Annotated in this window: 48 protein-coding genes and 1 pseudogene (1 of these 49 only partly in view); 15 read left to right on the forward strand and 34 right to left on the reverse strand. The window is 66.3% G+C overall.

From position 1 onward, the window contains the following. The 8 genes and pseudogenes from OLX02_RS12405 to OLX02_RS12440 all read right to left on the reverse strand — a co-directional run. Positions 1-120 (reverse strand): annotated as a pseudogene (locus tag OLX02_RS12405) (electron transfer flavoprotein subunit beta/FixA family protein); the annotation flags it as partial. Between the two features lie 10 nt (positions 121-130). Further along, positions 131-1,381: an acetyl-CoA C-acetyltransferase gene (locus OLX02_RS12410; RefSeq protein WP_264423286.1), complete on the reverse strand. Its 1,251-nt coding sequence runs from the start codon at positions 1,379-1,381 to the stop codon at positions 131-133. Positions 1,382-1,530: 149 nt separating this feature from the next. Then, positions 1,531-3,579 carry a 3-hydroxyacyl-CoA dehydrogenase NAD-binding domain-containing protein gene (locus tag OLX02_RS12415; protein ID WP_264423288.1) on the reverse strand — a complete coding sequence of 683 codons (2,049 nt, stop codon included), beginning with the start codon at positions 3,577-3,579 and terminating at the stop codon, positions 1,531-1,533. Positions 3,580-3,625: 46 nt separating this feature from the next. Next, positions 3,626-4,879 carry an acetyl-CoA C-acetyltransferase gene (locus tag OLX02_RS12420; RefSeq protein ID WP_264423290.1) on the reverse strand — a complete coding sequence of 418 codons (1,254 nt, stop codon included), beginning with the start codon at positions 4,877-4,879 and terminating at the stop codon, positions 3,626-3,628. A gap of 19 nt (positions 4,880-4,898) precedes the next feature. After that, the gene (locus OLX02_RS12425) at positions 4,899-5,681 is read right to left on the reverse strand and encodes an SDR family oxidoreductase (RefSeq protein WP_264423293.1); all 783 of its coding nucleotides are present in this window, start codon (positions 5,679-5,681) and stop codon (positions 4,899-4,901) included. Between the two features lie 14 nt (positions 5,682-5,695). Next, complete coding sequence (locus OLX02_RS12430; protein WP_264423295.1) at positions 5,696-6,676, reverse strand: NAD(P)H-dependent flavin oxidoreductase; 981 nt, start codon at positions 6,674-6,676, stop codon at positions 5,696-5,698. Positions 6,677-6,719: 43 nt separating this feature from the next. Further along, positions 6,720-7,940 (reverse strand): acyl-CoA dehydrogenase family protein, encoded by a 1,221-nt coding sequence (locus OLX02_RS12435; protein ID WP_264423297.1) that lies wholly within the window; start codon positions 7,938-7,940, stop codon positions 6,720-6,722. Next, entirely contained in the window at positions 7,937-9,031 is a 1,095-nt protein-coding gene (locus OLX02_RS12440; protein WP_264423299.1) for an acyl-CoA dehydrogenase family protein, read from the reverse strand. Before OLX02_RS12440 ends, OLX02_RS12435 begins: the two co-directional genes overlap by 4 nt. 137 nt (positions 9,032-9,168) lie before the next feature. Here OLX02_RS12440 and OLX02_RS12445 point away from each other — a divergent pair, with 137 nt between their 5' ends. Genes OLX02_RS12445 through OLX02_RS12460 form a run of 4 tightly spaced genes read left to right on the forward strand, consistent with a single transcriptional unit; the run spans position 9,169 to position 12,875 of the window. Next, a complete protein-coding gene (locus OLX02_RS12445; RefSeq protein WP_264423301.1) occupies positions 9,169-10,320 on the forward strand; it encodes an acyl-CoA dehydrogenase family protein in 1,152 nt (383 codons plus the stop codon). 5 nt (positions 10,321-10,325) lie between these two features. Further along, complete coding sequence (locus OLX02_RS12450) at positions 10,326-11,219, forward strand: acyl-CoA/acyl-ACP dehydrogenase (protein ID WP_264423303.1); 894 nt, start codon at positions 10,326-10,328, stop codon at positions 11,217-11,219. Then, on the forward strand, positions 11,216-11,995 hold the full coding sequence (locus tag OLX02_RS12455; RefSeq protein ID WP_264423305.1) for an enoyl-CoA hydratase/isomerase family protein: 780 nt from the start codon (positions 11,216-11,218) through the stop codon (positions 11,993-11,995). The genes OLX02_RS12450 and OLX02_RS12455 overlap by 4 nt, the downstream gene beginning before the upstream one ends. A 1-nt stretch (position 11,996) precedes the next feature. Continuing rightward, entirely contained in the window at positions 11,997-12,875 is an 879-nt protein-coding gene (locus OLX02_RS12460; RefSeq protein ID WP_264423307.1) for an SDR family oxidoreductase, read from the forward strand. A gap of 11 nt (positions 12,876-12,886) precedes the next feature. Here the strand turns inward: OLX02_RS12460 and OLX02_RS12465 are convergent, their stop codons facing one another. The 5 genes from OLX02_RS12465 to OLX02_RS12485 all read right to left on the reverse strand — a co-directional run bounded on the left by OLX02_RS12465 (position 12,887) and on the right by OLX02_RS12485 (position 18,747). Then, positions 12,887-15,091, reverse strand: coding sequence for a CoA transferase (locus OLX02_RS12465; protein ID WP_264423309.1), 2,205 nt, complete (start codon positions 15,089-15,091; stop codon positions 12,887-12,889). A gap of 3 nt (positions 15,092-15,094) precedes the next feature. Beyond that, entirely contained in the window at positions 15,095-15,535 is a 441-nt protein-coding gene (locus OLX02_RS12470) for a Zn-ribbon domain-containing OB-fold protein (protein WP_264423311.1), read from the reverse strand. A gap of 1 nt (position 15,536) precedes the next feature. After that, positions 15,537-16,754, reverse strand: a complete 1,218-nt coding sequence (locus OLX02_RS12475; RefSeq protein ID WP_264423313.1) for a thiolase C-terminal domain-containing protein — start codon at positions 16,752-16,754, stop codon at positions 15,537-15,539. Between the two features lie 68 nt (positions 16,755-16,822). Beyond that, complete coding sequence (locus OLX02_RS12480; protein ID WP_264423315.1) at positions 16,823-18,055, reverse strand: alpha/beta fold hydrolase; 1,233 nt, start codon at positions 18,053-18,055, stop codon at positions 16,823-16,825. Then, entirely contained in the window at positions 18,052-18,747 is a 696-nt protein-coding gene (locus OLX02_RS12485) for a FadR/GntR family transcriptional regulator (RefSeq protein WP_264423317.1), read from the reverse strand. The genes OLX02_RS12480 and OLX02_RS12485 overlap by 4 nt, the downstream gene beginning before the upstream one ends. 120 nt (positions 18,748-18,867) lie before the next feature. On the opposite strand from OLX02_RS12485, the gene OLX02_RS12490 reads away from it, so the two are divergent. From OLX02_RS12490 to OLX02_RS12500, 3 genes are all read left to right on the forward strand, one after another. Next, a complete protein-coding gene (locus OLX02_RS12490) occupies positions 18,868-19,983 on the forward strand; it encodes an amidohydrolase family protein (RefSeq protein ID WP_264423319.1) in 1,116 nt (371 codons plus the stop codon). 65 nt (positions 19,984-20,048) lie between these two features. Beyond that, complete coding sequence (locus OLX02_RS12495; protein WP_264423321.1) at positions 20,049-21,821, forward strand: acyl-CoA dehydrogenase family protein; 1,773 nt, start codon at positions 20,049-20,051, stop codon at positions 21,819-21,821. A 139-nt stretch (positions 21,822-21,960) separates the two neighbouring features. Then, positions 21,961-23,196 carry an amidohydrolase family protein gene (locus tag OLX02_RS12500; RefSeq protein WP_264423323.1) on the forward strand — a complete coding sequence of 412 codons (1,236 nt, stop codon included), beginning with the start codon at positions 21,961-21,963 and terminating at the stop codon, positions 23,194-23,196. 395 nt (positions 23,197-23,591) lie between these two features. Here OLX02_RS12500 and OLX02_RS12505 read toward each other — a convergent pair whose 3' ends face one another. The 4 genes from OLX02_RS12505 to OLX02_RS12520 all read right to left on the reverse strand — a co-directional run bounded on the left by OLX02_RS12505 (position 23,592) and on the right by OLX02_RS12520 (position 29,582). Next, a complete protein-coding gene (locus OLX02_RS12505) occupies positions 23,592-26,129 on the reverse strand; it encodes a TonB-dependent receptor (protein ID WP_264423325.1) in 2,538 nt (845 codons plus the stop codon). Between the two features lie 98 nt (positions 26,130-26,227). Next, positions 26,228-27,250 (reverse strand): DUF2889 domain-containing protein, encoded by a 1,023-nt coding sequence (locus tag OLX02_RS12510; protein WP_264423327.1) that lies wholly within the window; start codon positions 27,248-27,250, stop codon positions 26,228-26,230. After that, positions 27,250-28,041 carry an SDR family oxidoreductase gene (locus OLX02_RS12515; RefSeq protein ID WP_264423329.1) on the reverse strand — a complete coding sequence of 264 codons (792 nt, stop codon included), beginning with the start codon at positions 28,039-28,041 and terminating at the stop codon, positions 27,250-27,252. The genes OLX02_RS12510 and OLX02_RS12515 overlap by 1 nt, the downstream gene beginning before the upstream one ends. A gap of 26 nt (positions 28,042-28,067) precedes the next feature. Continuing rightward, on the reverse strand, positions 28,068-29,582 hold the full coding sequence (locus tag OLX02_RS12520) for a class I adenylate-forming enzyme family protein (protein ID WP_264423330.1): 1,515 nt from the start codon (positions 29,580-29,582) through the stop codon (positions 28,068-28,070). A gap of 201 nt (positions 29,583-29,783) precedes the next feature. Here OLX02_RS12520 and OLX02_RS12525 point away from each other — a divergent pair, with 201 nt between their 5' ends. After that, positions 29,784-31,268 carry an aldehyde dehydrogenase family protein gene (locus tag OLX02_RS12525; RefSeq protein WP_264423331.1) on the forward strand — a complete coding sequence of 495 codons (1,485 nt, stop codon included), beginning with the start codon at positions 29,784-29,786 and terminating at the stop codon, positions 31,266-31,268. Between the two features lie 18 nt (positions 31,269-31,286). After that, complete coding sequence (locus tag OLX02_RS12530) at positions 31,287-32,072, forward strand: SDR family oxidoreductase (RefSeq protein ID WP_264423332.1); 786 nt, start codon at positions 31,287-31,289, stop codon at positions 32,070-32,072. A 207-nt stretch (positions 32,073-32,279) separates the two neighbouring features. Here OLX02_RS12530 and OLX02_RS12535 read toward each other — a convergent pair whose 3' ends face one another. The 8 genes from OLX02_RS12535 to OLX02_RS12570 all read right to left on the reverse strand — a co-directional run bounded on the left by OLX02_RS12535 (position 32,280) and on the right by OLX02_RS12570 (position 39,589). Further along, complete coding sequence (locus tag OLX02_RS12535; RefSeq protein WP_264423334.1) at positions 32,280-32,471, reverse strand: rubredoxin; 192 nt, start codon at positions 32,469-32,471, stop codon at positions 32,280-32,282. Next, positions 32,471-33,682, reverse strand: a complete 1,212-nt coding sequence (locus OLX02_RS12540) for a cytochrome P450 (protein WP_264423336.1) — start codon at positions 33,680-33,682, stop codon at positions 32,471-32,473. Before OLX02_RS12540 ends, OLX02_RS12535 begins: the two co-directional genes overlap by 1 nt. 46 nt (positions 33,683-33,728) lie before the next feature. Then, positions 33,729-34,337, reverse strand: a complete 609-nt coding sequence (locus OLX02_RS12545; RefSeq protein WP_264423337.1) for a TetR/AcrR family transcriptional regulator — start codon at positions 34,335-34,337, stop codon at positions 33,729-33,731. Between the two features lie 86 nt (positions 34,338-34,423). Then, on the reverse strand, positions 34,424-35,479 hold the full coding sequence (locus tag OLX02_RS12550; protein WP_264423339.1) for a hypothetical protein: 1,056 nt from the start codon (positions 35,477-35,479) through the stop codon (positions 34,424-34,426). Between the two features lie 82 nt (positions 35,480-35,561). Further along, positions 35,562-36,893, reverse strand: a complete 1,332-nt coding sequence (locus OLX02_RS12555) for an amidohydrolase family protein (RefSeq protein WP_264423341.1) — start codon at positions 36,891-36,893, stop codon at positions 35,562-35,564. Further along, positions 36,890-37,813, reverse strand: coding sequence for a CoA transferase (locus OLX02_RS12560; RefSeq protein ID WP_264423342.1), 924 nt, complete (start codon positions 37,811-37,813; stop codon positions 36,890-36,892). Before OLX02_RS12560 ends, OLX02_RS12555 begins: the two co-directional genes overlap by 4 nt. Next, entirely contained in the window at positions 37,810-38,793 is a 984-nt protein-coding gene (locus tag OLX02_RS12565; protein ID WP_264423344.1) for an enoyl-CoA hydratase/isomerase family protein, read from the reverse strand. Before OLX02_RS12565 ends, OLX02_RS12560 begins: the two co-directional genes overlap by 4 nt. Before the next feature lie 7 nt (positions 38,794-38,800). Further along, positions 38,801-39,589: a FadR/GntR family transcriptional regulator gene (locus tag OLX02_RS12570; protein WP_264423346.1), complete on the reverse strand. Its 789-nt coding sequence runs from the start codon at positions 39,587-39,589 to the stop codon at positions 38,801-38,803. Positions 39,590-39,776: 187 nt separating this feature from the next. Here OLX02_RS12570 and OLX02_RS12575 point away from each other — a divergent pair, with 187 nt between their 5' ends. Continuing rightward, positions 39,777-40,634 (forward strand): SMP-30/gluconolactonase/LRE family protein, encoded by an 858-nt coding sequence (locus OLX02_RS12575; protein WP_264423348.1) that lies wholly within the window; start codon positions 39,777-39,779, stop codon positions 40,632-40,634. 25 nt (positions 40,635-40,659) lie between these two features. Here the strand turns inward: OLX02_RS12575 and OLX02_RS12580 are convergent, their stop codons facing one another. From OLX02_RS12580 to OLX02_RS12595, 4 genes are all read right to left on the reverse strand, one after another. Further along, a complete protein-coding gene (locus OLX02_RS12580) occupies positions 40,660-42,156 on the reverse strand; it encodes a class I adenylate-forming enzyme family protein (RefSeq protein WP_264423350.1) in 1,497 nt (498 codons plus the stop codon). 17 nt (positions 42,157-42,173) lie between these two features. After that, positions 42,174-42,461: a hypothetical protein gene (locus OLX02_RS12585; protein ID WP_264423352.1), complete on the reverse strand. Its 288-nt coding sequence runs from the start codon at positions 42,459-42,461 to the stop codon at positions 42,174-42,176. A 65-nt stretch (positions 42,462-42,526) separates the two neighbouring features. Next, a complete protein-coding gene (locus OLX02_RS12590) occupies positions 42,527-43,534 on the reverse strand; it encodes an acyl-CoA dehydrogenase family protein (protein WP_264423354.1) in 1,008 nt (335 codons plus the stop codon). 4 nt (positions 43,535-43,538) lie between these two features. Continuing rightward, positions 43,539-44,738 (reverse strand): acyl-CoA dehydrogenase family protein, encoded by a 1,200-nt coding sequence (locus tag OLX02_RS12595; RefSeq protein ID WP_264423355.1) that lies wholly within the window; start codon positions 44,736-44,738, stop codon positions 43,539-43,541. Between the two features lie 100 nt (positions 44,739-44,838). Between OLX02_RS12595 and OLX02_RS12600 the strand changes: the two genes are divergently transcribed. Continuing rightward, positions 44,839-45,666 carry a thioesterase family protein gene (locus tag OLX02_RS12600; RefSeq protein WP_264423356.1) on the forward strand — a complete coding sequence of 276 codons (828 nt, stop codon included), beginning with the start codon at positions 44,839-44,841 and terminating at the stop codon, positions 45,664-45,666. Positions 45,667-45,739: 73 nt separating this feature from the next. On the opposite strand, the gene OLX02_RS12605 is transcribed toward OLX02_RS12600, so the two are convergent. Beyond that, entirely contained in the window at positions 45,740-47,038 is a 1,299-nt protein-coding gene (locus OLX02_RS12605; RefSeq protein ID WP_264423358.1) for a MaoC family dehydratase N-terminal domain-containing protein, read from the reverse strand. Positions 47,039-47,108: 70 nt separating this feature from the next. On the opposite strand from OLX02_RS12605, the gene OLX02_RS12610 reads away from it, so the two are divergent. Next, the gene (locus OLX02_RS12610; RefSeq protein ID WP_264423359.1) at positions 47,109-48,605 is read left to right on the forward strand and encodes a class I adenylate-forming enzyme family protein; all 1,497 of its coding nucleotides are present in this window, start codon (positions 47,109-47,111) and stop codon (positions 48,603-48,605) included. Between the two features lie 56 nt (positions 48,606-48,661). Here the strand turns inward: OLX02_RS12610 and OLX02_RS12615 are convergent, their stop codons facing one another. The 3 genes from OLX02_RS12615 to OLX02_RS12625 are packed head-to-tail and all read right to left on the reverse strand — an operon-like array spanning position 48,662 to position 52,336. Then, positions 48,662-49,882, reverse strand: a complete 1,221-nt coding sequence (locus OLX02_RS12615) for an acyl-CoA dehydrogenase family protein (RefSeq protein WP_264423361.1) — start codon at positions 49,880-49,882, stop codon at positions 48,662-48,664. A 1-nt stretch (position 49,883) separates the two neighbouring features. Then, positions 49,884-50,972, reverse strand: a complete 1,089-nt coding sequence (locus OLX02_RS12620; protein ID WP_264423363.1) for an acyl-CoA dehydrogenase family protein — start codon at positions 50,970-50,972, stop codon at positions 49,884-49,886. An 8-nt stretch (positions 50,973-50,980) separates the two neighbouring features. Beyond that, entirely contained in the window at positions 50,981-52,336 is a 1,356-nt protein-coding gene (locus OLX02_RS12625; protein ID WP_264423365.1) for a phosphotransferase family protein, read from the reverse strand. Positions 52,337-52,402: 66 nt separating this feature from the next. Here OLX02_RS12625 and OLX02_RS12630 point away from each other — a divergent pair, with 66 nt between their 5' ends. Both OLX02_RS12630 and OLX02_RS12635 read left to right on the forward strand, forming a co-directional pair. Beyond that, on the forward strand, positions 52,403-53,209 hold the full coding sequence (locus OLX02_RS12630; RefSeq protein WP_264423366.1) for an enoyl-CoA hydratase/isomerase family protein: 807 nt from the start codon (positions 52,403-52,405) through the stop codon (positions 53,207-53,209). A 14-nt stretch (positions 53,210-53,223) separates the two neighbouring features. Further along, a complete protein-coding gene (locus OLX02_RS12635; protein WP_264423368.1) occupies positions 53,224-54,729 on the forward strand; it encodes an acyl-CoA synthetase in 1,506 nt (501 codons plus the stop codon). Positions 54,730-54,753: 24 nt separating this feature from the next. Here the strand turns inward: OLX02_RS12635 and OLX02_RS12640 are convergent, their stop codons facing one another. Continuing rightward, entirely contained in the window at positions 54,754-55,929 is a 1,176-nt protein-coding gene (locus tag OLX02_RS12640) for an acetyl-CoA C-acetyltransferase (protein ID WP_264423370.1), read from the reverse strand. Between the two features lie 129 nt (positions 55,930-56,058). Between OLX02_RS12640 and OLX02_RS12645 the strand changes: the two genes are divergently transcribed. Beyond that, positions 56,059-56,919: the 5' portion of an acyl-CoA dehydrogenase family protein gene (locus tag OLX02_RS12645; protein WP_264423586.1), read on the forward strand. 291 nt of this gene lie beyond the right edge of the window; 861 of the gene's 1,152 nt are visible here — the first part of the coding sequence; the start codon lies at positions 56,059-56,061; its stop codon lies off the right edge, out of view.

Below are 56,919 nucleotides of genomic sequence, written 5' to 3' on the forward strand. Positions count from 1 at the left end.
CTCGTCGAAGGGGTTCATGCTCATCTTGACGTTGGCGAGGTCAACCCCCGTGCCATCCGCCTTCACGCGCGGCTTCACGTTATAGTCGATCACACGCTTCACGCAGACCAGGGCTTTCATGCGCATTCCCTCAGATTCGTTCGATGATGATCGCGGGCGCCATGCCGCTCGCGGCACACATGGTGATCAGCCCGTAGCGTCCACCAGTTCGCTCAAGCTCATCCAGCGCCGTGCCGATCAGCAAAGCCCCGGTGGCGCCGATGGGGTGGCCAAGCGCGATGGCGCCGCCGTTCACGTTGACCTTGGCCCGATCCATGCCGAGGTCCCGCTGAAACTTCTCGGACACGACCGCGAAAGCCTCGTTGATCTCCCAGACGTCGATATCGGAAACCGAAAGCCCAGCGCGTTCCAGCGCGCGCCGGGCCGCCGGCACGGGCGCATTGAGCATCAACGTGGGGCAGTCGCCCACGTTGACCGCAGTAACGATGCGGGCACGGGGCTTGAGGCCCTTGCGCGCTGCATATTCGGCCGAGGCCAGCAGAACCGCGGCCGAACCATCGACCACGCCAGAGCTGTTGCCCGCGTGATGGATGCCATCCCATTCCAGACCGGGGTGCCGCCGCTGGATCATCTGGCGATAGGTCGTGCCATCTTCCTGCGCCGGCATGTCCGCAAGGGCGCCGAAGCTTGCCCTCAGTTGCGCCAGCCCTTCGGCAGTCGTCTCAGGGCGGGGAAATTCGTCATGCGCCAAGGCGACCGATCCATCGGCATTGTGCACGGGGACCACGCTGCGATCGAAGCGCCGTTCGTCCATGGCGCGCTTGGCACGGCGCTGGCTTTCAAGTGCAAGCGCATCGACGTCGGCGCGCGTGATGCCTTCCATCGCGGCGATCGCATCGGCGCAGACGCCCTGATGACTGAGCGGGTGCATCTCGACCAGGGCAGGATTACCCGCCGCCGGCCCAAGTACCATTCCGGCAGCAGCCTCGTCCTGGAACACAGCCGTGTGGAGGCTCATCATGTCGGTGCCGCCGCCGATGGCGCAGTCCTCGAAGCCGGACATGATCTGGCTGGCGGCCAAGGCAACAGAGGTGATCGAACTTCCACAAGCGCGGTCGAGTGTCACGCCGCTGGCACGTGTCGCATACCCTGCGAACAGCGCGGAATAGCGACCGAGGTTGAAGCCCTGCTTGCCGCGCTGAACCGCCGTGCCCCAGACAACGTCGCCGACGTCGGCCGTGTCCAGATCGTTGCGCTCTGCAATCGCCCTCAGGACGGTGGCCCCCAGCACCTGGGGATGGAGATGAGCCAGCCCGCCCTTGCCAACTTTGCCAATGCCGCGAGGCGTACGCACTGCATCGATGATATAGGCTTCGGCCATGTAATCCGCCCTTTTCCAGCTTCGATCCGCGCGTCACATATATAACTAGGTGATACAAATCAAGCATGATGGAGCCAGTCCATCACCGCCTGCGAAAAGGGGCGGCCCTTCCGGACCGCCCCCTTCGCTTGCAGGTCTGAATCTGCCGATCAGCCGCGCGTGAAGCTTCCACCGCTTGCGGCCTTGTCGGCCAGCAGCTTGCACGGCGTGATGCCGGCTGCCTTCAGTCCTTCGACCACCTTGGCAAGGCCCACGGTATTGGCCCAGAACATCGGGCCGCCGGTGTAGAGCGGCCAGTTGTAGCCCAGGATGCAGGCCACATCGATGTCGCTGGCACGGATGGCCACGCCTTCTTCCAGCACCTTGGCGCCTTCGTTGACCACCGGGTAAAGCAGCCGCGCGACGATCTCCTGTTCGGAGAGCGACCCGGTTGCCGTGACGCCCTTGGCCTTGGCGAAGTCTGCGATGACCTGCGCCGCCACCGGGCTGGGCGAAGCCTTGCGCTTCTCGTCATAGTCGTAGAAGCCCCCGCCCGACTTCTGGCCGAGGCGGCCGAGCTTGACGAGGTCGCCCGAAAGCGTGCGCTCGTTGCTGCCGCGCCCGATCACGTCGAGCCCCACAAGGTCGGTCATCGCGAACGGCCCCATGGCGAAACCATAGTTGAAGATCGCGGCGTCGATGTCCGTCGGGGTGGGACCTTCGAGCACCAGTTCCATCGCCTGCCGGCTGCGTGGGCTCATTACGCGGTTGGCGATGAAGCCCGGCCCGACGCGGCTCACCACCGGCACCTTGGCGATGGCCTTGGCGATCTTCAGCGCGGTTGCCAGCACATCGTTCGCCGTCTTGGCGCCGCGCACGATTTCCAGCAGGCGCATGACGTTGGCCGGCGAGAAGAAGTGCAGGCCGAGCACGTCCTCGGGCCGCGCAGTGGCAGAGGCGATCTCGTCCAGATCGAGGAACGAGGTGTTCGAGGCGAGGATCGCGCCCTTCTTGCAGATGCCGTCGAGCTTGCCGAAGACGTCCTTCTTGATGCCCATTTCCTCGAACACCGCCTCGATCACGAGGTCGACGTCCGACAGGGCTTCCAGCCCGAGCGCCGGCGTGATCAGCGCCATGCGCTGTTCCACCTGCTCGGCGGTCATGCGGCCCTTCGCGGCGGTGTTCTCGTAGTTCTTGCGGATCACGCCCACGCCGCGATCAAGCGCGGCCTGGTTCATTTCCACCAGCGTCACGGGAATGCCCGCGTTGAGGAAGTTCATGGTGATGCCGCCGCCCATCGTGCCGGCGCCGATCACGCCGACCTTCTTGATGTCGCGGGTGGGCGTGCCGGCCGGAAGGTCAGGCACCTTGGCGCCTTCGCGTTCGGCGAAGAAGTAGTAACGCTGCGCCGCGCTTTCGGTGCTTTCGCGAAGCTCCTCGAACAGTTCACGCTCACGCTTGATGCCTTGCTCGAAGGGCAGTTCGGCCGCAGCCTCGATCGCCTTGACGATGTTGAACGGCGCCTTGAAGCCCCGGAACGCGCGGGCGTTCTTCTTGAGGTATTCCGCGTAGATCTCGCTCTTGCCGCGATAGGGCTCCACCTTGTCCTGACGATCGCGCACGCGCAGCAGCGGGCGGCCTTCGTCGACCAGTTTGCGCGCGAAAGCGATGGCGTCCTCGCGTAGCTTGCCTTCTTCGGCGAGCGCATCGACCATGCCCAGCGAAAGCGCCTTGGGTGCTGCCACCGGGGCACCGCCGGTAATCAGGTCAAGCGCGGCTTCGATGCCCACGATGCGCGGGAGGCGCTGCGTTCCGCCGGCACCGGGCAGCAGGCCGAGCGCGACTTCCGGCAGGCCCACCTTCGCCGAAGGCACCGCGATGCGATAGTGGCAGATCAAGGCCAGCTCATAGCCACCACCGAGCGCCGTGCCGTGGATCGCGGCGACGACCGGCTTGGTGCCGTTCTCAATGATGTCGAACACTTCGAGCAGGTTCGGCCCCTGCGGCGGCTTGCCAAATTCCGAAATGTCCGCGCCCGCGATGAAGGTGCGCCCGGCGCAGATGAGAACGATCGCCTTGACGCTATCGTCCTCGGCGAATTGCCTGAACCCGGCTTCGAGAGCCAGGCGCGTATGGACGCTGAGCGCGTTCACCGGCGGATAGTCGATGGTCAGAACTCCCACGCCATCGACGACTTCGGTCTTGCCGACCTGGTTCATGCGTTCACTCCCTTGCTGTTCGCCCGGCAATCGCGGGCGCTGCGGATCACATCCGCTCGATGATGATGGCCGGTGCCATGCCGCCGAAGGCGCACATGGTGATAAGGGCGTAGCGGCCGCCGCGCCGTTCAAGTTCGTCGAGTGCGGTGCCGATGAGGATCGAACCGGTCGCGCCGATGGGGTGCCCCAGCGCCATTGCGCCCCCGTTGACGTTGACCCTGCCCCGGTCCAGCCCAAGGTCGCGGATCGCCTTTTCGGTCACCACCGCAAACGCCTCGTTGATCTCCCACAGATCGATGTCCGCTACCGAAAGCCCCGCCCGCGCCAGCGCCTTCCGCGCGGCCGGAACCGGCGCGTTGAGGATCAGCGTCGGGCAGTCGCCAGCGTTGACCGAAGTGACGATCCGCGCGCGCGGGCGCCAGCCGTTAGCCTTGAGGCCAGCCTCGGAAGCAAGCAGCAGCGCAGCTGAACCATCGACCACGCCCGAACTGGTCCCAACGTGATGCACCGGCTCCCACCTGATGTCGGGATACTTGCGCTCGATCATCTGACGCATGGTCGTGCCATCGGGCGCGGCGGCGACCTGTTCCATCGCAACGAAAGCCGGCTTCAATGCGGCCAGCGTCTCCGTCGTGGTTTCGGGTCTCGGATATTCGTCGTGGTCGAGCGCGAGGCTGCCGTCCCGGTTGTGCACCGGCACCATGCCCCGCGCGAAATGCCCCGCGTCAATCGCCGCCTTGGCGCGCCGCTGGCTTTCAACGCCCAGCGCCTCCATATCGGCGCGGGCGATGCCCTCCATCGCGGCGATGGCGTCCGCTGCCACGCCCACGGCGGAGATCGGGTGTTCCTCATACAGCGCATAGTTGCCGCGCGCGCGGCCGAGCGCGGCGTAAGGCGTGCCCTGCTCCCAGCCGTCAGCCTCCTGATGGTGGCTCATCATCTCGGTGCCACCCGCGATGACTACGTCCTCGAACCCGGCCATGATCTGGCCCGCCGCGAGTCCGACCGAGGTGATGCCTCCGCCGCAGAAGCGGTCGAGCGTCATGCCGCTGGCCTTGACGTCATAGCCCGCCCACAGCGCGGAAAGGCGGCCAAGGTCGCCCCCCTGCTTGCCGCGCTGCTGGCTGCACGACCAGATGATGTCATCGACGCGCGCCGTATCCAGCGCGTTGCGATCACGGATCGCCCGCAGCACCGTGGCGCCCAGATCCTGCGGGTGCAGGTGGGCCAGCGCCCCCTTCCCCGCCTTGCCGATCCCGCGCGGGGTGCGGACGGCATCGACGATGTAGGCTTGGGTCATTGTCCCTCCAATGCGCCGATCAGCGCGGAGCCATGCGGATCGCACCGTCGAGACGGATGCTTTGCGCGTTGAAATAGGTGTTGCGCACCAGTTCGAGCGCCAGGCTGGCGTATTCCTCGGGCCGGCCCATGCGCTTGGGGAACGGGACGGAGGCGTTCAGCCCGTCCAGCACTTTCTGCGAATTGCGCGCAAGCAGCGGCGTGTTGAAGATGCCGGGCATGATCGCGTTCACGCGAATGCCGAGATCCATCAGATCGCGCGCCATCGGCAACACCAACCCGTTCACGCCAGCCTTGGCCGAGCCATAGGCAACCTGCCCGACCTGTGCATCCTGTGCGGCCGCGGACGATGTCAGCACGATCGTACCGCGCTCCCCGTCCTCCAGCGGATCAAGGCTCGCCATGCCCAGGGCTGACAGCGAAGCAAGGCGATAGGTCGCAACCAGAATGCCTTCGATGGCAAAGGCATAGTCCTCGGTCGAAAAGCGGGTGAGTTCGCCGGTTTCGCGATTGCGCCCAACGGTCTTGCCCTTGCGGTTGGCCATCGCGCAATGAACCAGCACGCGTTCCTGCCCGTGCGCGGCCCGCGCCTTGGCAAGACCAGCCTCAACCGATGCTTCATCGAGAATGTCGACCTTGCAGAACAGGCCGCCAATCGCCTGCGCGACAGCTTGGCCTGCTTCCTCGTTGAGGTCGAAAATGGCGACGTTCGTGCCAGCCGCCGCCAGCGCCTCGGCCGTGGCCTGCCCCAGCCCCGAAGCGCCGCCGGTGACGACCGCCGCGAGGGTGTTGTCGATCTTCATATCAGGTTCCTTGTTCAGACCAGCAGACCGGCCAGCCGGTCGCGAATGACGCCTTCCGCCTCGGCCACGATGCGGCTTACCAGCACTTCGCAGGTCGGGATGTCGTGGATCAGGCCCTGCACCATGCCGGCCCAGAACACGCCCTTCGACAGATCACCGGTCTTGAGCATCTCCCGCCCCGCCGCGCCTGCGACGAGGTTGCGCACGTCCTCGAACGTGGCCCCCGGTACCGCGAGCCGCCGTGCGACTTCCTCCGACACGGCGCTACGCCCGACGCGGGCGGTGTTCTTCAGGCTGCGGAAGATCAGCACACTGCCGCGTTCGTCGTTGTCGAGATAGGCCTGCTTGATGTTGGCGTGGATCGGCGCCTCGACCGTGGCACAGAAGCGCGTACCCATGTTGATCCCGTCAGCCCCGAGCGCCAGCGCGGCGGCCAGCCCCCGGCCATCGCCGAAACCGCCGCTGGCGAGCAGCGGGATCTTCACCTTGTCCGCCGCTGCCGGGATCAGGATCAGACCGGGAATGTCCTCCTCGCCCGGATGTCCCGCGCATTCGAACCCGTCGATCGAGATCGCATCGACGCCCGCCTTCTCGGCCGAAACGGCATGGCGCACCGCCGTGCACTTGTGCAGGATCCTGACGCCATGCGGCTTCAGCATCTCCCAGATTTCCCGCACAGCCGGAGTTCCGGCGGTTTCGACCACCTTGACCCCGCCATCGATGATCGCCTGTGCATACCCCCTGTAATCCGGCGGGTTGATCGTGGGGAACACGGTGAGGTTCACGCCGAACGGCTTGTCGGTCATGCCCCGGCAGCGCTCGATCTCGGCGCGCAAGGCCTGCGGGTCGGGCTGGGTCAATGCCGTGAGAATGCCCAGTCCGCCAGCGTTGGACACCGCGCTGGCGAGTTCGGCGACGCCCACGCCCTGCATCCCGCCCTGCACCACCGGGTGCTGGATTTCGAGCAAATCGGTAATTCTCGTTTTCAATGCCATTTGCGGCCTCGTCTTCCGGCGCCAGGCCGTTCATCCGTGTCCATCACGCGGGGATTTGATTGAAAGGCACGCCCTTGTCGGGACGGTAATCCTGCGGCAGGCCAAGGATCTTCTCGGCAATGGTGTTGAGCAGCATCTCGTCCGCCCCGCCGGCGATGCGGCCGGTCGGCGCACTCAGCCAGCTCTTGGTCCAGTCTTCGTGCGCGGAGCCATGGCGATCCAGCGCAAGGCCGGCTTGCCCTGCAAGGTCGAGCGCCAGTTCGGACAGCTTCTGCCGGCTGCGCACCGACACCAGCTTGTTGAGCGAGCCTTCCGGCCCCGGCTCCATCCCCGCCTGCATCATCAGCATCGCGCGGCGCGTGATGGAATCGAGCCCGGCCCGCATCGCATGGTTGCGCGCAATGGCCGACCTTACCCGCCCGTCCTCCAGAGCCGGTCGGCCATTAAGGACGAGCGGCTTGACGTGCTCGACAAACACATCGAGCGGCGGCCCGAAACCGGCACTGTCGGTCGCGGTGTAGCGTTCGATCATCAGCGTGGTCATGGCGACACCGAAGCCGCCGCCCACGGGGCTGAGCCGCTGGCTGTCCTCCAGCCGGACGTCGTCGAAGAACACCTCGTTCACATGGCTGCTGCCATCGGCCAGCTTGATCGGCCGGACGTCCACGCCCGGGGCACGCATATCGACCCAGAAGTAGGTCAGCCCCTTGTGCTTGACCACATTGGGATCGTTGCGGGCGACGATCACCCCGTAGTCGGCATACTGCGCATAGGAGGTCCACAGCTTCTGGCCATTGAGCTTCCAGCCGTTGCCGTCGACTTCGGCGCGCGTGCGAAGCCCTGCAAGATCCGACCCGGCGGCAGGCTCCGAAAAGAGCTGGCACCAGATTTCCTCGCCGCGCAGCGCCTTGACGACCCGCTCGCGCACCCAGTCCCGATGTTCCCCCTGCCCGCCCTGGCCGAAGCGGATCATGATCGGCACCGGCATCCCGAGCGAGATGGCGAAGTAGGACGTCGGCATGTCGAAAGGCATCTCTTCTTCCTCGAAGATCACCTTTTCGATATGGCCGAGGCCCTGCCCGCCCATTTCGACCGGCCAGTTGATGCCCGCAAACCCAGCGTCGTATTTCTCGGCCATATAGCGCCGCGCGAGCGCCAGATCGTCCGCTGTGCTCAGGCCCTTGCGCGCGTGAAAGCCGTAAACCGGGGCCACCGACTGAAGCCAGGCGCGGGCACGCGCCCGGAATGCATCGCGATCGTTCATGCAGCTTCTCCCGTCAGTTCGCCAACCAGCACATCTTCCCAGAAAAAGGTGCTCCCGGCCTCGATGGCGAGGCTGCGCGCCCGGCGCATGTGAAGGTGCAACCCCTGCTCCCACGTCGCGCCAATGCCGCCGTGGATCTGCACGCAGTCGCGCGCGCAAGTGTCATAGGCCTCGGTGGCAGAAAGGCGTGCGTCCGCCGCGGCAAGAAGAAAGCCCGGCGTGCCCACGCTCGCAGCGGCGTGGATGGCATTCGCCCGCGCGATTTCGACCAGGCCGTACATCTCGGCGATCCGGTGCTTGACCGACTGAAACGCCCCGATCGGCTGACCGAAGGCGCGCCGGGTCAGCGCATAATCGCGCGCCGTGAACAGCAGCGCCTCGGCGCCGCCGAGCTGCTCGTGCGCAAGAACCACGGCCACCCGCGCCAGAAGCTCCATCGCCAACCGGCGGGCATCGCGCCCTTGCGCGAGCAGGACAGCCGGAGCACCGGCGAAGGCAAGGTCCGCGTGGCAGCGCGTGTTGTCGTAGGAATCGATGGGCGTGACTACAGCATCGCCAAGTCCGGTCAGGACCAGGCACGGCGCACCGTCGCAACTGGCCCAGACAATCGCGAAGTCTGCCTTGCCGCCGCCCGTCACGCCATGCTTGGCCCCGTGCAGCCGCCCATCCGCGAACGTCGTTTCCGGCAACGCAGGCAGGATTTCGGTGCCTTCCGCAAAGGCTATCGTGCCCAGTGCCGTGCCCGCGGCGATACGCCCCAGCCACTCTGCCTTCAGTGCATCGGTCCCCTGCATTTCGATCGCAGCCGCAGCAGCATGACCGACGCCCAGGAACGGCGCGCCGGCAACCTTTTCGCCACTGGCCTGCGCCACAAGACCCAGTTCGACCAGCCCCAGCCCAAGCCCGCCAAACGCTTCCGGTATCGCCAGCGCGGTCCAGCCCTGCTCAACCGCGGTTTCCCTGAAGGGAGCATCGTATTCGCCCACGCGGTCGAGCAGGCCCAGCATCCGATCGGTGCTGCATCGCGCTTCCAACACCCGGCGCGACTCGTTTGCGATGGCCTGCTGGCCCTCGTCATACAGGATTGACATGGCGCATCCTCATATCCATTACTCGGCCCAGTTATATAACTAGGTGATACATATCAAGAGCTGTGAGAGGCTGGAAGGACGAGGACGCGAAAAATGAGGAACCACCTCCCATCGCGCACCCCGCGGCAGGTCGGCTGATGGACATCCGATTTTCCGCCGAGGAGCAGAAATTCCGCGAGGAATGCCGGGAATGGCTGTTGGCCAACGTGCCGTCAGAGAGACGACCGCTGAACGCCGCAGACGCGATCGCGTTCGACAAAGAGTGGCAGCACCGCCTGTTCGACGCAGGATGGGCAGGCATCAACTGGCCGACGGCCTACGGCGGACGCGGCCTCTCGCTCGTGCAGCAGGTCATCTGGCTCGAGGAATATGCTGGCGCCCATGCGCCGTGGATCGGCGCCAACTTCGTGGGCATCAACCACGGCGGACCGACGCTGATCCTCAATGCTACCGAGGAGCACAAGGCCTACCACCTACCTCGTATTCTCAAGGGTGAAGCGATCTGGTGCCAGGGCTTTTCCGAACCCGGCGCCGGGTCGGACCTTGCCGCGATCCGCACCCATGCGCGCATCGAAGGCGATGAACTGATCGTCAACGGTACGAAGATCTGGACGAGCTTTGCCCACGTGGCGGACTGGCAGGAACTCGTGGTGCGTACCGAAGCGGGCTCGCGCCGCCACCAAGGGCTTTCCTGGGTTATATGCGACATGCACGCCCCGGGCATCGAAGTCCGCCCCATCCGCAAGATGTCGGGCCAGGTCGAATTTGCGCAAGTCTTCTACGATGATGTGCGCATTCCGCTGGCCAACGTCGTGGGAGGTCTCGGCAATGGCTGGAAAGTGGCGATGTCCACGCTGAGCTTCGAGCGCGGCACCGGCTTCATCGCAGAACAGGTCAAACTGTCGCAGGAAATCGAGGAACTCGTTGCCAGCGCGCGTGCCAGCGGTGCCATCCGCGATGATCGCATCGCCGGAGAACTCGCCCAGATGCGCGCGGAAGTCGCCGCCCTGCGCGCCATGACCTACCGGAACATCTCCGACGTCATCCGGCGCGGCCAGCCGGGCCCCGAAGCATCGGTCATCAGACTGTTCAGCGCCGAACTCGGCCAACGGCTCGAACGCATGGCGCTATTGCTGGCTGGCGATGATATCCTCGACTTCCGCTATGGCGACGATACCCTCGTGGGCGAATACCTGCGCGGCTTTGCCGCCACCATCGCCGGTGGAACCGCGCAAATCCAGCGCGACATCATTGCCGAGCGCGTGCTTGGCCTACCCAAGTCGAGGTAACGCGGATGGACCTCTCGCTCGATTCCCAGCAGGAAGCGCTGGTTGCCGCAACGGCCGACTGGTGCCGCGACAACATGCCGCTGGAACAGGCGCGCAACCGCCCGGACACTCTCTGGTCGGCGCTTCAGGCGATGGGCTGGACCGCCATGACCGGCCCGGACGTCGCCCTTGACCACGCGACCGAAGCCCTGGTCTTTGTGGAACTTGGACGGCATCTCGCTCCGGTGTCGCTGATGTCTGGCGCCGTTGCCGCACGCTGGACCGACCAGCCCGGAAAGGTCGCCCTGGCGCTGTTCGGCAATGCCGGGGTCCGCGTCTGCGATGCCGAAGGCGCCACAATCGCACTGGGCATTTGCGACGGCGTGATCGCAACGTTCCGGCTGCCACCCGGTCTTGTCGCATCGCCCGCGCTAGACCCTACGACCACCTTGGCCAGGCTGGCTCAGCCATCCGTCCGGACGCCTGTCGACAGCCCGCTTCCTGCACTCCACCTTCAGTTGCTGACTGCAGCATTTGCAGCAGGTTGCGCGGATGCAGCGCGCGACATGGCATCAAGCTATGCCGCCCTGCGCGAACAGTTCGAACGGCCTATCGGTTGGTTCCAGGCGATCAAGCATATGTGCGCGGACATGGCCGTGCGCTGTGCGGTCGCGCGCGCGCAGATCAGTTTCGCAGCCTGCGCGCTCGATGCCGACGCCCCGGACGCCGCGTTCCACGTGGCGGCCGCGCGACAGGTTGCAGAACAGGCGGCCATGGAGAACGCCCGCGCCAACATCCAGGTTCACGGAGGCATCGGCATGACCGATGAAGCCTCCCCGCACCTGTGTCTGAAGCGCGCCCACCTTCTCTCGTTCATTGCGCCTGCCCGGCGCAGCGTCCTTCTCGGAGACCCCGCATGACCGAAAAAGTGCTCTACGAAGTCGACCAGGGCGTCGGCATTATCACGCTGAACCGGCCCGACGTGCACAACGCCATGGATGACGAAACCGCCGCGCTCTACAAGCAGGCCGTCCATGCCGCGCTGGACGATCCCGCCGTTCGCGCCATCCTGCTGCGCGGTGCCGGCAAATCCTTCTGCTCGGGCCGAGATACCACGGTGCTGGGCCATCGCGCCCGCGATGAAAGCGACTACCACTTCGTGCTGCGCCACCAGCAGAGCCGGCTCGAAGTGCTCGACAGCCCCAAGCCGTTCATCGCCGCCCTGAAGGGCGCGGTCATCGGTGGCGGCTGCGAAATCGCGCTGTCGTGCGACATCCGCGTCTGTTCGACCGACCTGAAGATGGCGCTGCCCGAAATCCACTATGGCATCCTGCCCGATACCGGCGGCACCCAGTTGCTGACCACGCTGATCGGTCCCGCCCGCACCAAGTACATGGTCATGACGGGCGAACGCATCGACGCGCAGACGGCGATGGAATGGGGCGCGGTGGACTTCGTGGTCGCGCCCGACGATCTGGATGCCAAGGCGCTGGATGTCGCGCGCAAGATTGCCGCCAAGCCCCCGATCTGCCTCGCCATGGCCAAGACCATGATCGACCAGGCGCATGCAGGCGCAGTCCGCAACGGCATTGCGCAGGAACTGCTGGCCCAGACGGCCCTGTTCAAGACCGAAGATTATATCGAAGCACGCGCCGCGATCCGTGAAAAGCGCAAGCCCGTCTACAAGGGGAAATAAGATGAGCGATCAATACAAGGGGCTGCGCAACGCGCCCGGCGCGGGCACGCGGATGCTTCCGGAAGGCGCCTTTGCCAACGAAGTGGCGATCATCACCGGCGGCGGCTCGGGCATCGGCAAGGGCATCGCCGCCGAATTCGGCCGGCTTGGCGGCGCCGTGGCAATCGCCAGCCGCGATCCCGACAAGCGCGCACGCGGTATCGCGGCGGTGGAGGAAGCCGGCGGCCGCGCCATCGGCGTCGAAGTCGACGTGCGCAGCCCGGAGGCGGTCAAGGCCTGCTTCGACGAAGTCGAGGAAGTCTTCGGCCCGGTGACCCAGTTGGTGAACAATGCGGCGGGCAACCTCGCCGGCGCCTCGGAGGACTTCAGCCTCAACGCCTGGCGCGCGGTCACCGGGATCGTGCTTGACGGCACCTGGATCTGCTCCACCGAATTTGCCCGTCGCCGCATCGAAGATGGCCTGGGAGGCTCGATCCTCAACATCGGCGCGACCTATTCGTGGACCGGCGGCCCCGGCACCAGCCCTTCGGCAGCGGCCAAGGCTGCGGTAACGAACCTGACACAGACGCTGGCGGTGGAATGGGCGCCCTATGACATCCGCGTCAATTGCATCGCGCCGGGCCTGTTCCCGCACAAGGACCGCGTCGCGCACCTGCGCTTTGCCGATGGCGACGAACTGTCCGACCGCCAGCCCGCCTTGCGGACGGGCGAAGTGCACGAGCTTGGGTGGGCGGCCGCCTACCTGTGTTCGGATTACGCCGCGTTCTGCTCGGGCCACACGTTCGTGCTGGACGGCGCGAACTGGCTGCGACGCTCGCTGCGCATGCCCAAGTTCGAGCCGGTGCGCGAATGGTTGCCCAAGCGTGAGAAGAAAGGCTGAGGGCAGCGCCCTCAGCCAATTACCTTCCGCATCCTGAAATCGGCTATCTCCGCATCGGAATAGCCGATTTCACGCATGATTTCGTCGGTATGCTCTCCGATTTCCGGACAGGCCCGACGGAAGCGGACCGGGACGTCATCAAAGCACCAATAGGCGCCCAGCTGTTCCACCACCCCATACTGCGGCTGTTCGAGTGCCGAGATGAGGTTGAGTTCGCGGTTCAGCGGATCGTCGAAGAAGCGGTTCTGGGCGTCCTCGAACGTCACATGATCGCACGGCACCCCCGCAGCTTCGAGAGCGGCGACAAGCTCGGATGCATCGCGCGCCGCCGCTGCTCCGGCAAAGCCGGCATCGTCGGTACCGAATACCGCGCGAGCCGCGGCCTGCCGCTCCGCGCCATGCGCGGCCATGGCAATCCACTTTCCATCGCGACATTCGAAGATGCGATGGTACGGCGAATAGCCGGTCTGGTCGGCGGTGAGGTGATAGGTCTCGGCCAGCGATCCATCCGGCAGGATCAGCGTTTCACCTTGCGTGAACGCCGACACCCCCAGCAGCGATGTCTGCGTGGTATGGCCGCGCTGGCCAGTCCGCCGGGCGTAAAGCGACGCCATCAGTTCGACCAGGCAGTTCATGGCCGTCGCCACGTCCATGGTGCCGGGGCGATTGAACATGGGCTTGTTGCCGTGCCCAGCGTTTTCGAACTCCCAGCCGGCAATGGCGTTGAAGATCGAATCGTAGCCAGGCCAGTTGCCGCGCGCGCCGCGCTGTCCGTAAGCGCTGGAATAGTTGAAGATCACATCCGGGTTGTGCGCGCGGATACCCTCTTCCGACAGGCCGAGCTTGGCGGCACCGCGAAAGCGCATGTTGTGGTGAACGGCATCGGCCCATTGCAGGAGCCGCTTGAGGATGGGCTGTGCATCGGGCAGCGTGAGGTCCAGGGCAATCGACCGCTTCGAGCGCGCAGCCGCCTGGTAATAGCGATGCATGAAACGGATACGGTCGCCCGAAAGTGCTTCGACCTTGATGACGTCGGCGCCCAGGTCGCCCATCATCGACGGGCCCATCGGGCCCGCGACGAACATGCCGAAATCGAGCACGCGGACACCCTCGAGCATGTCCTCGGGCTGGTCACCGGCAGACGGCGCACGCGGGCGTGGCGACCAGACGTCCGTCCCGCCCTCGCCCAGCCGAGGCGCGCGCCTTGCCGGCGGCAGGTCCGCATCGCTGTGGAACGGCACGTTGGGCTGCACCGTGTGGCCAAGTTCAGGATCATCCACCGCAACGGCATACCCATTTGCCAGCACTTCCGGGTGGCGCAGCATCTCGCCCAACGGGTACGCAGGTTCTGCCGCGATGTCGGCGGCGCGCAGATCAGCCAGCCAGCTTTCCAGCGGCCGTCGCTTGAAGGCTTCGATCTTGCCCTCTTCGGTGTCGATCTCGACGCCTTCGGCCAGCACCTCCCACATCGTGGGCATGTTGGCGTAGTCGAACTGGCGCGCGGGATCCATGATCTGGAGCCAGTCGCCGCCCTGGCACTGGTAAAGCTGCTGCCCGATCGGGCGCGGTCCCAAGGGGTGTGGCGGATTGTTGGGCATCGGGCCGCGAGAATTGCGCGCCCAGATCAGCTGCAACATGCTCATGTAACCCTGGAAGATCGATGTGTGCGCCGCGCCGCCACGGCCCGAACGGATCCGCGCGACCAGACGCGCGAGGATGCCGGCGACCGCCAGATGAGCAGCCCCCCAATGCCCGGCGTTGAACCGCCAAACGATCGGACCGGCCCTGTAGCCGTCATTTTCGTACAACGCGCCGAACCGTGCTGCCACCAGCAGTTCGTCATCGGACCGTTCGACGTCGGGATGGCCCTGCGGGCTGCCCGTCACGGCGCAAACCACGAGCTGTGGGAAGCGCGCGCGCAGGCTCGCGTCGTCCAGCGCCAGCGCCGCGGCACGGGACGGCGTGAACTGGTGCAGCAACACATCTGCCGCCCCCAGCCTTGCCTCCAACCCCTCGCGTCCTGCCGCCGTGACAAGATCCAGCTCCAGGCTGCGCTTGCCGCGGTTCCAGTTGGCGAAGCGCGCCTGCCCGCGCGCGGGGTCTCCACCGGGCCGCTCGATCTTGAGCACGTCGGCGCCCAGTGCCGCGAGCATCACGCCCGCGACCTGCACCGCCTGCCCCTCACCGATCTCCACGATCCGCAAGTCGTTCAGCATGGCTCAGACTTTCCGGAAATTGGGCAGGACCCAGCCATCCTGGATCGGGGTCCACTCGACCGCGACCTTCATGCCGATGTGCACATCCTCGGCATTGCAGCCGGTCACGTTGGCGTTCAACCGCGCGCCGGGCGCGCCGTCGATGTCCACGACCACGGGGACATAGACGTATTCCTCGCCATTGGCCGGATTGCGGTTGCACACGACATAGCTGAACACCGTCCCCGTGCCCGGCAGCGTTGGCCAGGCCTTGCTGGAACTGGAACATTCCGGACAATAGGGCGAAGGTGGCATGCGGAAATGGCCGCAATCGGCGCACTGGCAGGCCGTCAGCCGCCCCTCTTTTGCCGCCTCCCAGAACGGCTCGGTATCCGGGTTGGTCGAAATGCGGAGCTGTTCGCCCGGCAGGATGCGCGCCGGACCGTATTTCACGTGATCACCCATGTCATTCGCTCCTCAGGATGAGGCTGGAAACCGGAAGCGAGGCCGGCCCGCCCGAGACGAGCGCAAATTCCGCGTCCTTGACCTGATTGATGGCGGTGCCGCGCACCTGCTCAACGCCTTCGACGATATGGGTCATGCCGATGATGTAGGCCTCGTTGAGGTTCCCGCCGTGGGTGTTGACCGGCACACCGCCGTTCACGCCGCTCCCGGTCGCCGCATCGTATCGGATCTTGCCGGACAGGACATAGTCGTTGCCCTCGCCCTTTTCGCAGAAGCCATAGTCTTCCAGCTGCATCAGCACCATCGGGCTGAAGTGATCGTAGATCAGCGCCACATCCATGTCCCGCGCCGAAAGGCCCGACTGAGCCCAGATGCGGTCGGCCGTGAACTGGTGCCCCGAACTGGCGAAGTGCGGATCGGGCATCCCCATCCAGGCAAAGGCGCGGCCCCATTCGCGCTGTCCGCCATGGGCGCAGGCGTGGACCACCGCGGGCTTGTGGCGACAGTCCTTGGCGCGATCCATCGTCGTGGTGATGACCGCCACCGCGCCATCGGTCTCAAGGCAGAAGTCGAGCCGCCGCAGCGGATCGGCGAGCATGATCGAGGCGTCGTATTCTTCTTTCGTCAGGGGCGCCTTGCGCACCGCCTTGGGGCGGTTGTGCGTGTTGGCGCGCGTGGCCATCACGATTTCGCCAAAGGCATCCTGCGTGGTGCCGTAAAGGTGCATGTGCCGGCGTGTCAGCATCGACATCAGGTGCCCCGGACCAACCAGACCGGAGGGCTGGAGAAAGCTGTTTTCCGGGCTTGGCGCCGCCGCCCCGAACACCACGCCGAGGCGGTGCTGCGGCAATTGCTGCAACGCCATGACCGTTACCGCATAACGGCAGTCCTCGTTCATCAGGCCGGCCGTTGCGAGACCGATCGCGCCCGGACAGCCGCCGCCGCCGGATGTGAGGGTGGCCGAAAACGACACGTTCGGCATTCCCAGCGTTTCCATCAGCGACGCCGTGTCGAACTTGTCGAGATAGCCCGCGCCGGCGGTCGAGTAGTAGGAAAAGCCGTCAATGTCGCGGATCGAGATTCCCGCGTCCGCGCAGGCCTTGAGAATGGCCTCGCCTGCCATGTCGTTGATCGTTCGCGGCCAGCTCTTGCCACGCACGTAGTAGTCGGTCGCGCCGACTCCCACGATCGCTGTCTTGTCCTGATGCGCCCAGGCCACTGCCCTTCTCCTCTATCCCAGATATATAACTAGGTGGAATAAGACAGCCGCACAGAGTTGTCCAGCACTCAGGCGAAATGAAGCCTGCGATACTTGCCCCGGAAATAGAGCAACGGGTCGCGGCGCGGCTCGAACTCGGCGCGCGTGACCTCGCCGACAAGGATGAAATGGTCCCCGCCTTCGTGCAGCGCATGACGACGACACTCGAAACTTGCGAGGGAGCCGTCGAGCAGCGGCACGCCGTAGTCTCCCGGCCGCCAGTCGGTGGCGGCAAAGCGATCCTCGCCTTTTCCGGCGAATCGATTCGAGGTCTGCTGCTGCGATGTCTGCAACACATTGACGGCGAAATGGTCCGCCGCCTGCAATGCCGCCGCCGTCCCGGCCGTATTGGCGATGCACACCAGGAGCAGCGGCGGGTCGAGCGAAACCGAAGTAAAGCTGTTGGCCGTCAGCCCAAGCGGAAGGCCATCGGCATCGCGCGTCGTAACGATCGTGATGCCGGTGGCAAAGCACCCCATAGCGTCGCGCAAGGTGCGGGCGTCCGCCCCCGCACGAAACTCGGTACTGGTTCGCGGCAGGCGCCGTTCCAGAAAATCGAGAAGGATCGACAGGAAGGCCTCCGTGCGATCCGTCACCACCAGCAGGTCCGCATCGGCGACTTCGACCACTTGCGCATCGGGAAGCGCCGCATCGAACGCGGCACCCGCAGGGCTCTCCCGCATCCATGTCATTCCGCCGCGCACCACCAGGGTGGGCAGGGACAGCCTCGGCGCAGCCTCGAGCAATTGGGGCGTAATCGTGTCCAGCGGGAACGAATCCATGACCCGCGGATCCCACTTCGGCTGCCCGTCGCGGCCAAGGTTCGTCAGCTTTTTCCCGACTGCCTTTGCGACTTCGGGATCCGCTTCAATCGGCATGTCGACCAGCACCAGCCCCGCCGCCAGATTGGCCGCCTCCTCCGCCAGTGCCAAAGTCGCAATCCAGCCGCCGAGCGTTGTTGCCACCACCACCGGACGCGACCCCATCTGCGCCAGCACCGCGCGCAGGTCCCCGCGATAGGCAGCCGGATCGTACCGACCGTCGGCAGGCCATTCGCTGCCGCCGTGGCCTCGCAGGTCAAGATTGACGACCCTCCGGCCGGAATGGACCAATGCCTCGGCCACTTCGCGCCACACGGCGCGCGTCTGCCCTGCACCATGCACCAGCAGCACGGCCGGATCGTCCGCGCGGCCCATGACATCCGCCTCAAGACGCACGCCACCAAAGCCGGCGAAAGCAAGTGACTCCGGATTTTCCGTCATGATTTCAATGCCTCCCTAATCCATCCAGCCATGACTTCGGACCGTCGCCGCATCATCAACCGCGCGATCTCGGGATCGCGGTCAAGAATGGCCTGACACAGGCCGTGTTGTAGCTTTTGAGAGATTTCGCGATGCTCGGGATCGCGGAACAGTTCGAGCCCCTGCTCTTCGATTCCGAAGGAATAGCCGATGGCCATGACCAGTTCGATTGCCGGATTGCCGCTCAGGCGTGCGACGATCCGGGCGACCGCCGCCTCGGCTGCAATCATCTGGGCTGGCGCCTCGATCTCGTCCACGCGGGCAGCATGGCGGCGTAATTCCTCGCGCCCGGCGTCATCCTTGCTGGCACAGGCGAGCATCGCCGCCTCTTCTGCCACAAGCCTGCTGACCGCCATGATATCGAGAAGGGTGGTCCCCCTGAGCCGAAGGTAACGGGCGAGTGTACGGATAGCGTCGTCGGCATCGGGCCGCGAAGCATAGAACCCGCCCCGAATGCCGCGCCGGACGCTGAGGAGACAGTCGTTCTCGACGATCTTGGCTGCCTGCCGGAGCGTGGGGCGACTCACGCCAAGGCGCGTCAGCAGATCCGCCTCGGCGCCGATGAAATCGCCATCCTCAAAAGCGAGGCTGAGTTGCGCCAGCTCCCTTGCGGTGCGTGCCACGAGCGTCTCGACCTGCCCGATATGTTGCATATCGCCCTCCTTAACAGATAACTGTTTTAGGGAAGATGCGGCGCAATGTCCAGCACACCCTTGCGCATACTTGTATAACTAGGTACTCTTTTCCGACAAAATCGAATCGGGAGATTTCCAATGAAGCCGTTCGTGTTCAGCGCCGACAGCCACATCATGGAACCGGCGAACATCTTCCTCGATGGCCTGCCTGCCAGCCTCAAGGACCACGCAATCCACACGCGCAAGGATGGTGATTTCCTCATCACCGGCACGAAGGACAAGGTGATTTACCGCCTTCGCGTGGGCCAGCACCGCGAGAAGGAACTCGGCGACGCGCAGCGCCGCGGCATCCGCGAAATTCCCGGCCGCCTCGAAGACATGGAGCACGAAGGCATCGATGCCGAGATCTGCTTCCCCAGCCTCGGACTGTGGCTTTACTGCCTCGACAACGCAGAGGCGGAGGCGGCATCGGCGCGCCTGTACAACGACTGGAACCACCAGTTCCTCTCGCCGCATCCGACACGCTTCGTCCGCTGCGGCATGCTGCCGGTGCTCGACTTCTCCAACACCTTGGCCGAGCTCGACTATCTTGCGAGCAAAGGCTTCACTGCAGCCATGCTGCCGGCCGTGGCCCCCACGGGACTGCCGACCTACAACGACGAACGCTGGGATCCGATCTTCGCCCGCGCCGCCGCACTTGGCATCGTGTTCGTGATGCACACGGGCACCGGGCTTGAAACGGTTGTCCATGAACGGGGGCCTGGTGCGGGGATCATCAACTACACCAAGCAGATGAACGATGCGCAGAACTCGCTGATGTATCTCGTCGCCGGTGGCGTGCTCGATCGCAATCCGGGCGCCAAGGTCGCTTTCATCGAAAGCGGCGCGAGCTGGCTGGTCGCACTCGCCGAACGCATGGACGAAGTAGAGGTGGCCCATGCCAACTTCGTGTTCCCCAAGCTTTCCCGCCGCTGCAGCCAGATCATCGACGATCAGGTCTGGGCGGGATTCCAGCATGACCGGGCCTGCCTGCTCGCCGCCGATGCCGGGCTGCCCGGCGCGCGCAACGTGATGTGGGGTTCGGACTATCCGCACGCCGAAGGCACCTTCCCCATCAGCCGCCGCCTTGTCGATGATCTGTTCGACGGTCTGTCCGTCAGCGATGAAACCCGTCGCAACGTGCTTGGGCTGAACGCCGCCCGCCTGTTCCGTATCGAACCGCTGGTCCAGACTGCGGAAGCCATCGCCGCCTGACCTCGCCTCGGCACCTCACAAACCCAACCACCCGACAACAAGTATCAGCAAGGAGCGCGTCGATCATGGTCCAACTCGGTCTCACCGGAGAGCAGGAGGCCATGATCGACAGCGTGATCGGGGCGCTGTCCGATCGCGGCGATCGCCCCGCGCAAGCCATCCTCGATGAATTGGGCATCGGGGCGTTGCTGGGAGACGGTGGATCACTGCTGGATGCGGCGCTCGTCGCGGAAGCTGCGGGGCGCGAAGGCGTGGTGGCCTATCCGGGCGAACGGATCCTCGTGGCATCGGCTTGTGTCGGCATGGCGCAACGCGCGCTGGACGAGGCATCGGCCTATGCCCGCGAGCGCGTGGTCTTCGGCCGCGCCATTGGCGAATATCAGGGCGTTGCGCATACACTCGCCAATGCCGCCACGGAAGTCGACGGAACGCGTCTGCTGGTGTGGCGCGCCCTTGCCGCGCGCGCCGAAGGTCTGGCAGACGCCGCCCGGCTCGATGCCCAGGCATTCTGGTGGGCGGCGCGTGCCTGCGTTCCGGCGATCAAGGCTTCGATGCGCATTTTCGGTGGCTACGGGGTCAGCGAGGACTCCCCGCTGCCCGGTCTCTATCGCGCGGTACGCGCTGCACTGTATGCCAACGGCGATCCAGACCGCGTGCTGACGGCCGCGCTGCCGGTACTCGAACCGATCTCTCCCGTATCGATGAGTTTTGCCCAGGATGCCGAAGCAGACATCTGGGAAGAGCGTACCCGGCGCTTTCTTGCCGAGAACTTCACGCCTGCACACAAGCAGGCCTTCGCATCCTCGCTCGACAATCACTTTCCCGATCTGCATCGCAAGCTCGCAGAGGCGGGGCTGTTGTTCCCGGATTGGCCTGTCGAGTGGGGTGGCAGCGCCGCCGGGCCGGTGGCGACCTCGGCCGTCCACCGTGTGCTGACCCGGGCCGGCTGGCCGATTTCGGTTCTGGTGGTTTCGGATTCCATTGGCAAGCTGCTGATGCAGTTCGGTACACCCCAGGCGAAAACGGAAATCCTGCCGCGTCTTGGCCGCGGTGAGGCGCTCGCCTGCCTTGGCTTGTCCGAACCGGGTGGCGGCTCCGACGTGTTCGGCGCCAAGACCCGCGCCACGCACGACGGGGTGCGGTGGACGGTCAATGGCCAGAAGGTGTTCACCACCAGCGCACACATTGCCGACTACGTCCTGCTGCTTTCGCGGACCGATGCCGGTCTTACGCTGTTCGTCGCCCCCATCGGCGACGGCTTCGAACTGGCACCTGTCCAGACCTTCGCAGGCGAGCGCACGAACATCACCTTCTATTCGGACTTCCCGGTCGAAGACCGCTACCTGCTCGGCGAGGCCGGCAAGGGCGCAAAGGTGCTGGCGGCCACCATGGCGCTCGAACACAACCAGGGTGATTACTACCTCGGCGCGCTGTGGGGTGTGCAGGAAGATCTCGGCCACGCCTTGCCCACGATCATGGCGCTGCCCGGCGTGGCCGACAACGAACCCGCGATCCGGCAGGCGATCGCCCGCTTCGATGCGCACGTCGCGCTGCTCGAAGGCCTGTCGATCCGCGCGATCTGGGCCGGCCACGCCGGTGTTTCGCAGCGCTGGTACGGACCGATGTGCAAGCTGTTCGGCACCGAAAGCTGGTACGCATGCTGCGCCGACCTCGTCGAACGTTTCGCGCCCCATTCACTGACGGGCACCAGCGAGGCGCTGGCGCTGGTCGAGAGCGAGGCGCGCAAGGGGCTGCAGGCGACCATCTATGGCGGCACCAGCGAAGTGCAGCGCAGCGTCATCGCGGAGACGGCGCTGAAGCTGCCGCGCAGTCGTTAGAAATATCTTTAATTACGTAATTTTTGGCATTTTCTCGCGTATTTTGACATTCGACAAATAAAATAGATACCTCTTTAGGCAATCTCTCTGGGCAAGGGCGGAAAATGGGTCTGCCCTTTCCCTTGGCTGGAGGATTGCCATGACCGACAAGATTCGCCCCTTCGTGTTCAGCTGCGACGCCCACGTGGCCGAGCCGCCCGACCTGTTCCTTGCGGCCATGCCCGAGCATCTCAAGGGCTATGCCATCCACAGCGAGGCCGTGGGCGACGTGCGGATCACCCGCATCGGCGAGCAGGTGGTGCTGAAGATCAACGCCAACTTCCACCAGCACAAGACAGGCGAAGGCGATGCCGCGTTCAACGCGCAGGCGGGTGCAGAGGGTACCCCCTCCCCCGACCGGTCGTGCACCGACGCGGCCGAGAATTTCGTGTCGGACTGCGCGGTCGACACCAAGCGCCGCGGCGCGCGCGACCTGGAACTGCGACTGGCCGACATGGCCCGCGACGGCGTGGATGCTGAACTCGTGTTTCCCTCGCTGGGCCTGATGCTGCCGCGGATCGCCGACCGCGAAGCGCAGGCGACCGCCTGCCGCATCTGGAACGACTGGGCCTGGGACTATACCGCGCCGGTGCGCGACAAGCTGATCCCCGCCGCGATGATCCCCTGCATCGATTTCGACGATGCGCTGGCCGAGTGCGAACGGGCGGCTGTCAAGGGCTTTGCCGCGTTCTGCCTGTGGGAAGGCCTGAACAACTACAACGATCCGCGCTGGGACCCGATCTTCGCGCTGGCCGGCAAGCTGGGCATCCCGCTGGTGTTCCACACGGGGGTGGGCGACATCAACATCCGCGCGCTGAAAGGCCCCGGCGGCGCCCTGTTCAACTATACCCGCCAGATGAACGATGCCGTGGACGTGATCACGCAGCTTGTCGCGGGCGGCGTGCTTGACCGCAACCCCGGCGCGCACATCCTGTTCGCCGAGCACAGCGCGGGATGGCTGTGGGGTCTGGCCGAGCGGATGGACGAGGTCTACAACGGCCACGCGCCGTCGATCAGCCCCAAGCTGTCACGGTTGCCGAGCCAGATCGTGCGCGACCAGGTGCATTGCGCGCTCCAGAACGACGGCAATTCCTCGATGGCGATCCGCAAGGGCATCGGCGTCGATGCCCTGCTGTTCGCGACCGACTATCCGCACGCCGAAGGCACCTTCCCGTTCTCGCGGCAGGTGATCGACAAGCTGGTGGACGACAATCCGGACGTGTCCACCGAAGAACTGGTGGCGGTACTGGGAGGCAACGCCGCGCGCCTGTTCAAGCGCGCCAACCTGAAGGCGGCCGTGGACGCACGCCAGGTGCAGTTGCTCACCGCCGCCTGACGCCGCCCCGGCCCCGCCGAAACGGACAGAAGCCCCGCCGGACCATTCCGGCGGGGCTTTTTGGTGCGTGCCGGCGTGGAGCATCCGGCCTCCCCGATGCCTGCTCCCCCCTAACCCTCCCCCTGCCCCTGCCCCTGCCGCGAACCCGATGCGGGGAATGAAGGCGCGGGTTCAGCGAGAGCCGTGCGAGGGGCTTGCCGCGTGGCACGCATCGTATCGTTTGCGAAGGTGTTGGCTTCCTGCCCGCCCCGCTGCGACCAACGCTTGCGGCGCAAGTGCAAGTGCCACCGCCATGACACAAAAAAAGGGGCAGGACGGTTACCCGTCCTGCCCGCTTGATCGCTCCGGTCCGCGCTTTTGCCCTTGGACCGGAGCCCGTCATTCCTGTGCAACCGTCAGAACTTGGCGCCGACCGTTACCCCGTACATGGCCGGATCGCGGCGGATGCCGGAGACCAGCCCGAACGGCGTCACGTTGAAGCCCGACGTGAAATCGCGATTGTTGGTGAGGTTGGTTCCCCAAAACTCGATCTTGTAGCGATCATCGTCGAAGCTGAAGCCGATCCGCGCGCCGAGGAGGCCCGCAGCGGGCGCGACGTTGGCGTCGATCTGCGCCTGCGGCAGCGGAATGCAGCCGGTGCCGTAGGCCGGCACGGGATAGACCCCGCAGGTATCCGACGAGAGCAGGTACTTGGCGATCCACGAGTAATCGACGCGGGCGAAGAGCTTCACGCCACCGAAGTCGTGCTTGTAGTTGGCCGCGACGGTGAAGCTGCTGTCAGGCACCATGACCTGGTTTTCGCCGCGGTGATCCGACATGACCGTGCTGCCGAAGCTCGCCGGCACATCGTACTTGAGATACTTGAAGTCGTTGAGACTGCCCGAGGCCTGCAGCGTCAGGTCACGCGTGACCGCCACCTGCAGATCGGCTTCGACACCGAGGTTGCGCACCCGCTGGGCATTGCCGAGCACGGTGAGCAGCGACCCCGCCAGCGGCCCCGAGGCGACCGCGAGCAGCTGCGAACGCTGCGCGTTGTGGATCTTGTTGTAGTACCCGGCGAGGTTGAAGCGCACCCTGTGGTCGAACAGGTCCGCCTTGAGGCCGATTTCTTCCTCGTAGTTGATTTCGGGGATGAACGGCGCGAACGTGCCGATATCGCCGCTGGCGCGCAGGTTTTCGCCGCCTGAGCGGTAGCCCTTGCTCATCTTGGCATAGACCAGCACATCGGGGGTGATGTGGTAGTCGAGGCTGATGAGGTAGGACAGCTGCTTGAACGTGTCGCTGTGGCCGAGCGGGCAGTTTTCGCCCGGCGCGGCACCCGGGGTGAGCACTGCACCCGGCAGCGCGCAGGCGGCCGAGGTCATCGCGATCGGCACCAGCGACTGGTTGTGGGTGACAAGATTCTTCTTGTCGCTCGACCAGCGCAGACCGCCGGTCAGGCCCAGCGCATCGGTGAGATGCCAGGTGCCCTGCGCGTAGACGCCGAAGCTCTTGTTGTCGATAACGCCGCGGAAGTAGCCCGGCGGCTGCAGCGGAACGAGCGTTCCGGACAGCGAATAGTCATTACCGGCCTCGGTGAAGTAGGTCACGCCCGCGACGTAGTCGAAAACCTTGCTGGCGGTGGAGCCGGTCAACTGGCCTTCCACCGACCACTGGTGCAGATCGCTCGACTGGGTCGAGGCAAGGATCTGATAGGGCGTGCCGTCGAGGTCGATCGATGCGCGGCTGGTCGCCTGACGATAGCCGCCGATGACCTTGAACGTGCCGATGCCAGTATCGACCGATCCGGTGAGCGAGTAGGCCTGCGTGCGAACGCGGGTGTAGGGATTCCAGTCCGCCGCGGTACGGTTGGGATTCTTGGCGTTGAGCTGGCTGTAGTAGGCGAAGTCGTGCGGGAGGGAATGGACCCCCAGCGCATCGAGAACGGGCTGCGGAACGCCGAGCGAACCGAGCAGGTTGTTGTCGACGAGGGCGCCATAGGTCGGCACCGGGGCGCACGAGAAGGCGTTCTGGGGCGCGCTGCAATCGGGGAAAATGCCGGCCGAAACCAGCCCGGCAGGTGCGTTGACCAGATAGTTCGGGCCGCCGTAGCGCAGCGAACGGGCGTTGCCGTGCGAGTTGTAGCCGAACCAATCGCCCTGGGCGAGGAGCGACACACCCGGCGCCGGTTCAAACAGCACCTTCACGCGGCCGGTGTAGGTATCGAGATCGTTGTACTTCGCGCCGGTGATGTCGTCTGTGACGTAGCCGTCACGCCCGCCGGCCTGGAAAGCACCGCGCACCGCGAGCTTGTCCTCGACCAACGGCACGTTGATGATGCCGGTGCCGCTGCGCTGGTTATAGCGGCCGTAAGTGGCGCTGAGTTCAGCTTCGGTGCGGTTGAGGTTGGGCTTCTTGGTTTCGATCAGCAGCGCACCCGCCGAAGTGTTGCGACCGAACAGCGTGCCCTGCGGCCCCTTCAGCACCTGCACGCTGGCGACGTCGACCAGATCTGCGTTGATACCATAGGCGCGCGCCACATAGACCCCATCGACATAAGTGCCGACCGAGGGTTCAAGCGTCGCCAGGACGTCGCCCTGGACCTGGCCGCGGATGGCGAGGAACAGGCCGGTGGGATTGCTGGTGGCGGGAACGGTCAGCAGGCCCGGCGTGAAGCGCGCGACATCGCCCACGTTGACGACGTTCTGCATCCGCAGCGCATCGCCCGAAAAAGCGGTGACGGCCACGGGAACGTCCTGCAGACGTTCTTCGACCTTGCGCGCGGTGACGATGATGTCGCCAATGCCCCGATCGCCCTGCGTCGCCGCATTTTGCGGCTGAGGCTGGGCTTGGGGCTGGTCTTCCGCGCGGGCCACACCGGCCGAAAGCGCGATGGCCGACGCCATGGCACCGCCGAGCAGGCGGGCGACGAGGCGCGAGGTACTGGTCTTCATGGTCAGGCTCTCCTCCCTCGGACACCTGGAGCGTCCGTTACGGCTACTTATATAACTAGGTCTACCATGACATACAAGTCGATAGTGTAGCTCCGGCATCAACATTCAAGTGCGCGCGCCAGCAGTGGCACATCGGAGAGAGCGCGCATCACATCGTTGAGATGCGTGCAGCCTTCGGTGCCAACCAGCCGGTCGAGCACGATCGCTCTGAAATCCGAAACATTTTCGCCGATCAGCCGGGTCGCCTTGACAGCCGCGCCGGGGCATTCGCGATACGGCAGGACGAGCGGCAGCACCTGCAGCGCCTCCAGCGTGCCGCTGGCGGCATCGATCTCTGCGAAGATGCGATATTCATGCACGGCGGTACGGCCTCCATCGGGGTTGCTGCCGCTGTCCTGGAAGCCGGCATCCACCTTGAGCAGGCGCCCCTCGCGCCACAGGTCGATTCGCCGGGCGCGGCGCTTGCGCGGGCCCTGTTGGAACGGCATCGGATGCCAGCCCAGCGCATCGTCGGGATGCTCGAGCGGGCCGACCTCGGCTGAGGACTGATCACCCGAATTGGGTGTGCCATCGGCGTGAAACGAGCTGCCGCCCGCCGCAAAACCGGTGCAAATGTCGGTCATCCGCCCGCCCTTGCCCGCCGTGGCGCGCGTGCCCGCATTCTGCGCACGGACCATCCAGTCGTCGGTCCAGCGGCTCCAGATCCAGCCGGCGACAAGGCTGGCGCCGGCGAAATCATCGAGGATCTGGAACAGCGGCGTGCCGACGATATCGCCCAGACGCTCGCCCAGCGCCGCGCGGCTGGCGCCGCCCGCACGGACGCCGACGAGTTCACGCAGGCGGGGGTGATGGGGATCGGCCTCGATCTCGAGGATTTCGCGCTGGGGACTGGTGCGGATGCGATACCAGGCCGTGGCCAATACCCGCGCCTCATCGTCCGGGTCCGCCGGAGTGAGCAGGTCGCGCGCGCGGCCGATCATCACCCACGGCTGGCCCAGGCCGCCTGGCCACTCACTGTCGATCGAAGTCGTCCGGCGGATCGACCCCGGTCGCCGCAGCGGCGCATGGCCGGCGCTTTGCCGGGCAATCGGAAACTGCTGCGGTGGCTGGAGGGCAACCATTACTTCGGCGGCATCCGGATGGCACCATCTAGGCGCAGATTCTGGCCGTTGAAATAGGTGTTGCGCACCAGTTCGAGCACGAGGCTGCCGAACTCCTCGGGCTTGCCGAGGCGCTTGGGGAACGGGACCGAGGCGGCAAGGCCATCGAACACGGCGGGGGCCTTGTCCTTGACCGCGAGCATCGGCGGCGTGGCGAAAATGCCGGGCATGATCGAATTGACGCGGATGCCCAGGTCCATCAGGTCGCGCGCCATCGGCAGGACGAGGCCGTTGACCCCCGCCTTGAGCGAACCGTAGGCGACCTGCCCGATCTGCGCGTCCTGCGCCGCGGCCGAGGCGGTGAGCACGATGGTGCCGCGCTCGCCATCCTCGAGCGGACCCGCACCCGCCATGCCAAGCGCCGAAAGCGAGGCGATTCGGTAGCTGGCGACGAGGATGCCCTGCGCCGAGAAGGCATAGTCTTCGGTCGACAGGCGGCGGTAGCCGCCGGTCTCGCGGTTGTAGGACAGCGTCTTGCCGTTCTTCGAGATCTGCGCGCAGTGGACGGTGATGCGTTCCTGCCCGTGGGCGGCGCGCGCCTTGGCGAAGCCGGCGACGACCGAGTCCTCGCTGGTGATGTCGACCTTGCAGAACAGGCCGCCGATGCTGCGTGCGACCTCTTCACCGGCGGCTTCATTGACGTCGAAGATCGCCACGCGGGCGCCGGCGGCGGCGAGTGCCTCTGCAGTGGCGCGGCCGAGGCCAGAGGCGCCCCCGGTGACGATGGCGGCGGTGGTCGGGGTGATTTTCATGGGATAGCTCCGGAGATGAATGGATTTCAGGCGGCGAACAGCGCGCGCAGGCCGGGCGCCGAGGGCTTGAGCGAAGGCGTGCGCGGAAAGTCCGGCACGAAGCGGAAGTGGACCGGGACCTGGTAGGCAATCAGCCGGTCCTTGAGGAATGCCTTGAGTGCATCGGGTGCAGGCGGCTCGGCGCCCTCGCGCAGGATGATCGCGGCGGCCGGCACTTCACCGAGCCGGTCGTCCGGCACGCCTACGACAGCCGCCTCGCGGACAGTGGGGTGCTGGTGCAGCGCCTGGACCACGTCGTCGGGATGGACCTTGAAGCCGCCACGGATGATCGCGTTGTCGGCGCGGCCGCGGATGAACAGGAAGCCGTCGGCGTCGAGCACGGCGCGATCGGTGGTGCGCAACCAGGCATCTCCGTCGAAGCGGTAGGCCGGACCGAGCTGGTCGCCCCTGATCTCGAGCAGCCCTTCCTCGCCCGGTGCGAGCGGGGCGCCGCTTGCGGCATCGACCACGCGGGCGGCGACATTGGCGTGGATGCGGCCGACCGCACCGCGCTTGGCCGCCCAGTGCGCGTTGAAATCGTCGAGCGACCAGCCGGCGATGGCACCGGCGAATTCGGTGGCGCCGTAGTTGGCAAGGATCGGCACACCGAAGCGCGCGTGAAAGGCATCGACCAGCGCGGGATCGAGCGGCGCGGTACCGCTGATGATCGCCGACAGGCTCGACAGATCGGCCGGATCGACATCGGCTTCGAGCAGCATGCGCACCGCAGATGGCACGGCGCCCGCAACTTTGGGGCGCAAGTGGCGGATCGCGGCGACCCAGGCTTCGACCGTGAACTTTTCCAGCAGGCCGATCTTGCGGCCAGCCATGAGCGCGCCGATGCAGCCGTAGATCCCGCCGATGTGCGTCAGCGGGTTGTTGACCATGGTGACGCCGGAGCGCAGCTGCGGCTGGTCCGCGAAATCGCGGTTGCGTTCGTAGCGCGTGAAGCCGGCGAAGCTCGCATCGAAGGCCGCACGCGAGAGCGGCACGCGCTTGGGCGTGCCGGTGGTGCCGCTGGTGAGCATTTCGATGGCAACGCCGGGCGATGTCTGCACTTCTGCCCGAGGCGCTTCAAACCCGGCCAGCGCGCGCACGCCTTCGAGCCGCGCGCCGATGGCGATCACCGCGCTGCCGGCCCGGGCGAACGCATCGGCAATGCCGGGCCGCGCCACGTCATCTTCATCGGCGATGATCGCGGGCAGGCCCAGCCCGGCGATATCGGCGAAAAGCTTGTCGTCCGGCAGGATGGGATTGAGCGAGACCAGGCAACGATCGCTCGACAGCACGGCGAGAATCGCCGCGATATGCCCTGGACGATTGCGCAGCACGACTCCTACCCGCGCTTCGGCGGGAAGCGCCATGGCATCGAGTGCCGCTTCGATCGCAGCGACAACGCGGGCAAGATCGCCCCAGCTATAGTCGCGGCCTTCGAAATGGATCTCCGCGCGCGCAGGATCAATTGCCATGATCGCACGCAGTTTTTCCGTAATCAGCGCCATTCCCAGCTCCGCCCTTCCCATCATTGTCCGTGCCGGAGATGAATCCATCCGGCGTGCGAGGCAGCGCCCCGCAGTTGTCCGTTGCATCTTGCCAACATAGTTCACCTAGTGCAATAAGTGATGCAAGTTAAGAACGCCGAGGAGGACCAGGGGCGCGCGCCGCTCCCTTTTCCCGTCGCAACGAAGAGGAGCACGAAAGCCATGGCCACGGCCGTATTGTCCGACGTCCCGCAGGTTCACCTCCATATCGGCGGTGTGCCGCAGACGGGAGGCTCGGGTGGCACCCACGACCACCTCCACCCCGTCACCCAGCAAGTGCAGGCGACGATCCCGCTTGCCGGGCGCGCCGAAGTCGCTTCAGCCGTCGAACGCGCTGAAGCGGTGCGCGAAAGCTGGCGCCGTACGTCGCCCGAACAGCGGCGCGACATCCTCAACAAGCTGGCCGACCTGATGGTCGAGCATCGCACCGAGTTCGCCCGCATGGCGGCGCTGGACGGCGGCACGACCATTTCGGTGGGCGAACGCGGCGTCGACACGGCCGTGGCCTGGGTGCGTTACTACGCCGGCTGGTGCGACAAGCTGACGGGCGAAATGCTGGGCACGTTCGATACGCGCGGCGAGTTCGCCTATTCGGTGCCCGAACCGATCGGCATCGTCGGCATCATCATCACCTGGAACGGCCCGCTGATCTCGCTGGGCATGAAAGTGGCGGCCGCGCTGGCCGCAGGCAACTGCGTGATCTGCAAGCCCGCCGAAATGACCCCGTTCGCACCCGAGCTGTTCGCGCGGCTGTGCCGGCAGGCCGGCCTGCCCGATGGCGTGCTGTCGATCTTCCCCGGTACGGGCGAAGCCGGCGATGCCATCGTGCGCCACAAGAAGGTGCGCAAGATCAGCTTCACCGGCGGCCCGATCACCGCGCGCAAGATCCTTGAAGCCTGCGCGCAGGAGATCAAGCCGAGCGTGATGGAACTGGGCGGCAAGTCTGCCAGCCTCGTCTTCCCGGATTGCGACCTTCAGGCCGCCGCCGAACGCGCGGTGTTCTGGACGGTGGGCTGCCTTTCGGGCCAGGGCTGCGCCCTGCCCACGCGCCAGTTGGTCCACGCCGATGTCTATGACGAGTTCGTCGAGCGGCTGAAGGGCATCATCGGCCAGTTCAAGGTGGGCGATCCGATGGACCCGACCGTGATGGTCGGCCCGGTCATCAACAAGGCAGCCACCGACCGCATCATGGGAATGTTCGAGCGCGCCAAGGCCGACAAGGCCGGCAAGTTCCTGCTGGGCGGCAACCGCTGCGGCGGCGATCTGGCGGACGGCAACTTCATCGAGCCGACACTGATCGTAGACGCCGATCCCGACCACGAGATCAGCCAGGTGGAAATTTTCGGCCCGGCCGTGGTGGTGATGAAGTTCCACACCGAGGACGAGGCCGTGGCCATCGCCAACAACAGCGAATATGGCCTTGCCGCCTATATCCAGTCGGACAACGTACAGCGGGTGCACCGCCTGTCCGAGCGCCTGAGCGCGGGCGGCGTCTATGTGAACGGCGGATTCCAGGTCAATCCGCACACCCCGTTCGGCGGGATCGGCATTTCCGGCTTCGGCAAGGAAGGCGGCAAGGCAGGCATCGACGAATTCCTGCACTACAAGACCGTCGTCATCGGCGTTGGCGCGCCGATCTTCGGCTGAGAGGGAGAGACGCAAGCAATGGCCGATTTCAGCAACACGGACTTCCGGCTCGACGGCAAGGTGGCGATCGTCACCGGCGCGGGTGGGCGCGGCAATTCGATCGGGCGCGCCTATGCGGTGGCACTGGCGCAAGCCGGCGCCAACGTGGTGGTCGCCGATCTCAATGGCGAAGGCGCGCAGAAGGTGGCGGACGAGATCGTCACGCTGGGCGGCAAGGCGATCGCCGCACAAGTGGACATCACCGATACCGCATCGGTGGCCGCGATGGGGCAGCAGGCCGAGACGGCGTTCGGCGGGGTCGACATCCTTGTCAACAATGCCGCGCTGATGGTCGAGATCGTGGACAAGCCGCTGATCGAGACCGACCGCGCGCGCTTCGACAAGGGCATGGCGGTGAACGTGTGGGGCGCGATCAACTGCGCCCAGACCATCGCCCCGCTGATCGCCAAGCGCGGCGGCGGCGCGATCGTCAACCAGGTGTCGGCGGGCGCCTTCCCGGCGCAGAGCTTCTACGGCGTGACCAAGATCGCGCTGGTCGGCGCGACGACGACGCTGGCAACCGAGCTTGGCCGCCAGGGCATCCGCGTCAACGCGATTGCACCCGGCATGACCAAGACCGACGCGGGCCTTTCGCTCACGCCCGACGACAGCCCGCTGGTGCAGATGGCGGCATCGCGCACGCCGATCCAGCTGCGCGACACGCCGGACGCACTGTGCGGCGCGCTGCTGCTGCTGGTGTCGGAAGCGGGCCGCTGGATGACCGGCCAGGTGCTCAACGTCGATGGAGGCTGGGTGATGCGCTGACCCGCGCACCAACCACGCCCGAAATCTCGAGGGGCGGTCCTGCGCGAGCGGGGCCGCCCTTTGTCTTGGGAGATGAACGGACAAGTCCGGCGCAGTGCTGCCCGGCCGTTGCCGACAAGAAAAAGGGGCGACCTGCCAAGGCAGGCCGCCCCAAAGTTTGGGCGGGACGCCGGGAGGGTGGCCCCCGGCTCCCTTCCCCCGGAAGTCCTACCAATCCTGGAGAGAGAAATCGGACTTGGTGGCTGCGCAATCCGGGCAGACCCAATCTTCGGGCACATCTTCCCAGAGGGTGCCAGGCGCGATGCCTTCATCCGGCCAGCCCAGCGCCTCGTCGTAGACCGTGCCGCAATAGAAGCACACGTAGCGCCGGAAGCCGGGCTTGCTGGTATCTTCGCTCATCAGACCGCCCACACCAGTTCGAGGCTCGTGATGGTGGCCACCGAGCGCGCGCTGACCTTCGGGCTGGTGCCCGGCTTGATCGCGAAGTCGGGAATGCGCTTGAGCCATTCTTCGAGGAACATGCGGAGTTCGGTGCGGGCAAGCATCGAACCCACGCAGCGGTGGACACCGCCGCCGAAGGTCGTGTTCGCACCTGGCTTTTCACGGTTGAAATCGACCGAAAGCGGTTCGTGGAACTTGTCTTCGTCGAGCCCGTCCATCGGGGTCGGGACCAGCACCATGTCGCCGGCCTTGAACGCCATGCCATCGACAACGAGATCGGCCTTCACCTCACGCGCGAGGATCGCGATGGGGAAGCGGCGCAGCAGTTCCTCGTTGGCATTGGCGATGAGATCGGGGTGCTCGACGAGCTGCCGGCGATGCTCGGGATGCGTCGCCAGGAACTGGGCATAGAAGCCCAGCGTGGAGGCGACGGTGTCCAGCCCGCCAAGCAGCAGCAGCAGGATGAGCCCGGTCAGCGTGAAATCGTCGATCAGCTTGCCATCGACTTCAGCCTTGGCGATCGTGCTGATGAGATCGTTGCCGGGGTTGGCACGGCGTTCGGCGACCTTGGCCATGCCATACGCCATGAGCTTGCCAGCGGCATCGTTACGCGCTTCCTCGGTTTCGCCGCGCATGGCGGTTTCGGCAATGTCGGTCAGCAGCGGGCGGTCTTCGGCGGGCAGGCCGACGATCTCCATGAAGATGGCGATCGGCAGGTGCTGCGCGAACTGGCCGATGAACTCGCAGTGGCCGTCCTTCTTGAACCCTTCGATCAGTTCGATGGACAGTTCCCGCGCGCGCTCGCCAAGCTTGCCGACTGCCTTGGGCGACAGCGCCTGCTGCAGCAGCTGGCGATAGGCAGCGTGATGCGGCGGATCGAGCTGAAGCGGCACGAGTGGCGGCCGATCGCTGTCTTCGGCCGACACCATGATCCGGCGCGACGAGAAATGATCGTTGTCCGACAAGACCTTGCCCACCAGCTCGCTGGTCTTGACGATCCAGTGGCCGCCGTTGTGCGGCGTCCAGAGCACATCACCCGGATGCGACAGGAAGATGTCGCGCATGGAGCGCTGGTATTCCAGGCCCTCGACCGGAAAACTGTAGAGGTCGAAATCGATTACGCGGTCGGCCGGCACATTCGCCGGTCGTTCCAGGGCATTTGTCGTCATGAGCGTTGTGCTCCTCTCCATGCACGGCCGGCCCGCCCCGTGGCGGCTACGACCGCGTTCCCAAAAGTTCCGTGATGATCGCGACAAGTCGCTCGCCCGCCGACACCCCGTCCTGCCCTAGTCCCAGCCGCGATTCCGCGATCAGCTGCGGGCTGAACGATTGCAGGGCCTTGCCGAGAAGATCCGCCGATACCCGGCTGCCGCCGGCGCGCACGATGAATGCTTCCGCAAGGCGCAGGGTGCGCTTCTCGATCTCGCGCGCGTAGCTGCGGTAGCGTTCGGCGAGGTCCGGATTGCGCATGGCTTCGAGTTGCAGCTCGGCCATGAACAGCAGATCCTCGGTGTTGTGGGCGAAAGCGTCGAAACGGTCACGCAGGCGGGGCAGCACTTCCGCGAGCGAACCTTCGGCATCGAGCAGGCCCTGCCATGCCTCGATCTCGCGCGTCTGGTGCTGCTCCAGCAGTTCCAGCACGACTTCGTGCTTGCCCGCATAGTTCGCGTAGAACGCCCCGCGCGAAAAGCCCGCGCTTTCGCTGATCCGGTCGATCGAGGCCGCGCCGATGCCGCGCAGGGCGAATTCCGCGCGCGCCGCGGTGAGCAGACGCTCGCGCGTCTGGGCCCGGCTTTCCTGGCGACTCGTTCTTTGGATACGCATGTGAATTTGAATACACTTGTGTATCTTAAAACGCAAAGGTCATTTTTGCACGACAGCGCAGGCAGGCCGGACCGGACGAAGGGTCGTTAGCGCGGGCGACGCAGGGCGTGGAGCATCCGCTGGAAATGGCGCGGGTTCCAGATGTCCTGGTCCTCACCCCAGCCGATCTTGCCGTCGAACTCCCAACGCAGCAGCTGGTTGGTGCCATAGCCGTGCTCGCTCATGCGGCTGATCGCCATGCCTTCGGCGAACATGGTGCGCCCCTCCTGATCAACCAGTTCGACCTGCATGTGGCTGGCCCAACCGGTCGAGGGATCACGGAATACGCGCATGCGCGAGCCTTGCGGATCGAGATTGCCGTAGATGCCGTCGCGCAGCAGGTATCCGCCGTTCATCGGGCTCCAGCCATCGGCGGTGCCTTCCTGCGGGCGGACGAAGCCGAGGAAACCGCTTTCCCCGTCGGCGTGCCCGAAGATGTACTGGATGCGCCCGCGTCCGCGCTCGCGCTCGATCTCGCGCCAGCGGGGCCCGCCGGGATGGCTCACCCGGTCCAGATCGCTGGCGTAGCTCTGCTTGCGGCTTTGCGTATAGGGTCCGCCGCGCGGCCCCCAGGTGCGGTCGCGCACGCTCCAGCAATCGAGCGGGATCGCCTCACCATCGAGCGTGAGCGTACCGGCAACGTGGCCGAGCTGGTCATAGTGCGGCGTTGCCATGAACGGCGGCTCGCCCGGTTCGAAACGGCGCGGCGGGTGGGCGCCGGTGAACACGAAATCGAGCGCGAAATCGCGGTCCGGATCGGCATAGGCGAGATGGTACTTCATTCCCGGCTCGAGCATCTTGAGGCTGTAGCCGCCGCCGGGAAAAGTGATGTCGCGCAGATCCGGGTTGTCCGGCATCGGCACTTCCTCAACCTTGCGGTAATAGGCCATGCGCGCGATGTCCCAGCCGCGCGTGTCCCACACGAAGATGCGCCAGGTCACCGTCTTGCGGTTGGGATAATAGGGGGTGTGAATCCAGCCCCCGATGCCGCGCTCGGGCACGTTGAACGACCACCAGTTGGTCTCGGTTTCGTAGGGATCGTCCGAAAGGCGGTGGTAGCAATCATCTTCGGGCAGGAATGCATATGGATCGGCAGTGGTCATGACCTGGTCTCTCCCCTCGCCCACGCTGCAGGCGGGTCCGATTGATGTATCACCTAGTTGTATAGGTAATTAAACCAAGCGGTCAATCGCGGCGATGCACCGGAAAGCCATCGATCATGGTCAGGCGGACGCGCGCCGCGTCCAGATCGGCCAGAACATCAGCCGGGCCACCCTCGCAAAGCACCAGGTCCGCCGGCTGGCCGGGCGAGAGGCTGCCGCGTGCAAAGAGGCGCAATGCAAGAAGCGCGGGCAAGCGCTCACCTTCCCCGAGCAGCGCGCCGGACGCGGTCCGCCGGTCGCGCGCGGTGCGCAGCGCCAGCCACGGATCCACCGCGGCGTATGGTGCGTCCGAACCGCCCAGCAGCTCGATCCCGGCCCCGTGCAGCGAGGCGGCGCGGTAGAGATCGTCGCGGCGATCAGGCTCGACAGTGACGCGATAGCGATCGCCGCGGTCGTGGATGAAGGCCGGGTTGGTGGCCACGATCAATCCTGCGCGGGCAATTTCACCGATGAAAGCGGCGGGGATCATGCCGCCATGCTCGATCCGATCGCCGGCCCGCGCCCCGCCCGCCATGTCGAGCGCAGCGAGATAGAGCGCGAGTTCCGCCTCCGTCACGCAGTGCGCCGCGACCGGACGGTCCACCGCGCGTGCGCCGGCGATGCGTGCGGCGAGTGCATCGAGCGGCGGCAGATCGCGTTCGTCGATCAGCAGCTTGAGCGCGCCCAGCCGATATCCCGCGCCGGGTTCAAGCGCCTCGCTGCCCATGAGCGTCAGGCGTTGCGGCAGCGCCCCCGACAGCAGCGCCGCTTCGCTCGGCCCGTTGTGCGCGCCAGCATCCGTCAGCGCGGTCAGCCCGAAGGCCGCGAGTTCCGCACCCAGCCCGGCGAGATCGGGAAGCGCCTGCGGCAGCGCCTGCGCCAGCCAGTGATCCTCGCGCCAGAAGCGGCCTGTGGGCCTTCCGCCGGCATCGCGTTCGGCCCCTGCGGGCAAGGGGCGATCCCCCAGCAGTGCCATGGCGGCTGAATTGAGCACCCGCAGCGCGCCCGTGCGATCGGCAAGGCGCAAGGGGCGCGCGGGCAGCCAGCGGTCGAGCATCGCCGCGTCCGGCAGGCCGGCGGCGCGCTCGTCATAATCCACCCCCCTGACGCAGATCCCCGCCGGGGCTGCGGCAAGGCGGGCGCGGACGGTGCCTTCGTCCAGCGCCCCCGCCAGATCGACCGAGGCGCGCCGCGCCGCAAGCGCCAGGATATGGAGGTGGTGATCGTGCAGTCCGGGCAGCAGCAGCCCGCCGCGTCCGTCGATGACGTCGTCGCCAGCCTGGAATGTTGCTTCCGCCGCGATCGTTCCCCCAGCGATCCGCAGATCGACCGGCGGGGCGCCCCACGGGCAGACATTGCGCAAGAGCAGGCTCACACGATGGCCCCCGCATAGGCGGCGGCGACGCGGGCCATCGCCATGTCGATCAGCCCGCCCTGCCCCGATAGCACCGCCAGCGCGGCTTCCAGCCCGGTGAGCGGGTCCGCCAGGGCATCGCCCATAAAACGGGGCGTCTCCCCGGTCCGGTCCAGCAGTCCGCCTGCCACCGCGCAATCATCGCCGAAGCCGACACGGACGGCCCCCGGCCCGGTGAAGCCGTGGGCGGTAATCGCAACCCAGCGCAGATGCGGGAAGCGGGCGGGTTCGAGCCCAAGTCGAGCGAGCGCGGCAGGGCGGCCACTGGTGACCAGCACATCGGCCTGGGCGACGAGATCGAGCAAGCGCGCGCGGTCCGCCGGAAGGCGCAGGTCCAGCGCGCGGTGCGCCTTGCCGGCATCGAGGCGGGCATGGAGCAAGGGCGATGACTGCGGCGTCGGATCCGGCCTGCCGATGCTGTCGATGCGCAACACCTCAGCCCCGGCACGCGCCAGCAGGCCTGCGCACAGGGGACCGGCCCAGAGCGCGGACATGTCGATCACCTTGCGCGGCACGTCCTTGCCGCCAGTCCGCGCGAGCGGTTGCGCCGCCGCTTCTCCGGGAAGGGCGACCGGGATTTGAAGTTCGATGGCGCGAGCGTGAACGTCGGTCACGCCGCAGTGGGCTACGTGATGGACGATCGCATCCCAGTCCTCGCCCTCCCCTTGCGTCAACGCGGGAACAAGCTCCAGGTCGTCCGGACGGGCAAGATTGAGCGCAAGCCAGCCGTCGCGCGCGCGGAGCAGGCGGCAGGCGCGATTGGCGGACGCGATCCCCGGCGCGCCAAGCCCCGTCGGGGCATCGCGCTCCAGCAGATCCATTACCGGCAGGCCGAAAGACGCGGCCCGGTCGCGCAGGAAAGCATGAAGACGCGCGATCATGGCTCTATCGCGTGGACGAGACCCCAGCGCAGCGCCTGTTCTGCGCCCACCTTGAAGCCGCCAAGCACCAGCCAGCACAGGCGATGCCGTCCGATCGCCCGCGCCAGCGTGACCGTGCCTCCGGCACCGGGGATAAGCCCCATCGCCAGTTCGGGCAGCCGCACAACGGTATCGGGAGCGGCGATCCGCCGCGCGGCAGCTGCCGGAACCTCGATCCCCGAACCGATGCACAGGCCATGGAGCCGCGCCGTGGCGCGCGGGCCGAGCCGGTGCAGCAGCCGCGCGCACGACCGCCGGGTTCGGATCACGTGCGCTTGCGCCAGATCGTGCGCCGTGCCGAATTCAGCGAGATCGCCGCCGGTCGAAAAACACCGCCCCTCTCCCCGCAACTCGACCTGCGGGGCAGTCGGATCGTCGAGTACGTTGGCCAGGGCCTCCCACAGGGCATCACGCGTGGCGGCGGTCATCGCGTTGCGATTGCCGGGAGAGGCGAGCGTGAGCGTGACCGCATCATCCGTGCGTTCGTATCGGACCAGATCGCGGGGTGCGGTGGATTCTGCAGGGGTGCGGACTGCGGTCCCGGCCCGCCAGCGCGCGAATTCGCCGCCACCGAGCAGCGTGGAATACGCGAGCGATTCGACATCGAGCGCAGTATCGACATCGAGCGTCACGCCCAGCCGGAGCACTTGCGCGAGCACGCTGGTGGCAACCGGGGCATGGGCCGCGGCCGCGCCCACGACGGCGAGCTGAGCTTCGAGACGGGGCGCCGCCACCCACACCCACGGTGCCGGAGCATCAGGACAGGTGGTGACCATGGCATCGAAGTCAGAGGGATCAACCATCGGCAAACTGCCCTGCCGGTCCAGCGCAATACGCACGCCGCCCGGCGGCGGGCGCGGGTCGCTGCGGGCCAGATCGACAACGACGAGAGGCGATCCTTCCAGTGGCGAGAACGCCTCAAGCGCGAATGGCGCGGTCATGCCGCTTTCAGCTGCCGATCGAATCCACGATGCGGACGCCCTCGCCGTCGGCGGTCCAGGTGGCGTTGGCGTTGCGCAGGTGGAGCCGCCAGTGCGCCACCGCTTCCTCGACTGCGCTGGCCGCGATCAGTTCGACCAGCTTCTGGTAAGAGCGCAGGCCTGCGCGGTGGCTCTTCTGCCGTCCTTCGCTGGTGCGCGGATGGCGGATCTGGAAATCGCGCTGGTGCTTGCCCGCCAGATTGTTGAGCATCCGGCTGAGAAAGGTGAGCGTCTTCAGGCTGGTCGCGGCGACCAGCGCCTGGTGGAATACCTCGACCTTTTCGATGAAGGCGTCGTGCTCGCCCCGCGCCAGCAATTGCTCCATCGCGTCGAGCAGCGCGCGCAGGCCGGCCAGGGCGGCCTTGTCCGGGTCGGTCGCCAGCCAGCGCACCACCGCCGGTTCGATCGCCAGCCGCGCCTGGTAGAGATCGGAGATGGTCGTGCCCTGCGCTTCGAGCACGTAGCCGGCATAGCGCGATACCAGTTCGACCGAGGGCTTGTGCACCTTGGCCCCGGTTCGCGAGCCGCGCACGACGCTGATGAGCCCTTCGGCCTCCAGAATGCGGAATGCTTCACGCAGGGTCGGGCGGGAAATGCCGAGGCTGTCCATCAGCTGTCGTTCGGGCGGGAGCGCGTCGCCCTCGTTCAGCTCGCCGCGAACGATCTGCGCGCGGATCTTGTCGGCAACGATCTCGCTGGTCTTCGGCACGTGAATGCGGCCTGAGCCGACAATGTCGTCCGAACCGACCAGCAACATCACGCTATCCCCTTGACCCAGACCAACTTCATCGCAACATAGTGAACTTAGTTAAATATCAAAGTGGAAAATCCGTGCCGTGCCATCGTGATGCGGCAAAGGACTGCGGGATGTCAATTGTCGCACCGCGAAAGGGGGCGGGCGGGGTTCTGCCGGCGCCTGATCCCGGGACGCGAAAGGAACAGCAATGGAAATCGTGGCGAACGGCCTGGCCTTTCCCGAAGGCCCGGTGATCATGTCGGACGGGTCGGTGATCGTGGTCGAACTCGCGGCGGGCCGTATCACACGCTGCTGGAACGGGCGCAGCGAATGTATTGCGGAGGTTGGCGGCGGTCCGAACGGCGCCGCCATCGGGCCGGACGGGGCCTTGTGGATCTGCAACAGCGGCGGCATCGATCTCGCCCGGATGCAGAACGCGCGCGGGCCGGGTTGCGAGGGGCGGATCGAACGGCTGGACCTTGCCACCGGGCGGGTCGAGCGAGTCTATGACACCTGCGAGGGCATCCCGCTCGAAGCGCCCAACGACCTGGTGTTCGACGCCGACGGGCGCCTGTGGTTCACCGACCTTGGCAAGACCCACGACGGCATCCGCACGGCCAGCGGCCTGTTCTCCTGCCTTGCCGACGGCAACGAGATCGAGGCCGTGAACCGCCACGCCGTCAGCTACAACGGCGTGGGCCTGTCGCCCGACGGCAGCGCGGTCTATGTCGCCGACACGCATCAGGCGCGCCTGTGGCGCTACGACCGCAAGCCGGGGCCGCAGCGCCCGGTTTGGATAGCGACGGCGCCCGGGCCGAGCGGCTTCGACAGTCTGGCGGTGACGGCAGCCGGCAACATCTGCGTGGCAACGCTGCACACCGGCGGGATCACCACGGTGACCCCGTCCGGCGAAACCCGGCATCGCCCCTTCGACGATCCCTATGTGACCAACATCGCCTTCGGCGGGGCGGACATGCAGGATGCCTGGATCACCTTGTCGTCGCGCGGCCTGTTGGCCAAAGTGCGCTGGGACGAGCCGGGGCTGAAGCTGCACTTCAACGCCTGACCGCCTTGGCAGCGGTGCCGGCGGATCAGGCCGCCAACATCGCCTTTACTTCTCGCCGCAGCAGCTTGCCCATTTCATTGTAGGGCAGCGCGGCGACGAACAGCACGCGCTCGGGCACCCGGCTCGATCGCAGGCGCGCCCGGATCAGATCCTTCAGTTCGTCCTCTGCCGGCTGGTCGAAGCCGCCGCGCACCACCACCGCAAGGCCGACCGCTTCGCCCCACTCCGGATCGGGGATGGCGACGGCGGCGGCATCGGCGATGGCCGGATGGGTGAGCAGCACGTCCTCTATCTCTCCGGGCGAGATGTTCTCGCCGCCGCGCACGATCACGTCGTCTGCGCGGCCCGACAGGAACAAATAACCGTCCGCGTCGAGATAGCCGGCGTCGCGCGTCGGGAACCACCCATCCGCGTCGAGCGCGCTGCGTTCGCGGTACTGGCCCGAAACCTGGTCGCCGCGCACGTAGATCTCGCCTGGCTCCCCGGCTGGCAGGACGCGCCCGTCCTCGTCGCGGATCTCAAGTTCGATGGTGGGCAGCGGGATGCCGACCGAGGCAAGGCGCGCGCGCACGGCCGGATCGCCCGAGCGGTGCGCCGCGCGATGCTCCTGTGGCCCGAGCAGCGCGATGGTCGAACTGGTTTCGGTGAGACCATAGGCGTTGGTGAAGCCGGTTTCGGGAAACAGATCGAGCGCATGGCTGATCAGTTCGAGCGGCATCTTGCCCCCGCCGTAGGCGATCGACCTGAGCGAGGCGATGTCGGCGCGAACGCCCTTGTCGAGCGCGTGGATGATGCGGCCGAGCATGGTGGGCACGACGAAGGCGTTGGTGACGCGCTCGGCCTCGACCAGCTTGAGCCAGGCATCGGGCGCGAAGGCCGGCAGCATGACGATCCGGCGCTGCGCGTAGATCGACGAGGCGACCGCCGCGATGCCCGCGATGTGATAGGGCGGAACCGAGACGAGCGCGGATTCCGCCTCGTCCGCACCGCCGAACTCGACCGTGCCGAGGATGTACGAGACAAGGTTCGAGTGGCGCAGGATCGCGGCCTTGGGCGCGGCGGTAGTGCCGCTGGTGAACAGCTGCACAGCGACCCCCTCGCCCGGATCGTAGACCGCGTCAGTCGGCGCGCAGGCCTCCTGCACGGCGAGCGTGAATGCCGCCCGCGCATAGACGACATGGCCCTGATCCGCCGCGATACGGGCGAGGCGATCGGCATCACCGATCACCAGCGCAGGCGCGACCCGGCCGAGCAGCGCGGCAAGGTCGGCATCGGCCAAGCGGTAGTTGAGCGGGCAATAGGGCACGCCGGACAGCGCCGCGCCGAACAGCGCGATCACGCTCGCCTCGCTCGATTCATCGAGCAGGGCGACGAATTCGGCGCCGCTGTCGCGGATCAGTTCGCACGCGCCGCGTGCGGCGGCGAGAAGTTCGCCGTAAGTCCAACGCTTGCCGTCGCACACCAGCGCGACGCGATCGGCGGCAGCTTCGGCCGCCATTTCCAGAAGCAGGGCAATGTTCATGGGTCTGGGCCGGCCGATCAGTCCGAAGCGGGAAGCGGCTTGGCTTCCTTGAGCACGAGCGAGACGCCGCCGAGCGCGAGCGCGCCCTGCCCCGGCTTGACGCAAAGCAGTTCGACGGTGCCGGCGGCATCGACGTAGCGTTTGCCCATGACGGTGCCTCCAGCATGAGCCGGATCGAGCGGAACAGCCTCCGCAACCGTCTCTGCCAACGGCGCGCCGCCGCAGGTGAGCGTGCCGCCCCCGGCCCGGATCACCACGAATTCGCCATCACAGGCCGCGCTCTTCAAACGTGCACCAGGTTTCATAGCTTTGCTTCTCCTCTCCCGCATCGCGTCGCGGGGCAATCGCTGTCCGCCGATCTGCGGCCCCGCTACCATCCCGCCAGTTCGGCCGCACGGGCGCGATGGAGGGGCGGGCTGCCAAGCCACGCCCCATCGTGGAGCGCGCGTCGGAACCAGTAGTTCAGGCCATATTCCCACGTATAGCCGATGCCCCCGTGCGCGGCGACTGCAGCGCGCGCGGAACGGGTGTAGACATCGCACAAGTGCGCCTTGGCAACCGCGGCGGCATGGCTGGCATCGGGCAAGCCGGCATCCCACGCATAGGCCGCGTACCACAACAGCGCCCGCGCCGGCTCGACGTCCAGCGTCATGTGGGCCAACTGGTGCTTCAGCCCCTGAAAGCGGCCGATCGGCTGGCCGAACTGTTCGCGAGTCTTTGCGTAATCGACCGAGAGATCGGTGCAATGCTGCGCACCGCCCAGTGCGTCGGCGGCAATAAGCACCAGCGCGGCATCGCGCAGACGCTGCACCATCGGATCGCCGGCGGCAAACAGCGGATGCGCACCGGCGGTGCGGAATTGCACGCGCGAGACCGGGCGGCTGCGATCAGTCGAACGCTGCGGCTCGATGCCGACACCCTCGCCCGCCTCGACAAGGCGCAATCCGCCAGCGTCGTCGTCCGTCAGAAAGAGGTCGGCAGCGCGCGCGCAGGGGACAAGATCATGGTCCAGCGCGAGCGCCACGATGCGCTCGCCCGCGGCAATCGCAGGAAGCAAGGCGCGCGTCTGGGCATTGCCGCTGGCGGACACGGCAATCGCGGCAAGGATCTGCCCGATCAGCGGCCCCGGCGCGGCGGCCTCGCCCGCGATTTCGCAAACCAGCGCGGCTTCGAGCAGGCCCAGCCCGGCGCCGCCATCGGCTTCCGGCAAAGCCAGCCCCCCCACGCCCAGCGCCATCAGCGCGGCCCAGCAGGCCGGATCGAAATCGGCATCGGACTCCGCCAGCGCGTGAAGCTGCTCCATGCCCCAGCATTCGCGGAGCGTTCCGCGCACGGCGTCCTGGATGGCAATCTGTTCGGAGGTCAGGTGAAACCGCATCGGCTCAACGCTCCCCTGCCATGGCGAGATCGCGCGGCAAGCCGAGCCCGCGTTCGCCGATGATGTTGCGCTGGATGTTGGAGGCGCCGCCGGCAATCGAATTGCCGAGGCTGCCCATGATCTGGTCCAGCCACTTGTTGGGGCCCCGCCCTGCCCCTGTGCCAGCGCCCCGCGGCTCGGTCATCGCCGCGTCACCGATGAGATCCTGTGCCAGCAGCGCGATGTCGTGGCCGATCTCGGTCAGCAGCAGTTTCATCATCAACTGGATCGGCCCCGCATCGTCGCCCGCCGCCGCACAGGAAAACAGGCGGAAGCTGCTGTAGCGGTGCGACAGCACGCGGCCCTCGATCTGGGCCAGACGGTCGCGCACGACCGGATCGGCCAGCCGCCCGGTTTCGCGCGCGAGATCGACGAGCTTGCCAAACTGGCGACCAAGACCATCGGCGCTGCCGATGCTGGCCCGTTCGTGCTTGAGCGTGGTGCGGCTGACGAACCAGCCCTGCCCGCGCTCACCGACCTGCCAGCCAACCGGCGTTTCGGCGTTGTCGAAGTAGAATTCGCAGAAGGTGTGTGCGCCCTCCTCCCCGGTCATCTGACGGATGGGCCGGCGGGTAATGCCAGACTGGTCCAGATCGAGCAGGAGATAGGTGATGCCTTCGTGCTTGGGTGCATCGGGCTCGGTCCGCACGAGCATGAACATATGCGTGGCCTGCATACCCATGCTGGTCCAGATCTTCTGGCCATTGATGATCCAGCGCGAACCGTCTGGCGACAGTTCGGCCCGTGTGCGCACCGAGGCGAGGTCCGAGCCGGAACCGGGTTCGGAATAGCCCTGCCCCCAGATGTAATCGCCTTCGATGGTCTTGCGGATGAACAGTTCGCGCTGCTCTTCCGTGCCGCGTTCGAGCAGCGTGGGAACGGTCATGTTCACGCCGTTGCCGCCCACTTCCATGGGCGCGCGGGCACGGCCGAATTCCTCGCGGATGACTTGCGCGCGGATCACGTCGACCGGCTGCTCCGATCCACCGTAGATCCGGGGAACGGAACGGTAGAGATAACCCTGCTCCACCGCGAGGCGGCGGAACGCACGGACGAATTCCTTCAGTTCCGCACCACGACGGCCGGCCGGCTGCCACTCCCGACCAAGGAAGCCACGCACTTCCTTCCGGAAGGTTTCCGCCGTTTCGCCGTAACTCAGATCCATTGACGCAACTCTCCCGCGCACTCTTGCGCATGCCCCATCCTTATGCCTTACTTGTATTACTAGGTCAAACATGTTGAAGCAATTTTTGGAAGGATACGCTATGGGTGGAGACGCGACCGACCCCATGCCCGCATGCTATTTCGAGGCGATGGAAGACGGCTTCGTACCGACCCGCTTCGCGCATAGTCCGTGGGACCCGCGCGCCATTGCCGGCGGCCCGGTAAGCGCGCTGCTGGCAAGCGCCGCAGAAGATCCCGACCTTGACGAAGCGCTGGAAGTGGCGCGGTTCCAGGTGGATATCTTCGGCAAAGTGCCCCATCAGCCGCTCACCGTCGCGCGCGAGACGCTTCGCGATGGCCGGCAGACCAAGCTGCACCGCCTGACGTTGCAGGCCGATGGCCGGCCGGTGGCCCAGGCACATATCCTGCGGGTGCGCAGGCTGGAGACGCCCGCGTTCCCGGTGCCGGCAGCCTATCCGCACCCGGATGCAACACCCCAGACCGACACGCCGCGCGGGCTGCGAATGCGTGGCGGAATCGTGTTGCGCGAGGTCGCGGGCGGCCCCGGCAGGCCGGGCCGCGGCGTCGCCTGGCTGGCCATGAATGCACAAGTGATCGCAGGGCGCACGCCTTCTAACTTCGTCAAGGCGTGCCTCTTTGCCGACTTCGGCAACGGCTTTGGCAGCGCGACCGATGCCGCCGAATGGAGTTTCGCCAATCTCGACATCACGCTGCAGTTCCTGCGTGCTCCGCGGGGCGACTGGTTCCTGATCGATGCCGAGACACACATGGCCGGCAACGGCCACGGCACCGCGCACAGCATCTTTTCCGATGTCGACGGGGTCTACGCGCGGGGAATGCAGACCGTGTTCGTGGCGCCGGGCCACCTTGCCGCCACGCTGCCGCCATCGCGCCGCGCCGCGCAGTGACTGGATAGCGGGACCATATGGAAGGCCAGGGCCGAACCTGGGCGCGTGCCCAGGTCCGGCCCCACGGGCTGTGTCACTCCCCGCCCAGTTCCCAATGCCGCGCCATCATGCGCGCTGCAGTTTCAGCGAGATCCGCCGGCACTTCGGGATAGAGCGGCAGCGACCGCTCCTTGCTGGGCAGCGCGATGGTGGCCGTCGAGCGCACCGTCTCCTCGCCGCGCTGGTTGGTGAAGCGCACTGCGACCTCGACCAGATTCTGACCGTTCTCGACGCGCTTCGACAGCACTTCGCCGGTGACGCGCTGCACGTCGCCCATGTAGTTGAACTTGCGGATCTCGTCATGGACGCGCACGACGATGCCGTCATCCCCGGCCCAGTCGTTGAGATACTGCCACAGGAAGTTCTCGCGCATCACCCCGTAGTCGTAGGCCATCGGATTGCCGATCGCCTGCGACCACACCGGGTCCCAGTGCAGGCGCTGGGCAACGTCAGGAATGCCGTGCTCGTTCTTGACATAGAAGGCGGGGATCCGCTGGCGGTTCTTGTGCGCGCGGCGGTTGGCGGTGGGCGCATAGGGCGTGAAGCCATAGCCCGCCGCGTGGAAGCAGATCACGTCGGTGACGGTGAGCGGCCCCTTGACCTGAAGGCCGAGCACGTCACCCGCGTTGACGTCCTCGAACCAGCGCTTTTCGGCACCCTGCACCGCTTCGGCGGCATAGGCGTCCTCGATCGCCTGCCATTCCTCGTCGGTGTAGCTGGCGGGCTGAATGGCGGAATATTTCCCCTTCTTGACCGCGGTCTTGCGCTCGGTCAGCACGCGCAGCATGTCATAGGTGGCCACGACTTCGGCGCGCTGGTTCACCTTCACGCGGCGGCTGGTGATAATGACAGAGCGACCGGCGAACTCGGACTGCTTGACCTCGCAAGTAAGGTCGCCGCCGTAGCTGTAGATCGTGTCACCGGGACGGACCGGACGATAGAATCGGAATTCCGACCCTGACACGAAGACGTGAATGCCCTTGAACAGGCTTTTCTTGAGAGCCCTGACCTCGTCCGGCACGGGATCACCCTTCATCGGGCGGTTGATCTGGCCGACCATCATGCCCGGTGCGATCACCCCGCCCCAGCGCGTCTTCCGCGCGTAGGAGGGATCGGTGAACAGCGGATTGTCGTCGCCGCAGCCATAGGCCCAGTTGCGGATCGAATCTTCCGAGGCGGTCTGGACATATTCCGCACTCTTCATCGGCTCCCAGTGGCCGATGAGCTTGCGCTGGCGCTCGATATCGCTGTCGAGAATCTCGTAGGCGACGGCTTTCTGCCATTCGTCGCTCTGCTTGATATCGGGCTTGATGTCGGTCTTGGCGTCTTCCACGGCATTCCTCCTTGATCTAACTTGTATAACTAGGTAATAGATGCAGAGGAAGTAGACAAGAGGTTTGAACATGTCGGAAGTGCGGCGGATCAGCGACGCCTTGAAGATCCGTGCCAGCCACCAGGGGAACGAGATTGCGCACGATGGCATCACCCGTGCGATCACCTTCGCTGAATGGGACCGGGAAGCAGACGAGGTCGGCGGCGGCCTTGCCGCGGCAGGATTGCAGCCGGGGGACCGCGTGTTCCTGCCGATCAGCAATGCCCACGCGGTCGAAATGGCGATTGCGGTGTTCGCGGTGTTCCGCGCCGGCGGAATCGCCTGCCCGATCAACACCCGCCTCAGCCCCGCCGAAATCACGGACTTTGCCGAACTGACCGGTCCGCGCTGGTGCATCACCGACGTGCCGGAAGCCGTTGCCGGGCTGTCGCTCGCCGGATGCTGGCATGTCGATGCCATGCCGCGAAACATCGCCGCCCTTCCGGACCAGTCGATCCTCGATCCCGAGGCGGACGCCGAAATCCTTGGAACTTCCGGCACCACAGGCCGGATCAAGGGCGTGGTCGTTTCGCACCCCGACCTCATGAAGGGCGTGACCGGAACCAACATGGACCGTTCACGCTCGACGCTGAACGCCCTGCCCCTGACCGGATCGGGCGGCAATCTTGGCATCGTGATGCTGCCGGCGCGCGGCGGCGCAAAGGCGATCACGCAGCCCAAGTTCGATCCCAAGGGCTTTCTCGACCTGGTGCGCGAGAAAAAGCCCGAACTGGTATACCTCGTCCCGTCGATGCTGCGCCTGATCCTCGATCATCCGGACGTGGCCGACTATGACTTTGCCGGCGTGAAATACCTGATGACCGGCACCGCGCCGCTACCGCACGATTCCGTGGTGCGGGCGCTGGCGCTTTGGCCGCGCGTGCGGATGCGCAATTCCTACGGCATGTCCGAAGGCGGCATCGGGGTGGGCACGACAACGCGCGAGCAGGTGCTCAAGCCCGGCTGCGTCGGCAAGTTGCCCCCGCACATGCAACTGCGCGACGAGCAGGGCAACGTGATCACCGAGACGGGCGTGGTGGGCGAGATCTACGGCTTCCAGAAGCACGCGCGCCGATACTGGAACGATCCGGAGGCGACCGCAGCGAGCTTCATCGGCGGCTGGACGCGGACCGGCGACCTCGGCTTCATCGACGGCGACGGCGACCTGATCATGGCCGGCCGGTCGAAGGAACTGATCATCCGTGGCGGCTACAACATCACGCCGCTGGAAATCGAAACGGTGCTGCACCGGCATCCGGCGGTCCAGCAAGCCGCCGTCGTCGGGATCGACCACCCGGTGCTGGGCGAGGACATCGGCGCGGCGGTAACGCTGCGTCCGGGCGCTGCGGCAGACGAAGCCGCGATCATCGCGTTTTGCCGCGAGCATCTGGCCGACAACAAGGTGCCGCGCACCCTGCTGGTCCTGCCGGAAATGCCGCTCAATCCCAACGGCAAGATTCTGAAGAAAGCGCTCAAGCCCGTGATCGAACACGAAGCAGAAGCCCGGCGCACGCGCCGGGCAGGCTGAGCCGGCCAGGTTGATCGGGGCGACCGGACGGTGAGGGGACCGTCCGGCCGTCCCGGTCAGCGCAACTGATCGAAAGGCACGTCCTTGTCCATGCGCACTTCGCCGGGCATGCCCAGCACGCGCTCGGCGATCTGGTTCCGCAGCACTTCGTCGGCGCCGCCGGCAATGCGCATCACCGTCGAATAGATGTAGTCGTATTGCAGGTCGGGGGCGAAGCTGTCCTGCGGATCGGCGGCGATCGCGGCCGGCCCGCGCAGTTCCATGCCAAGGCCGCTGACCTTCTGGTAGCGCGAGGCATAGGCCAGCTTGACCATGCCAGCGAGCGCCCCCGGATCCTCACCGCGCGACACCATCGTGCGCAGGCGCGCCTGGAAGTGCCGCTCGCCCTGCTCCTCGGCCAGCGCTTCGGCAAGCTGGCGCCGCACGGCGGCATCTTCGAGCATCGTGCCGCCCACGCCGTCCGGCGTCGCGGCCGCGTAATCGAGCAGCGGCTCGACCTTGCTGCGGTGCGCGCCCGAGCCGAGGCGCTCGCCCATCAGCACGGTCATGCAGCACGCCCAGCCCTCGCCCGGCGCGCCGAGGCGGTTGGCATCGGGGATGCGGACGTCGGTGAGGAACGTCTCGTTGAATTCGCTGGCGCCCGAGATCTGGCGAATTGGGCGTGTCTCGATGCCGGGGGTCTTCATGTCGACCACGAAGAAGGTCAGGCCCTTGTGCTTGGGCACGGTGGGATCGGTGCGCACGACGAGGATGCCCCAGTCGGTCAGGTGCGCCCAGCTTGACCACACCTTCTGGCCGTTGACGATCCAGTCGCCCGAGCCGTCATCGGCGCGGACCGCGCGGGTGCGCAGGGCGGCGAGGTCGGACCCTGCCGCCGGTTCGGAAAAGAGCTGGCACCAGGTCATGTCGCCCTTGAGCGTAGGCTCGATGAAGCGGGCGCGCTGTTCGTCGGTGCCGTGGCGGGCGATGACCGGCAGCGCCATGCCGGTGCCGATCGAGGTAAACGGCCCCTTGGGCAGGTGGTAGCAGCCTTCCTCTTCGGCGAAGATCACAGCCTCGATACCGGAAAGACCACGACCGCCAAGCGCCTTGGGGAACGTCAGCCCCGACCAGCCGCCATCGAACAGTTCGCGCATCCACGCGCGGCCGCGATCGGCTTCCTCCTCTTCGGGCAGGCGGACGCCCTGCGGCATTTCGTGCGCGGGCGCATGGGCGGCGAGCCATTGGCGCGCCTCGGCGCGGAAAGCGGCTTCGGTAGGGGTATCGTTGAAATCCATGTCAGGCGGCCTTTGCTGCGGTGGCGGCGTGGGCGGCGATCAGGCGATCGGCCCAATAACCCTTGCTCCCGGCATTGAGGGCGAGCAGGCGTTCACGCCGGTAGTAGAAATGGCAGTTGGCCTCGAAAGTGTAGCCGATGCCGCCATGCACCTGCAGGTTCTCGCGCGCGGCGAGTTCGAACGCGCGCAGCGCGGTCAGGCGCGCGGCAGCGGCGGCGGCGGGAAGATCCTGCGGCGAGGAATCCGCCGCCCAGCCTGCGAACCAGGCATTCGACCGCGCCAGTTCGATGGCGAGAGCAACATCGGCCAGCTTGTGCTTGATCGCCTGATACCCGGCCAGCGGACGGCCGAACACCTGGCGCTCCTTCACATAGGCAAGCCCCATCGCAAGGCACGCCTCGGCCGCGCCGATGGCTTCGAACGCCACCTGCACGGCGATGCGATCAAGCAGCGTGGGGAGCAGGCCCGTGCCGGGCAGGACTTCAGTCTCGGCACCATCGAAGGCGAGCGCGAAGTGCGGGCGCAACTGGTCGAAGCTTTCAAGCCGGGTGCGGGTCACGCCCGGCTGGTCGAGCGGGACGAGCGCCAGCCCATCGCCCACCTGCACCACCGCGAGCGAGGCGATGCCGGCATCGGCGACCGGGGTCTTGGTGCCGTGCAGCTTTCCGCCGGACAGCGTGCTGGCGTGGCCGAACAGCGGCCCCGGCCCTTCGGTCGCGGCAAAGCAGGCGATGACCTCGCCCGAGGCGAGGCGGGGCAACCAGTGCGCCTTTTGCGTGTCTGAGCCGGCAAGGCGGATCGCTTCGGCGGCCATCACGATGGACGAGCTGAACGGCAGGCAGGCGTTGGCGCGGCCCAGTTCCTGCGACAGCACGCCGCAATCGAGCGCGCCCAATCCCAGTCCGCCGCAGGATTCCGGGATGGCAAGGCCAAGGAATCCCATTTCGGCCAGTTCCCGCCACAGCGGTTCGTCGCAGGCTGCGTCGCTATCGATCAGGTGGCGCAGATGGTCATAGGGCGTGCGCCGGGCGAGCAGACCCCGCGCCTGCTCGGCCAGCATCTTCTGTTCATCGGAAAGATCGAAGTCCATCGGCGTCCTCAAATGGCAAGCGGTTCGTACCAGGTCGTGGAAAGCGCGCCCATGGCATCGGCCATGATTGCTGTTTCGCGCACGGTGCGGGCGTGGCAGACCTGCAGTGCCGCCGAGAAATCGACGGAGCCGGCGTCTATCGCCGCCGCCAGTGCGCGGCGCGCGCCAGGGAGGTCCGACGGCGCAGCGGGCAACAGCGCACGGATGTCTGCCACTTCGGCAGCATCGTAGACGGCACCGTGGCTGAGCCGCATCCGCCAGAACTTGACCAGCCGCGCCAGCTCCTTGGCCTTGGCGGCGGCGCGCTGGTTGCCGGCGGCGGGCACGATCTCGTCGCGCAGGTCGGCCAGCGCGATCTCGAACGTGCGGTCGATCGGATCGACCGGGCAATCGGGCAGCGCGGGCGCCTTCAGCGCAATCCCCGCCAATTCGCCAAGCGAGCGGGCCATCACGCGCCGGTGCATCGTGCCGAACAACAGCGCGGTGCCCGTCACCCCGCCCCGCGCCACCTGTCCTGCCGACGCGACGGAGAACGACAGCTGGAAATAGAGGCGGTGGAAGCGCACGCGCGGCAGGTCAACGGGCACACCGCCCGCCGCCTCGTAGGCGCGGAACACGTCGGCGATCGGCACGAACGGCTGGATCAGGCTGCGCACCCAGATCTGTGCCAGATCCTCCATCGGATCGCCAAGGTGGCTCAATTCCCAATCGACCAGCGCTTCCACGCGGTTATCGACAAACAGGAAATTGCCCGGCCCGGCATCGCCGTGGAGCAGCACGGGAGGGCCGCGATCGGGCGGGATATTGGCCGCGAGCCAGACCAGCGCCAGTTGCAGCAGCGGGTCCGCCGCGCCGGCCAGATTGTCTTGCCGCCACTGGGCGATATTGGCCGCGATGCGCTGCGATGGCGGCTCTTGCGCATCGCCCAGCGGAGCCAGCGCGGGATCGGCCGCATCGATCCGGTGCAAGGCGGCGAGCTGCGCGACGAAATCGGCTGCCAGCGCGGCCGGGTCGGTCGCCTGCGCGAACCGGTCCTGCCCGGTGACGAATTCGCTGAGCAGGGCAAGGTGCGAGGGAAACGCCGCGACCAGCGGCGCGACGCGCACGCCGCCGCTCGCCAACGGTCCCGACAGCGCTCCCAGCACCGCCGTCTCGCGCTCGAAAAAGGCAAGCCGCGCCGGATCGCCCGCGCGTGCATCCCACGCAAGGTAGCAGGTCCGCTCCGCCCCGTCGGGTGACTGAAGGACCACTTCGGCGCCCTGCCGCGATGCCCCTCCTCCGCCGCGCGGCCGCTCTGCCGCGATGACATACCCGGTGCGCTGTTCTACCTGTTCCTTCAGCGCAGGCGGGATAACGCTTGCCATCAACATCCCCACTTATATAACTTCGTTAGACACCAATGGAACACACTGCCCTCGGGAGAGTCAAGCGTGCAGTACGAAACGATCCTTTTCGACGTGACCGACCACGTCGCCACCATCACCATCAACCGGCCCGAAGCGATGAACAGCTTCAATCGCCGGATGATGGATGAGTTCGAACACGTCTGGCACGAAGTCTCGTGGAACGACGACATCCATGTGAGCGTGCTGCGCGCCGCTCCGGGCCGGGCATTCTGCACCGGCGTGGATGTGAAGGGGGCGACCGGCCAGGGTGACGAGCGCCCCGCGGTGGACCTCGACAACATCTGGCATTGCTTCGATCCGGGCGACCAGCTTGGCCCCAAGTCTCAGAAATGCTGGAAGCCGATGATCTGCGCGGTGCACGGCATGGCGGCCGGCGGCGCGTTCTACTGGCTGAACGAGGCCGACATCATCATCGCGTCCGAGGATGCGACGTTCTTCGACCCGCACGTGACATATGGCATGACGAGCGCGCTGGAGCCGATCGGCATGACCTATCGCATGCCGTTGCAGGATGTTCTGCGCATGGTCCTGCTGGGCAACGACGAGCGGTTGAGCGCCGACTATGCGAAGTCGATCGGCCTTGTCAGCGAAGTGGTGCCGCTCGACCAGCTGTGGGATCGGGCACACGCGCTGGCGCTGCAGATCGCGGCCAAGCCGCCGGCAGCGATCCAGGGATCGGTCAAGGCGATCTGGACGAGCCTCGACATGCCGCGCTCGGTGGCACTGGCCAACGCCCTGAAGTACCCGCAGATCGGCAATCCGGTGGGCATCCCGCAGGTCGACCGTGCCGCGCTGATGGCCGACAAGGCCAAGAAGTTCACGCTGCGCTGAAACGGGAAGGCACGATGTCCCACCCCCGCCTTCACGCCCGCGTCCGTCCCGACAAGCCTGCACTGGTGATGACCGATGGGTCGCGCGGGCTGACCTATGCCGAACTGGAGGAGCGCGCCAACCGCGGCGCGCACCTGCTGCGCGGGCTGGGCGTGGGGCGCGGCGACACGGTGGCGTTCTGGCTGCCGAACTGCGCCGAGCTGTTCGAGGTGTACTGGGCGGCGCAGCGCTGCGGCGCCTATGTCACCCCGATCGCCACCACGCTGACCGGGGGCGAAGCCGACTACATCCTGCGCAATTCGCAGGCGAAAGTCCTTGTCGCGGCACCGGAACTGCCCGGCTTCGCTGCGCTGGCGCCGCATGGCGAACTGGCCGTGTTCAGCCGCGAGGCATGGTCGCAGGAACTGGACCGGCAGCCGGCCACGCCGATCGCGGATGAATCGCCGGGCTTCCACATGGTCTATTCGAGCGGGACCACGGGCAAGCCCAAGGGGGTGCGGCTGCCGCTGCCCGACGGCGGAGTGACCGATCCCCACCAGATCGCCGCGCTGCTAGAAGGCCGTTACGGGCTTGGTCCCGGCGATGTCTACCTCTCGCCCGCACCGCTCTACCACACGGCTCCCCTGGCCTACACGACGAGCTGCCACCGGTTGGGCGCGACAGTGGTGCAGATGCCCAAGTTCGAGCCGGAAGGCGCGCTGGCGGCCATCGAACGCCACAAGGTGACGATTGTGCAGATGGTGCCGACGATGTTCTCGCGCCTGCTCAAGCTGCCCGAAGCCGTGCGCCTTGCCCATGACCTGTCTTCACTGCGGTTGGTGATCCACGCAGCGGCGCCCTGCCCCGTCCCGGTCAAGCATGCCATGATCGCATGGCTGGGTCCGATCCTGTACGAATACTACGGCGGATCGGAGGGGAACGGGTCCACCGGGATCACCTCGGAGGAATGGCTGCGCAAGCCCGGCTCGGTCGGACGCGCGACATGGGGCACGCTGCACGTCTGCAATGACGCGGGCGACGAGCTGGCGCCGGGCGAGACCGGGCTGATCTATTTCGAAGGCGGCTGGAATTTCCAGTACCTTGGCGACGAGGACAAGACACGCGACAGCCGCAATCCCAAGCATCCGAACTGGTCGGCGCTGGGCGACATCGGCCATGTCGACGAGGACGGATACCTGTTCCTGACCGACCGCAAAAGCTACATGATCATTTCCGGCGGCGTGAACATCTACCCGCAGGAGGTGGAGAACCTGCTCATCACCCATCCCCGTGTGGCCGATGCCGCCGTGATCGGGGTGCCGCACCCTGAATTCGGGGAAGAAGTGAAGGCCGTGGTCCAGCCGCTCGATCCGGCCGATGCGACGCCGGAATTTGCGGCCGAGCTGCTCACGTTCTGCCGCGAACAGCTCAGCCCCATCAAATGCCCCCGCTCGGTCGATTTCGATCCGGCCCTGCCCCGGCAGGAGAACGGCAAGCTCTACAAGCGGATCATCCGGGAGCGCTACTGGCTCCCGGCGTGACCGGCGTGCATCGTCGAGGCGCGGTCAGAGCGCCTCGACGATGGTGACGTTGGCGATACCGCCCCCTTCGCACATCGTCTGCAAGCCGTAGCGCTTGCCCCGCGCGCGCAGCGCATGGATCAGCGTGGTCATCAGCTTGGTGCCCGAAGCGCCCAGCGGATGGCCGAGCGCAATGGCGCCGCCGTTTACATTGAGGCACTCCGGATCGGCATCGAGCGCCCTGGTCCATGCCAGAGGGACCGAGGCGAAGGCTTCGTTCACTTCATAGAGATCGATATCCGACAGCTTCATGCCGGCACGATCGAGCGCGCGGCGGGTGGCCGGGATCGGTTCTTCCAGCATGACCACCGGATCGCCCGCGGTGACGGTCATCGCGTGAATCCGGGCCAGCGGGGTGAAACCGTATTCCTTGAGCACGCGCTCGTTCACGATGAGCACGCCCGATGCGCCGTCGCAGATCTGGCTGGCGGTGGCGGCGGACAAGGAGCCGCCTTCGGCCAGCAGCTTCACCGCGCCGATGCTTTCCAGCGTGGCATCATAGCGGATGCCCTCATCCTGATCGTGCGGGACCAGGACGCCATCGGCGTCCGCCCCATCGACCACGAGGATTTCGTCGGCAAAGGCCCTGCTCTGCGTAGCGGCGGCTGCGCGGCGATGGGATTCGAGAGCGAAGGCGTCGAGATCGGCGCGGGTGAAGCCGTACTTGTCGGCGATCATCTGCGCGCCGCGGAACTGGCTGAAGTCGGTCACGCCGAAGCGGGCCTGGATCTTGGGCGACCACGGATCGCGGCCCACGCCCACCGCAGCGGCGCCGGCGCGCGGCGTGCCCATCGGCACGCGCGTCATGCTTTCGATCCCGGCGGCAATGACCACATCCTGCGCGCCCGACATCACCGCCTGAGCGGCAAAGTGCACCGCCTGCTGCGAGGAGCCGCACTGGCGGTCGATGGTGACGCCGGGCACGGTGACGGGCAGGCTCGACGCCAGCACGCAGCCGCGCCCGATCTGCTGGGCCTGCTGCCCCGCCTGGCTGACGCAGCCCATGATGACATCGTCGATCGCCAACGGATCGATGCCCGACCGTTCGACCAGCGCATCGAGCACCCGGCCGCCAAGATCGGCCGGATACCAGTCCCGCAACCGCCCATTGCGACGGCCGCCGGCGGTGCGGGTTGCTGCCACGATATATGCTTCGGCCATGCCTTGAACTCCTGCCTGCAGGCGCCTTGGCGGCGCTGCTCCATGATTGACCATGGCGGCCTACTTATATAACTAGGTTATATATATCAAGCAGAGGTGACCGTGACCAGCCAGACATCCGCCCCCGCCATGGACGAGGAGACCTTCGATGCCTTTCTCGACCAGTTGCGCCGCTATATCGCAGAACGCCTGATCCCCGCCGAACCCGAGCTGTTCCGGCTGGACCGCGTGCCCGACGACATCCTGCGCGAGATGCGCGACATGGGCCTGTTCGCCCTGACCACGCCGGCCGAGTTCGGCGGCGCCGACATGACGGTCAGCCAGTATATCCGCACCATCCGCGAACTGGCCAAGGCCGCGCCGGCCTATCGCTCGATCCTGTCGATCAACACCGGGATGTTCACCAGCGCGCTCAAGCGCGGAGGCACGGACGAGCAGAAGGCGGCCTGGCTGACGCGCTCGGCCCAAGGCGAGATCGCCTGCTTCGGCCTGACCGAACCGGACAGCGGGTCGGACGCCGCAGGGCTGAAGATGCGGGCGGTGCGCGATGGCGATGCCTATGTGCTCAACGGCACCAAGCGCTACATCACCAACGCCCCGTTTGCGTCGATCGGGCTGATCATGGCGCGCACGAACCCTGAAAACCTGCCGCGCAACCAGCACGTGAGCGCGTTCCTGCTCGACATGAAGACGCCCGGCGTTTCCATTGGCAGCGCGGATGCCAAGATGGGCCAGAAAGGCGGGCAGATCGCCGACGTCATCCTTGAGGACGTGCGCGTGCCGATGGCGAACCTGTTGGGCGGCGAGGAAGGCAAAGGCTTCACTGCCGCGATGCAGGCACTGGATTCTGGGCGGCTGTCCGTCGGCGCGGCTGCGCTGGGCGCCGCCGAACGCGCTCTGGAGGCAGGGCTGCGCTATGCGCACGAGCGGAAGGCCTTCGGCACGCCGATCGTCGAGTTCCAGCTGATCCAGGCCATGCTGGCGGACAGC

Source organism: Novosphingobium sp. KCTC 2891 (genome assembly GCF_025938155.1).
Classification (GTDB): Bacteria; Pseudomonadota; Alphaproteobacteria; order Sphingomonadales; family Sphingomonadaceae; genus Novosphingobium.

Bases quoted from the DNA above. Each gene is read 5' to 3' on its own strand.
- OLX02_RS12410 (WP_264423286.1), bottom strand. From the start codon at position 1,381: ATGGCCGAAGCCTATATCATCGATGCAGTGCGTACGCCTCGCGGCATT.
- OLX02_RS12415 (WP_264423288.1), bottom strand. From the start codon at position 3,579: ATGAACCAGGTCGGCAAGACCGAAGTCGTCGATGGCGTGGGAGTTCTG.
- OLX02_RS12420 (WP_264423290.1), bottom strand. From the start codon at position 4,879: ATGACCCAAGCCTACATCGTCGATGCCGTCCGCACCCCGCGCGGGATC.
- OLX02_RS12425 (WP_264423293.1), bottom strand. From the start codon at position 5,681: ATGAAGATCGACAACACCCTCGCGGCGGTCGTCACCGGCGGCGCTTCG.
- OLX02_RS12430 (WP_264423295.1), bottom strand. From the start codon at position 6,676: ATGGCATTGAAAACGAGAATTACCGATTTGCTCGAAATCCAGCACCCG.
- OLX02_RS12435 (WP_264423297.1), bottom strand. From the start codon at position 7,940: ATGAACGATCGCGATGCATTCCGGGCGCGTGCCCGCGCCTGGCTTCAG.
- OLX02_RS12440 (WP_264423299.1), bottom strand. From the start codon at position 9,031: ATGTCAATCCTGTATGACGAGGGCCAGCAGGCCATCGCAAACGAGTCG.
- OLX02_RS12445 (WP_264423301.1), top strand. From the start codon at position 9,169: ATGGACATCCGATTTTCCGCCGAGGAGCAGAAATTCCGCGAGGAATGC.
- OLX02_RS12450 (WP_264423303.1), top strand. From the start codon at position 10,326: ATGGACCTCTCGCTCGATTCCCAGCAGGAAGCGCTGGTTGCCGCAACG.
- OLX02_RS12455 (WP_264423305.1), top strand. From the start codon at position 11,216: ATGACCGAAAAAGTGCTCTACGAAGTCGACCAGGGCGTCGGCATTATC.
- OLX02_RS12460 (WP_264423307.1), top strand. From the start codon at position 11,997: ATGAGCGATCAATACAAGGGGCTGCGCAACGCGCCCGGCGCGGGCACG.
- OLX02_RS12465 (WP_264423309.1), bottom strand. From the start codon at position 15,091: ATGCTGAACGACTTGCGGATCGTGGAGATCGGTGAGGGGCAGGCGGTG.
- OLX02_RS12470 (WP_264423311.1), bottom strand. From the start codon at position 15,535: ATGGGTGATCACGTGAAATACGGTCCGGCGCGCATCCTGCCGGGCGAA.
- OLX02_RS12480 (WP_264423315.1), bottom strand. From the start codon at position 18,055: ATGACGGAAAATCCGGAGTCACTTGCTTTCGCCGGCTTTGGTGGCGTG.
- OLX02_RS12485 (WP_264423317.1), bottom strand. From the start codon at position 18,747: ATGCAACATATCGGGCAGGTCGAGACGCTCGTGGCACGCACCGCAAGG.
- OLX02_RS12490 (WP_264423319.1), top strand. From the start codon at position 18,868: ATGAAGCCGTTCGTGTTCAGCGCCGACAGCCACATCATGGAACCGGCG.
- OLX02_RS12495 (WP_264423321.1), top strand. From the start codon at position 20,049: ATGGTCCAACTCGGTCTCACCGGAGAGCAGGAGGCCATGATCGACAGC.
- OLX02_RS12500 (WP_264423323.1), top strand. From the start codon at position 21,961: ATGACCGACAAGATTCGCCCCTTCGTGTTCAGCTGCGACGCCCACGTG.
- OLX02_RS12505 (WP_264423325.1), bottom strand. From the start codon at position 26,129: ATGAAGACCAGTACCTCGCGCCTCGTCGCCCGCCTGCTCGGCGGTGCC.
- OLX02_RS12510 (WP_264423327.1), bottom strand. From the start codon at position 27,250: ATGGTTGCCCTCCAGCCACCGCAGCAGTTTCCGATTGCCCGGCAAAGC.
- OLX02_RS12515 (WP_264423329.1), bottom strand. From the start codon at position 28,041: ATGAAAATCACCCCGACCACCGCCGCCATCGTCACCGGGGGCGCCTCT.
- OLX02_RS12520 (WP_264423330.1), bottom strand. From the start codon at position 29,582: ATGGCGCTGATTACGGAAAAACTGCGTGCGATCATGGCAATTGATCCT.
- OLX02_RS12525 (WP_264423331.1), top strand. From the start codon at position 29,784: ATGGCCACGGCCGTATTGTCCGACGTCCCGCAGGTTCACCTCCATATC.
- OLX02_RS12530 (WP_264423332.1), top strand. From the start codon at position 31,287: ATGGCCGATTTCAGCAACACGGACTTCCGGCTCGACGGCAAGGTGGCG.
- OLX02_RS12535 (WP_264423334.1), bottom strand. From the start codon at position 32,471: ATGAGCGAAGATACCAGCAAGCCCGGCTTCCGGCGCTACGTGTGCTTC.
- OLX02_RS12540 (WP_264423336.1), bottom strand. From the start codon at position 33,682: ATGACGACAAATGCCCTGGAACGACCGGCGAATGTGCCGGCCGACCGC.
- OLX02_RS12545 (WP_264423337.1), bottom strand. From the start codon at position 34,337: ATGCGTATCCAAAGAACGAGTCGCCAGGAAAGCCGGGCCCAGACGCGC.
- OLX02_RS12550 (WP_264423339.1), bottom strand. From the start codon at position 35,479: ATGACCACTGCCGATCCATATGCATTCCTGCCCGAAGATGATTGCTAC.
- OLX02_RS12560 (WP_264423342.1), bottom strand. From the start codon at position 37,813: ATGATCGCGCGTCTTCATGCTTTCCTGCGCGACCGGGCCGCGTCTTTC.
- OLX02_RS12565 (WP_264423344.1), bottom strand. From the start codon at position 38,793: ATGACCGCGCCATTCGCGCTTGAGGCGTTCTCGCCACTGGAAGGATCG.
- OLX02_RS12570 (WP_264423346.1), bottom strand. From the start codon at position 39,589: ATGTTGCTGGTCGGTTCGGACGACATTGTCGGCTCAGGCCGCATTCAC.
- OLX02_RS12575 (WP_264423348.1), top strand. From the start codon at position 39,777: ATGGAAATCGTGGCGAACGGCCTGGCCTTTCCCGAAGGCCCGGTGATC.
- OLX02_RS12580 (WP_264423350.1), bottom strand. From the start codon at position 42,156: ATGAACATTGCCCTGCTTCTGGAAATGGCGGCCGAAGCTGCCGCCGAT.
- OLX02_RS12585 (WP_264423352.1), bottom strand. From the start codon at position 42,461: ATGAAACCTGGTGCACGTTTGAAGAGCGCGGCCTGTGATGGCGAATTC.
- OLX02_RS12590 (WP_264423354.1), bottom strand. From the start codon at position 43,534: ATGCGGTTTCACCTGACCTCCGAACAGATTGCCATCCAGGACGCCGTG.
- OLX02_RS12595 (WP_264423355.1), bottom strand. From the start codon at position 44,738: ATGGATCTGAGTTACGGCGAAACGGCGGAAACCTTCCGGAAGGAAGTG.
- OLX02_RS12600 (WP_264423356.1), top strand. From the start codon at position 44,839: ATGGGTGGAGACGCGACCGACCCCATGCCCGCATGCTATTTCGAGGCG.
- OLX02_RS12610 (WP_264423359.1), top strand. From the start codon at position 47,109: ATGTCGGAAGTGCGGCGGATCAGCGACGCCTTGAAGATCCGTGCCAGC.
- OLX02_RS12615 (WP_264423361.1), bottom strand. From the start codon at position 49,882: ATGGATTTCAACGATACCCCTACCGAAGCCGCTTTCCGCGCCGAGGCG.
- OLX02_RS12620 (WP_264423363.1), bottom strand. From the start codon at position 50,972: ATGGACTTCGATCTTTCCGATGAACAGAAGATGCTGGCCGAGCAGGCG.
- OLX02_RS12625 (WP_264423365.1), bottom strand. From the start codon at position 52,336: ATGGCAAGCGTTATCCCGCCTGCGCTGAAGGAACAGGTAGAACAGCGC.
- OLX02_RS12635 (WP_264423368.1), top strand. From the start codon at position 53,224: ATGTCCCACCCCCGCCTTCACGCCCGCGTCCGTCCCGACAAGCCTGCA.
- OLX02_RS12640 (WP_264423370.1), bottom strand. From the start codon at position 55,929: ATGGCCGAAGCATATATCGTGGCAGCAACCCGCACCGCCGGCGGCCGT.